Source organism: Streptomyces sp. NPDC051664, from assembly GCF_044453545.1.
Taxonomy (GTDB): domain Bacteria; phylum Actinomycetota; class Actinomycetes; order Streptomycetales; family Streptomycetaceae; genus Streptomyces.
This window is the reverse complement of sequence record NZ_JBITCU010000043.1, coordinates 1-47,358: the sequence shown is the minus strand read 5'-3', so window position 1 is coordinate 47,358 and position 47,358 is coordinate 1. Positions and strand designations below refer to the sequence as shown.

The 47,358-nt window shown below is 68.8% G+C and carries 45 protein-coding genes; 15 read left to right on the top strand and 30 right to left on the bottom strand.

What is annotated here, in order from left to right:
* Window positions 1-92: 92 nt before the first annotated feature.
* Window positions 93-911, bottom strand: a complete 819-nt coding sequence (locus ACIA8E_RS37865; protein WP_399305608.1) for a GNAT family N-acetyltransferase — start codon at window positions 909-911, stop codon at window positions 93-95.
* Window positions 912-1,004: 93 nt separating this feature from the next.
* Between ACIA8E_RS37865 and ACIA8E_RS37860 the strand changes: the two genes are divergently transcribed.
* Window positions 1,005-1,565: a GNAT family N-acetyltransferase gene (locus ACIA8E_RS37860; protein WP_399305605.1), complete on the top strand. Its 561-nt coding sequence runs from the start codon at window positions 1,005-1,007 to the stop codon at window positions 1,563-1,565.
* Window positions 1,566-1,667: 102 nt separating this feature from the next.
* Here ACIA8E_RS37860 and ACIA8E_RS37855 read toward each other — a convergent pair whose 3' ends face one another.
* The 10 genes from ACIA8E_RS37855 to ACIA8E_RS37810 all read right to left on the bottom strand — a co-directional run bounded on the left by ACIA8E_RS37855 (window position 1,668) and on the right by ACIA8E_RS37810 (window position 11,389).
* On the bottom strand, window positions 1,668-3,179 hold the full coding sequence (locus ACIA8E_RS37855; RefSeq protein ID WP_399305602.1) for a type VI secretion protein: 1,512 nt from the start codon (window positions 3,177-3,179) through the stop codon (window positions 1,668-1,670).
* 1 nt (window position 3,180) lies between these two features.
* Window positions 3,181-4,599 carry an ATP-binding protein gene (locus ACIA8E_RS37850; protein WP_030972037.1) on the bottom strand — a complete coding sequence of 473 codons (1,419 nt, stop codon included), beginning with the start codon at window positions 4,597-4,599 and terminating at the stop codon, window positions 3,181-3,183.
* Between the two features lie 19 nt (window positions 4,600-4,618).
* On the bottom strand, window positions 4,619-6,169 hold the full coding sequence (locus tag ACIA8E_RS37845; RefSeq protein ID WP_399305599.1) for an SCO6880 family protein: 1,551 nt from the start codon (window positions 6,167-6,169) through the stop codon (window positions 4,619-4,621).
* Window positions 6,166-7,545 carry a hypothetical protein gene (locus tag ACIA8E_RS37840; protein WP_399305596.1) on the bottom strand — a complete coding sequence of 460 codons (1,380 nt, stop codon included), beginning with the start codon at window positions 7,543-7,545 and terminating at the stop codon, window positions 6,166-6,168. Before ACIA8E_RS37840 ends, ACIA8E_RS37845 begins: the two co-directional genes overlap by 4 nt.
* Complete coding sequence (locus tag ACIA8E_RS37835; protein ID WP_399305593.1) at window positions 7,535-8,407, bottom strand: hypothetical protein; 873 nt, start codon at window positions 8,405-8,407, stop codon at window positions 7,535-7,537. The genes ACIA8E_RS37840 and ACIA8E_RS37835 overlap by 11 nt, the downstream gene beginning before the upstream one ends.
* Window positions 8,408-8,595: 188 nt before the next feature.
* The gene (locus ACIA8E_RS37830; protein WP_030924923.1) at window positions 8,596-8,910 is read right to left on the bottom strand and encodes a hypothetical protein; all 315 of its coding nucleotides are present in this window, start codon (window positions 8,908-8,910) and stop codon (window positions 8,596-8,598) included.
* A gap of 303 nt (window positions 8,911-9,213) precedes the next feature.
* On the bottom strand, window positions 9,214-9,870 hold the full coding sequence (locus ACIA8E_RS37825) for a DUF402 domain-containing protein (RefSeq protein ID WP_399305590.1): 657 nt from the start codon (window positions 9,868-9,870) through the stop codon (window positions 9,214-9,216).
* A 223-nt stretch (window positions 9,871-10,093) separates the two neighbouring features.
* On the bottom strand, window positions 10,094-10,345 hold the full coding sequence (locus tag ACIA8E_RS37820) for a DUF397 domain-containing protein (protein ID WP_399305588.1): 252 nt from the start codon (window positions 10,343-10,345) through the stop codon (window positions 10,094-10,096).
* Window positions 10,338-10,526 (bottom strand): DUF397 domain-containing protein, encoded by a 189-nt coding sequence (locus ACIA8E_RS37815; RefSeq protein WP_399305585.1) that lies wholly within the window; start codon window positions 10,524-10,526, stop codon window positions 10,338-10,340. Before ACIA8E_RS37815 ends, ACIA8E_RS37820 begins: the two co-directional genes overlap by 8 nt.
* Before the next feature lie 11 nt (window positions 10,527-10,537).
* A complete protein-coding gene (locus ACIA8E_RS37810; protein ID WP_399305582.1) occupies window positions 10,538-11,389 on the bottom strand; it encodes a Scr1 family TA system antitoxin-like transcriptional regulator in 852 nt (283 codons plus the stop codon).
* A gap of 213 nt (window positions 11,390-11,602) precedes the next feature.
* Here ACIA8E_RS37810 and ACIA8E_RS37805 point away from each other — a divergent pair, with 213 nt between their 5' ends.
* On the top strand, window positions 11,603-12,058 hold the full coding sequence (locus tag ACIA8E_RS37805; RefSeq protein ID WP_399305579.1) for an ATP-binding protein: 456 nt from the start codon (window positions 11,603-11,605) through the stop codon (window positions 12,056-12,058).
* A gap of 60 nt (window positions 12,059-12,118) precedes the next feature.
* Here the strand turns inward: ACIA8E_RS37805 and ACIA8E_RS37800 are convergent, their stop codons facing one another.
* Window positions 12,119-13,618: an MFS transporter gene (locus ACIA8E_RS37800; RefSeq protein ID WP_399305576.1), complete on the bottom strand. Its 1,500-nt coding sequence runs from the start codon at window positions 13,616-13,618 to the stop codon at window positions 12,119-12,121.
* Window positions 13,619-13,743: 125 nt separating this feature from the next.
* On the opposite strand from ACIA8E_RS37800, the gene ACIA8E_RS37795 reads away from it, so the two are divergent.
* Window positions 13,744-14,493, top strand: coding sequence for a TetR/AcrR family transcriptional regulator (locus ACIA8E_RS37795; RefSeq protein ID WP_399305573.1), 750 nt, complete (start codon window positions 13,744-13,746; stop codon window positions 14,491-14,493).
* Window positions 14,494-14,605: 112 nt separating this feature from the next.
* On the opposite strand, the gene ACIA8E_RS37790 is transcribed toward ACIA8E_RS37795, so the two are convergent.
* The 4 genes from ACIA8E_RS37790 to ACIA8E_RS37775 all read right to left on the bottom strand — a co-directional run bounded on the left by ACIA8E_RS37790 (window position 14,606) and on the right by ACIA8E_RS37775 (window position 19,156).
* Window positions 14,606-14,920, bottom strand: a complete 315-nt coding sequence (locus ACIA8E_RS37790) for a DUF4328 domain-containing protein (RefSeq protein ID WP_399305570.1) — start codon at window positions 14,918-14,920, stop codon at window positions 14,606-14,608.
* Window positions 14,921-15,019: 99 nt separating this feature from the next.
* Entirely contained in the window at window positions 15,020-16,084 is a 1,065-nt protein-coding gene (locus ACIA8E_RS37785) for a type III polyketide synthase (protein WP_399305567.1), read from the bottom strand.
* Between the two features lie 619 nt (window positions 16,085-16,703).
* The gene (locus tag ACIA8E_RS37780; RefSeq protein WP_399305564.1) at window positions 16,704-17,909 is read right to left on the bottom strand and encodes a cytochrome P450; all 1,206 of its coding nucleotides are present in this window, start codon (window positions 17,907-17,909) and stop codon (window positions 16,704-16,706) included.
* A 251-nt stretch (window positions 17,910-18,160) separates the two neighbouring features.
* Complete coding sequence (locus tag ACIA8E_RS37775; protein ID WP_399305561.1) at window positions 18,161-19,156, bottom strand: DUF1259 domain-containing protein; 996 nt, start codon at window positions 19,154-19,156, stop codon at window positions 18,161-18,163.
* 357 nt (window positions 19,157-19,513) lie between these two features.
* Here ACIA8E_RS37775 and ACIA8E_RS37770 point away from each other — a divergent pair, with 357 nt between their 5' ends.
* From ACIA8E_RS37770 to ACIA8E_RS37740, 7 genes are all read left to right on the top strand, one after another.
* Window positions 19,514-19,909 carry a hypothetical protein gene (locus tag ACIA8E_RS37770; protein ID WP_399305558.1) on the top strand — a complete coding sequence of 132 codons (396 nt, stop codon included), beginning with the start codon at window positions 19,514-19,516 and terminating at the stop codon, window positions 19,907-19,909.
* The gene (locus tag ACIA8E_RS37765; RefSeq protein ID WP_399305555.1) at window positions 19,906-21,696 is read left to right on the top strand and encodes an alpha/beta hydrolase; all 1,791 of its coding nucleotides are present in this window, start codon (window positions 19,906-19,908) and stop codon (window positions 21,694-21,696) included. The genes ACIA8E_RS37770 and ACIA8E_RS37765 overlap by 4 nt, the downstream gene beginning before the upstream one ends.
* Window positions 21,693-22,235: a hypothetical protein gene (locus ACIA8E_RS37760; protein WP_399305553.1), complete on the top strand. Its 543-nt coding sequence runs from the start codon at window positions 21,693-21,695 to the stop codon at window positions 22,233-22,235. Before ACIA8E_RS37765 ends, ACIA8E_RS37760 begins: the two co-directional genes overlap by 4 nt.
* 228 nt (window positions 22,236-22,463) lie before the next feature.
* Window positions 22,464-24,755 carry an alpha/beta hydrolase gene (locus tag ACIA8E_RS37755; protein ID WP_399305550.1) on the top strand — a complete coding sequence of 764 codons (2,292 nt, stop codon included), beginning with the start codon at window positions 22,464-22,466 and terminating at the stop codon, window positions 24,753-24,755.
* Window positions 24,752-25,318, top strand: coding sequence for a hypothetical protein (locus ACIA8E_RS37750; protein ID WP_399305547.1), 567 nt, complete (start codon window positions 24,752-24,754; stop codon window positions 25,316-25,318). The genes ACIA8E_RS37755 and ACIA8E_RS37750 overlap by 4 nt, the downstream gene beginning before the upstream one ends.
* A 108-nt stretch (window positions 25,319-25,426) precedes the next feature.
* Window positions 25,427-26,437: an NlpC/P60 family protein gene (locus tag ACIA8E_RS37745; protein WP_399305544.1), complete on the top strand. Its 1,011-nt coding sequence runs from the start codon at window positions 25,427-25,429 to the stop codon at window positions 26,435-26,437.
* Between the two features lie 320 nt (window positions 26,438-26,757).
* The gene (locus ACIA8E_RS37740) at window positions 26,758-27,486 is read left to right on the top strand and encodes a phosphatase PAP2 family protein (RefSeq protein WP_399305542.1); all 729 of its coding nucleotides are present in this window, start codon (window positions 26,758-26,760) and stop codon (window positions 27,484-27,486) included.
* A 60-nt stretch (window positions 27,487-27,546) separates the two neighbouring features.
* Here the strand turns inward: ACIA8E_RS37740 and ACIA8E_RS37735 are convergent, their stop codons facing one another.
* Both ACIA8E_RS37735 and ACIA8E_RS37730 read right to left on the bottom strand, forming a co-directional pair.
* Complete coding sequence (locus tag ACIA8E_RS37735) at window positions 27,547-29,142, bottom strand: FAD-binding oxidoreductase (protein ID WP_399305539.1); 1,596 nt, start codon at window positions 29,140-29,142, stop codon at window positions 27,547-27,549.
* A gap of 105 nt (window positions 29,143-29,247) precedes the next feature.
* Complete coding sequence (locus ACIA8E_RS37730; protein WP_399305536.1) at window positions 29,248-29,442, bottom strand: hypothetical protein; 195 nt, start codon at window positions 29,440-29,442, stop codon at window positions 29,248-29,250.
* 134 nt (window positions 29,443-29,576) lie between these two features.
* Here ACIA8E_RS37730 and ACIA8E_RS37725 point away from each other — a divergent pair, with 134 nt between their 5' ends.
* Both ACIA8E_RS37725 and ACIA8E_RS37720 read left to right on the top strand, forming a co-directional pair.
* A complete protein-coding gene (locus ACIA8E_RS37725; RefSeq protein WP_399305534.1) occupies window positions 29,577-30,497 on the top strand; it encodes a hypothetical protein in 921 nt (306 codons plus the stop codon).
* A 99-nt stretch (window positions 30,498-30,596) separates the two neighbouring features.
* Window positions 30,597-30,797, top strand: coding sequence for a hypothetical protein (locus ACIA8E_RS37720; protein WP_399305531.1), 201 nt, complete (start codon window positions 30,597-30,599; stop codon window positions 30,795-30,797).
* Window positions 30,798-30,867: 70 nt separating this feature from the next.
* On the opposite strand, the gene ACIA8E_RS37715 is transcribed toward ACIA8E_RS37720, so the two are convergent.
* On the bottom strand, window positions 30,868-31,233 hold the full coding sequence (locus ACIA8E_RS37715) for a metal-sensitive transcriptional regulator (protein ID WP_267004387.1): 366 nt from the start codon (window positions 31,231-31,233) through the stop codon (window positions 30,868-30,870).
* 201 nt (window positions 31,234-31,434) lie between these two features.
* Between ACIA8E_RS37715 and ACIA8E_RS37710 the strand changes: the two genes are divergently transcribed.
* Window positions 31,435-32,055 (top strand): DUF47 domain-containing protein, encoded by a 621-nt coding sequence (locus ACIA8E_RS37710; RefSeq protein WP_030924980.1) that lies wholly within the window; start codon window positions 31,435-31,437, stop codon window positions 32,053-32,055.
* A 5-nt stretch (window positions 32,056-32,060) separates the two neighbouring features.
* Window positions 32,061-33,059, top strand: coding sequence for an inorganic phosphate transporter (locus tag ACIA8E_RS37705; protein WP_330245290.1), 999 nt, complete (start codon window positions 32,061-32,063; stop codon window positions 33,057-33,059).
* Between the two features lie 288 nt (window positions 33,060-33,347).
* Here ACIA8E_RS37705 and pstB read toward each other — a convergent pair whose 3' ends face one another.
* The 11 genes from pstB to mshD form a co-directional block, all read right to left on the bottom strand.
* A complete protein-coding gene (gene pstB, locus ACIA8E_RS37700) occupies window positions 33,348-34,124 on the bottom strand; it encodes a phosphate ABC transporter ATP-binding protein PstB (RefSeq protein ID WP_030972091.1) in 777 nt (258 codons plus the stop codon).
* 27 nt (window positions 34,125-34,151) lie between these two features.
* On the bottom strand, window positions 34,152-35,237 hold the full coding sequence (gene pstA, locus ACIA8E_RS37695; protein WP_399305526.1) for a phosphate ABC transporter permease PstA: 1,086 nt from the start codon (window positions 35,235-35,237) through the stop codon (window positions 34,152-34,154).
* Entirely contained in the window at window positions 35,234-36,232 is a 999-nt protein-coding gene (gene pstC, locus ACIA8E_RS37690; RefSeq protein WP_030972095.1) for a phosphate ABC transporter permease subunit PstC, read from the bottom strand. The genes pstA and pstC overlap by 4 nt, the downstream gene beginning before the upstream one ends.
* 165 nt (window positions 36,233-36,397) lie before the next feature.
* Window positions 36,398-37,534: a phosphate ABC transporter substrate-binding protein PstS gene (pstS, locus tag ACIA8E_RS37685; protein WP_399305524.1), complete on the bottom strand. Its 1,137-nt coding sequence runs from the start codon at window positions 37,532-37,534 to the stop codon at window positions 36,398-36,400.
* Between the two features lie 277 nt (window positions 37,535-37,811).
* A complete protein-coding gene (locus tag ACIA8E_RS37680) occupies window positions 37,812-38,225 on the bottom strand; it encodes an NUDIX hydrolase (protein WP_399305521.1) in 414 nt (137 codons plus the stop codon).
* Complete coding sequence (locus ACIA8E_RS37675) at window positions 38,222-39,271, bottom strand: CHAD domain-containing protein (protein ID WP_399305518.1); 1,050 nt, start codon at window positions 39,269-39,271, stop codon at window positions 38,222-38,224. The genes ACIA8E_RS37680 and ACIA8E_RS37675 overlap by 4 nt, the downstream gene beginning before the upstream one ends.
* Window positions 39,258-41,504: an RNA degradosome polyphosphate kinase gene (locus tag ACIA8E_RS37670; protein ID WP_399305515.1), complete on the bottom strand. Its 2,247-nt coding sequence runs from the start codon at window positions 41,502-41,504 to the stop codon at window positions 39,258-39,260. The genes ACIA8E_RS37675 and ACIA8E_RS37670 overlap by 14 nt, the downstream gene beginning before the upstream one ends.
* 272 nt (window positions 41,505-41,776) lie before the next feature.
* Window positions 41,777-42,769, bottom strand: a complete 993-nt coding sequence (locus tag ACIA8E_RS37665) for an ABC transporter permease (protein WP_399305512.1) — start codon at window positions 42,767-42,769, stop codon at window positions 41,777-41,779.
* Window positions 42,766-43,662 carry an ABC transporter ATP-binding protein gene (locus ACIA8E_RS37660; protein ID WP_399305509.1) on the bottom strand — a complete coding sequence of 299 codons (897 nt, stop codon included), beginning with the start codon at window positions 43,660-43,662 and terminating at the stop codon, window positions 42,766-42,768. The genes ACIA8E_RS37665 and ACIA8E_RS37660 overlap by 4 nt, the downstream gene beginning before the upstream one ends.
* On the bottom strand, window positions 43,659-44,066 hold the full coding sequence (locus tag ACIA8E_RS37655; protein WP_030925008.1) for a GntR family transcriptional regulator: 408 nt from the start codon (window positions 44,064-44,066) through the stop codon (window positions 43,659-43,661). The genes ACIA8E_RS37660 and ACIA8E_RS37655 overlap by 4 nt, the downstream gene beginning before the upstream one ends.
* Window positions 44,067-44,198: 132 nt before the next feature.
* Window positions 44,199-45,122 carry a mycothiol synthase gene (mshD, locus tag ACIA8E_RS37650; RefSeq protein ID WP_399305505.1) on the bottom strand — a complete coding sequence of 308 codons (924 nt, stop codon included), beginning with the start codon at window positions 45,120-45,122 and terminating at the stop codon, window positions 44,199-44,201.
* Window positions 45,123-45,355: 233 nt separating this feature from the next.
* On the opposite strand from mshD, the gene ACIA8E_RS37645 reads away from it, so the two are divergent.
* Window positions 45,356-47,197: a bifunctional metallophosphatase/5'-nucleotidase gene (locus ACIA8E_RS37645; RefSeq protein WP_399305502.1), complete on the top strand. Its 1,842-nt coding sequence runs from the start codon at window positions 45,356-45,358 to the stop codon at window positions 47,195-47,197.
* Window positions 47,198-47,358 lie beyond the last annotated feature (161 nt).

Genomic DNA, 47,358 nt, shown 5'->3' with positions numbered 1-47,358 from the left:
GTACTGCAGGGGGGACCCTGTGGGAGAGTAGGACGCCGCCGAACAATTATTCCGGGAAAGCCCCGCACCTCTGGTGCGGGGCTTTTCTGCGTTTACGGACCGGCCGTTTCCTGCGGCGGCGACCATACGTAAGGGGTCGTGGTGGTCACTGCGTGGAAGCCCAGGCGGCGCAGGATCGGTGCGCTGTCGCTGGACGCGTCCACTTGCAGATAGCTGACTCCGCGAGCTGCTGCGATTTGGGCGCGGGCGGCGACCAGCGCGCGATAGATGCCGCGCCCGCGCCAGGCGGAGAGCGTCGAGCCGCCCGACAGGCCGGCGAATTCGGTGCCTGTGCGGAAGGCCAGCCAAGCCGCGGATACGACTTCGCCGTCCGCCTCGGCGACCAGGACGACGAGGTCGTCCGGGGTGGCAGCGACGCGGCCCGCCAGGTCGTCACCGATCATGCTCAGGTCCTGGCCCCAGATGGTCGACTCCAGTGTCGCAATGCGCTGCATGTCCGCACGTTCGGTGACCTGGCGGAGTACAACGCCGTTTGGGAGCACGGGCGGTGATGCCATGTCCGTGGCGCGGCCGATGAGGACGGTCTCCTCCGCCTCCGCCGTGAAGCCCGCGGCACGAAGGCGGTCGGTGAGGTCGGACGGCAGATCATGACCGCGTATCTTCCACTCCACCGCCTCTCCCCGGGCGGCGAATCGGTCACGCTGACGAGCGATCAGCGCGTCGAGGTCGGCGCCGCGTACCTGCACGTCGCGCGGGGCGCTGATGAAGCCGCGGAACTGGCCGACGGTCCGGGTCAGAGGGCCGTCCTGCTCGTAGCCGACCCCCGCCGGAGGGTTGGGCGACACGCCTCGCATCTGCTCGTCATAGGCCGAGAGCAGACCGGCCATCTCGTCGGTTGTCCTGCCATCCATGTCTGTCACGGGAGTAGACGGTACGAGTTGAGGTGTGGGGCGGGGGCGGGAATTCGATTGCCGGGGGGACGTGGGTCGGGACAGGATCGGTGTATGGACTATGTGATTCGGCCCGTACGCGCCGAGGAATGGGCGCTCGCCAAGGAGCTCCGGCTCGCCGCTCTGCAGGATCCTGTGGCACCGGTGGCTTTTCTGGAGACGTATGAGCAGGCCGTGGCCGAGCCCGACGAGTTCTGGCAGGGCCGCACGGCCCGTGGTGCTGAGGCCGGTGGTGACGAGGTGCGCCAGTTCATCGCCGAGGCGCCCGACGGGAGCTGGGCGGGTTCGATCACCGTGCTCGTCGAGCGGCCGGACGGGGATCTGCGGTTCGGTGAACCGGCCAAGGTCCACCAGGCTCATGTGGTCGGTGTGTTCGTGAGGCCGGAGGCGCGGGGCAGTGGGCCGGCCGAGCAGTTGTTCCGGGCCGGGGTCGAATGGGCGTGGTCACTGGGCGAGCCGCGGATCGAGCGGGTGCGGCTGTACGTGCACGAGAGCAATCCGCGGGCCGCTGCCTTCTACCGGCGGTTCGGTTTCGCACCGAGCGGGGAGACGGTCGCCGTACCGCACGATCCGACGGCGCGGGAGCTGGAGTACGAGATCGTCCGCCCCGTCTGACGTCGTCAGTACCGGTCGGCACGCTGTCGCCCCGGACCGGATCAGTCCGGTTCAGGGGCTGCTGCCTGAAGTCCCGTTCCTGGCTGCTGTTCCAGCCGCCGGTTACGACTGGAGCGGGGACGTCCAGCGGGCACGGGCCTGTTCCTGCGAGCGGAGCAGGGCCAGCGTCGGCAGGGCCTGGTCCTGGTTCGTCGAGAGCAGCTCCGGGAGCTGGGGAAGGGGCGCCACAGCCGCGACGTCGTCGAGGACGAGCGTCATTGGTGGGTCGAGCCGACCGTCGGTTGACCGTGCGGCCATGCGGCGGCCGTGCTCGACCACGTGTGAGGCGAGGGCGGTGAGCAGGGGCATCGCACCGGGTCCGGAGCGAGGATCCTCAATGGGTTCACCTACCACATAAAGAGTGCCCCCTTCGCCGGCAAAAGATTCCAGCGCGAGCGAATCGGATCGGTTCGGTGTGCAGGCCTCGCGGATGTGGATCGAGGAGAGTGCGGCGAACGCCCGTACCGTCAGCTCCTGTGCCATCTCCCGGCGTTCGGGATGCCCGGTGAGCGCGGACTCCAGCAGGCCGGCGAGTCCGGAGGTGGCCTTGGTGTGGGTGCGGAGGAGTCGTACCGGTTCATGGGCGTTGCCACCGAGGGCCCAGCGGTGCACCTGGCGGAACGGCCGACCGTCTATGGCGGCGGCGTGCAGCCAGCACTGGAGGAGGGTCTCCGCGGTCTCGGCCGTCATCGCGTCGATACGGGCCTGCGGCCGGACCGGGGCGAGGAGGGCGATGGCGCGGGCGGCGGCCGTGTCCGGTGCTTCGCACCCGGCGGTGGGAGACCAGTGGAGGCGGGCCGGGGTGTCGCAGAGGTGACCCGGGTCGTAGACGAGGACCGGGCCGAGCTTGGCGCGGGCGTCCTTCGTCTCCGCCCAGACGGTGGGGTCGGACGTGACGACGAGGGCCGGGCCGTCGGCATCCCGGATGGCCTGCACGACGGTGGGGCGACGAGTGGCGGCCGGGCCGTAGACGACGAGGGGCGTGCGCGGGGAGGGGACGGCCGGGGTGAGGGGGAGGAGTGCTGTCCGCAGGTCGGCCTCGGCCGGCGCTGCTGTTGCTGTGGCCGTGGTCGCGGGGGCCGGCTCAGGGGCAGGAGACTGCGTCACAGGGACAGTTGCTTCCACCGCTTCCACCGCGGCGGGTTCTGCGTGCCGAGTGTGCTCCGTGTAACGCTCGTCATGACGTTTCTGACGGCGCTCTTCCCGACGGCGTGCCCGTACCACTCGCCAGCGGGTCACCACGCCCATCACGAACACCGTCAGCACCATGAGCACCATGAGCTCGCCGATGAACAGACCCCAGAACAACCCGTATCCGGAGAGCTCGCCCGCCGGCGTGCCGGGCCAGACGGCGGTCATGTCGTGCGGGGACCCTGCCAGTCGACGTATGGCCAGCGGGGTCTCGGTGAAGGTCACGCCCTTCGGCCAGGCGCCGTGCGTGAACAGTCCGGACAGGCCGGTGGCCGTCCAGACGAGGATCGTCAGCCCGAGCAGGAAGCCCAGCAGGCCGACCAGCAGACCGTCCGGGACACCGCCGGTGCCCGGTCCGGCCTGCTGTTCTGTGCTTCCCGCCATGTCATGCCACCGTTGACTCGGACGACTCGTTCAGTCGTTGCTGGTGCTCGATGCGTGCCGCGCGCTGCTCCGCCTCCAGCTCCGCGGCTCGTACGTCCTCCGGCAGGAGATCTGCGGCCGAGGACTCGGTCATGGCGCGGTCGGTGTAGACGAGGGGGCGTTCCGCCTCGGTGATCAGGTGTTTGACGACCTGTACGTTGCCGTTGACGTCCCACACCGCGATGCCGGGGGTGAGGGTGGGAATGATCTCGACCGCCCAGCGGGGCAAGCCGAGTACACGCCCGGTCGCTCTGGCCTCGTCGGCCTTCTGTGCGTAGATCGTCCGGGTCGAGGCCATCTTCAGGATCGCCGCCGCCTCGCGTGCCGCGGCGCCGTCGACCACGTCGCTGAGGTGGTGGACCACGGCGACGAACGACAGGCCCAGCCGTCGGCCGAACTTCAGCAGGCGCTGGAAGAGCTGGGCGACGAACGGGGAGTTGATGATGTGCCAGGCCTCCTCGACCAGAAAGATGCGTTTCTTCCGGTCGGGCCTGATCCAGGTGTGTTCCAGCCACACGCCGACGATCGCCATCAGGATCGGCATGGCGATCGAGTTCCGGTCGATGTGCGACAGGTCGAAGACGATCAGCGGAGCGTCCAGGTCGATGCCGGCCGACGTCGGGCCGTCGAACATGCCACGGAGGTCACCGTCGACCAGCCGGTCCAGGACAAGGGCGACATCGAGGCCCCAGGCCCGTACGTCGTCTATGTCGACGTTCATCGCCTCGGCCGACTCGGGCTCCGGGTGGCGCAGTTGCTCGACGATGTCGGTGAGTACCGGCTGCCGGTCGCTGATGGTCTGGTTGACGTAGGCGTGCGCGACCTTCAGCGCGAAGCCGGAGCGTTCGTCGAGGCCGTGACCCATCGCGACTTCGATGATCGTACGGAGCAGGGCGAGCTGGCCGGTCGTGGTGATCGAGGGGTCGAGCGGGTTGAGCCGGATGCCGCCGTTCAGGGCCGCGGTCGGGTCGAGCCGGATGGGGGTGAGGCCGAGCTCCTGGGCGATGAGGTTCCACTCGCCGACGCCGTCCTCGCCCTGCGCGTCGAGGACGACGACCTGGCGGTCGCGGAACCTGAGCTGGCGGAGCACGTACGTCTTCTCCAGCGCGGACTTGCCGTTCCCGGACTCCCCGAGCACCAGCCAGTGCGGGGCGGGGAGCTGCTGTCCGTACAGCTGGAAGGGGTCGTAGATGTAGCCCTTGCCGGAGTACACCTCGCGGCCGATGATCACGCCTGAGTCGCCGAGGCCGGGGGCCGCGGTGGGCAGGTAGACGGCCTGGGCCTGCCCGGTCGAGGTTCGTACGGGCAGCCTGGTCGTCTCCACCTTCCCGAAGAGGAAGGAGGTGAAGGCATCCGACAACGCGGACAGAGGATCTCGCATGGCGTGACTGCCCTCTCGGTTAGCGACGGATGCCGGTGGCGAACGGCAGTGTGTTCACAAAGGCGCGGTGGTGCTCGCGGTCGCACCACTCCAGCTTCAGGTACGACTTGCCGGCCGAGGCCCGGATCGTCCGCTTGTCGCGGGCGAGGGCCTCGGGTGATCGCGACGACACGGTGATGTACCCCACGAGGTTCACCCCGGCCGCGCCGCTCGCGAGATCTTCACCCCGCTGGTCGAGCCGGCCGTGGGCGGCGATGTCGCGCGGGTCGACGGTCCGGTTCATCTTGGCCTGGCGGCTCGCCTCGGCCTCGTCGTTCGTCTTCTCCGTGAGCATCCGCTCGATGGCGACCTCGGTGGGTTCGAGGTCCATGCAGACCGCGACGGTACGGATGACGTCCGGGGTGTGCACGAGGAGAGGGGCCAGGAAGTTGACGCCGACGGGCGTCATCGGCCACTCCTTCACCCAGGCCGTGGCGTGGCACCAGGGCGCACGGGTCGTCGACTCGCGGGTCTTGGCCTGCAGGAACGTCGGCTCGACGGCGTCCAGCTCGGCGGGCCAGGCGTTGCGCTTGGTCATCGCCTGGATGTGGTCGATGGGGTGGTCGGGGTCGTACATCGAGTGCACGAGCGAGGCGAGCCGGCTCTGGCCCAGCGGCTGGCGCACCCGGATGTCCGCCTCGGCGAGGCGGGCGCAGATGTCGGTCAGTTCGCGCGCCATGACGACGGCGAGGCCCGCGTCCCGGTCGAGCTTACGGCCGGCCTGCGGGCGGGCGGCGCGGGCCATGGCGTTCGCCTCGGCGGCCAGTTCGCGGTTGAAGTGCATGCAGGCGACGAGGTAGGCACGGTGCTGTTCGCTGGAGGTGGAGACCATCGACTGCAGCTGGTCGTACGACTCCTGCAGCCAGCCCGGAGCCGCCTTGTCGCCGCGCTGGGCGACGTCCTTGGCGTGTGCGTCGGGGTCGGCGGGGAGGGTACGGGCCAGCATCTGAATACGGGTCACGAAGCCGTCACCGTTGGCCACATGCTTGAGGAGTGTGCCGAAGCGGTCGACCAGCGCCTCCTGGTCCTCGCTGTCGCGCAGCCCGACGCCCGGCCCCTCGATCTCGATCGCCGCGGTGACGGTGCGGCGGTCGGCGTGCAGCAGCACGGCGATCTCGTCCGGGCCGAAGGGCGCGGCCAGCCAGTTGATCCGGCCGATGCCGGGGGGCGGCCCGATCTCGATCTCGCGGCCGTCGGCCCGTACGCCGGCTTCCATGGCGGTGGATCGGTACGTGGTGCCGCGGCGCAGGGACCGCTTGAAGCTGCGGTCGATCTCGAACCATTTGTAGAAGGTGCGGTGCTTGTACGGGACGTACACCATGGCCAGCGCCATCAGCGGGAAGCCGGTGAGGAACACGATCCGCAGGGACAGGACGGGGACGATCAGCCCGCTCATCATGCCGAGGAACGCGCCGACGATGATCAGCGCGATCTCGCCGGTCTCGCGGTTCTTGCCGACGATCGCGTTCGGCCGTGCCCGGCCGATCAGATACGTACGGCGAGGCGTGACCGGATGGGACTGGGTCGTCAACGCCCTCCACCTCCTGTGCGGTTGTTGCCTGAGTTGCCTGTACCGCCGCCTCGCGTGGCGCGGCTGCTGTGCGGGGTGCCCGAGGTGGGCCCCGATCCGCTGCGGGGCGGAGGTGCGGCGGAGGGGACAGATCCGCCGCCGAACCCGCTTCCGGCGCTGTTACGGGAGCTGTGCGCGGCCACCCCGCCGCTGACCGGGTTGGCGGGCCTGCCACCGCTGTTGCCGCCGCCCTGTCCGCCGCTGTCTCCGCCGCTGCGGCTGCTGTGGGTCTTGATGCCCTGGGAGACGAGAGCGGCAGGGGAGCTGATCAGGGCGGCGGCCTGGGCGCCGTCGGTGGCCTGCTTACGGTTGGTGCGGGCGCCCTGGATCTCGTCGCCGAAGCCAGGGACGAAGCGGTAGATCATTGCCGAGGCGAAGATTGCGAGCAGGATGATGGCGAGGCCGGAGACGACGGCGGAGAACGCGTTCGGTCCGTCGTCGGAGGAGAGCGCGCCGGCCAGTCCGAGCACGATGACGATGACCGGCTTCACCATGATCACCGCGATCATGATGCCTGCCCAGCGGCGGACGTGGCCCCACATGTTCTTGTCGACGAGACCCGAATAGACGACGACGCCGAGGAGCGCACCCACGTACAGCAGGGCCGCCCGGATCACGAGCTCCAGCCAGAGCACGCCCGCGGCGAGGATCGACACGAGCGAGACGACGATCAGCATGATCGGCCCGCCGCCGATGTCGGAGCCCTTGCTCAGCGCCTCGGCGAACGACCCGAAGAAGACATCGGTCTGCCCGCCGGAGGAGGACGCGATGACGTCGGTCACCCCGTCGGTCGCCGAGACGACCGTGTAGAGGATGAGCGGCGTGAACGCGGACGCGAGCACGGTCAGCCAGAGGAACCCGACAGCCTCGGAGATCGCGGTGGCCACCGGAACGCCACGGACGGCGCGCTTGGCGACGGCGAGCAGCCAGAGGACGAGGGTGAGCACGGTGGAGGCGGCGAAGATGACCGCGTACTGCTGCAGGAACTTGGGGTTCGTGAAGTCGACGTTCGCGGTGCCTTTGACTGCCTCGCTGAGCTTGCCGACGATCCAGGCGGCGGCGTCGGCGCAGCCGCGGGCGAGGGAGGACAGGGGGTCGAGGGCGTTGGCGGCGTCGTCGGGAGAAGTGGTGCTGGGGCTGCCGGCGTCGCCGTTTTCGCAGTAGTCCTTGGCAAGGCCGACGATGAGGTCGCAGGCGTTATTGCTCTTGCTCGGCGACGGGCTTGGTGTCGGAGTGGGTGCTGCGGAGGCACGGGACGCCAAAAGGAGGACCGTGGCTGGGAGGCTGCCCAGGACAGTCGCGAGTGAGATCGCGCGGGAGTGACGGCTAACGGGCATAGGTGAAGCCTCCGTACTCCTCAACCGCACCGGCGATGTCGTCTGCAGTCGATGCCCGGTTGTCGCCGGTGACCGGCGTCGGGCCCTCTGTCTGGTTCGACGACTCGATCTTCCAGTCGTTCTGGACCCACTTCAGGTTCTCGGTGATGGTGAACCAGGTTTCGGTGACGGGCTTGGTGGATCCCTGCCCGGCCATTCCGACAAGGCCTGTGCACCAAACCTCGACGGTGGCCGTGTCGTCGCTCTGCTTGACCACCTTGGTGCCCACGGGCACTGTCCGGGAGACGAACGTCAGCCCACTGGGTGTGCTGCCGTCTTCGTTCAGCCCGACGTTCTTGAAGAGACTTGCGGAGTACGCCTTGTCCATGTCGGTCTGGAGACGCTCGACGACAGCCGGGTCGTGGGTGGCTTGCAGGATTCCCCGGCGTGCGGTGGCGTTGAACATCTCGGCAGAACCCAGCGCCACTGCGTAATTGGTCGCTGCGCTCTGCGCCCCCTGCTCGTTATGCGCGAACCCCGACGCGATCGTGCCGTTCTTCCCCGTCACCGGCTTCGTGCCCGTCGCCGCCGTGGGCGCCGCCCCCGCCTTGCTGCCGCCGCTACCGCCGGAGGAGCCGCTGTCGTCGCCGCCCCCGCCCATGTTCGCGAACGCGATAGCCGCGACGAGCAGAACGACCACGCCGACCACCATGGTCAGGGACCGCGAACTGCGGGCCGGGCGGCGGTTGCTGCCGTAGCCGTCGCCGCTTGTGCCGTCGGCGAATCGGGTACGGGTCTGGCGCGTACCGCCGAGGGTGCTGTATCCATCGTCTGTACGGCCCGAGCGCGAATCGCCGCCGTAGCCGTCGTCGCCGAGACTCATGCCGCGTAGGCCCCCTCAACCATGTGCGATTCCGCGTGGTACGACGGTAGCCGTGCTGGTTCCTGTGTGGGCGCGGTGTGGTGACTCGACATCAGGGAGACGCAACCTCTGTCGGTGGGCACGACGGACGGGTGGTGTGGGAGCGCAACCGAGGCGGGGACGGCGCGTCCGGCCAGGCTGACAGATGGCTAGATGGCCATGCCGTAGACGATGGTGAACAGGGTCCCCAGCGATCCGATGATGAACACACCGGTCAAACCGGCAACAATCAGACCCTTGCCCTGTTCTGCGCTGAACGTGTCGCGCAACGCCGTCGCACCGATGCGCTGCTTGGCCGCTCCCCAGATGGCGATGCCGAAGCAGAGCAGGATGGCAACGGCCATGACGACCTCGATCATCACCTTGGCTTCGTCGCCCAGGGCTCCGAACGGCCCCCACTTGGGCGCGATGCCGTTGATGATGGTGCTGATACCGCCCTTATCAGTGTCAGCTGCCAGGACCATGTAAGTCACCGCCCCTGTTGGGTAGTTCACTGCCCCTGCCACACGGCACGGGTCGCTCTCTATCTTCGCTGATGAAACCGTCCTGGTACGACGACTTGACGGCTCTCTTTCATGGGATCTCGCACGTTTGACCGGTCCGACCGCCCTGACCTGCGGATCGAATCGGTGTGTGACCACATATATATGGTTACTCTGTGTATCACGGAGGGTGACCCCGGGCAACGATCGGCATCCCGCCACCCTGGCCGAGGCCCGCTTCCTATCCGTAACTGCACCCATCAGGGCAGGCGGATTGTGGGGCAGTCAGAGAATGGGGCGGCGGGGCCCCGGCGGGCGAGGCGGTGTCGTCCAGGTCCTCGGCGGCCGGAAGTCGCACCAGGAGCCGTCGAAGGGAAAGGTTCCGGCCTCGGCGAGCCGTGCGACTCTTGTGCCCTCGGCTCGGATGGCTGCCGCTTCATCGGCCGACCAGTAGACGGGGTGGCCGGTCTTCTCGGCGAAGGACTGCTCGTCCTTCCACTGCCAGGAGCGGTCCGGCGCCACGTTGATGTCGAGCTCGTGGTCGGCGATGTCGATGTCGTCGCCGTGGTGGACGCGGCGCTCCAGATTCACGTACCAACCACGGAACTTCCCCCTGCGGCCGAAGAGCCAGAGTACGGAATGCGCGGCGCCGGTGGGCTGATAGAACAGGGCGCTGCCCATCGGCCAGCGGCCGGGTACCACCGGGTATCCGGCGGCGGGTCGGGCGTCCGGGGCGATGTCGCGAAGATGTGCGCCGCCCGGGAGCTCAGTGCGCCACATGGGCGCGCCTGTCTCCATCCACACCAGTTGGCCCTCGTCCGTGCGCTCGACGAGGCGTACGGGTACCGAGGCGCTCAAGTGGCCGCCGATGAAGAAGTTCCAGTGCAGAATCCGCCCCGGTACGTCTTCCGTGATGTTGATCGAGTGCGCGAGACGGTTCATGGATCAGTCCTTGCTGCCGGGGCCTGACGGTGACGACGTGCTCTGTTGTTGCCCGGACAGCAGCGAGTTCAATGCGCGGACAGGTTCGTTGCGTAGTGAATATGCGCTGGTCGGACGATCAGACCCCGGTTCCACCGGTACCCGTCACCTCGGCGATCCGGACCCGGGCGCGCTGACACCCGGCCCGCCGGCTTGTGCGGACCGGCAGGCCGGCGTCGAGCAATCAGGACGAGGTGGCCGGGCCCTGGCTGCCGAGTTCGGCGAAGTGGTCGAACTCGCCGGCCATGACGCCCTTGGCGAAGGCCTCCCATCTCGCCCGGGTGGTCGTGACGATGTTGGTCGAGTCGCCGGTCTCTCGCAGGTGGACGAGCCCGTCGGGGCCGAAGGCGAGCTCGATCCAGGGGCCGGGACCCTCTTCGCCCTCGGGAACGGCGCGGACCCAGGTGAGTTCGGCGGGGATCGCCCGGTCAGTCATGGTGGGCGGTGTCCTTGACGGTCCGGATGAGGGCGGCCCAGGCGGCGGGAGTGGCGTGGAGTATCGCGCCGGTTGGGTCGCCGCTCTCCATGACGTTGATCGTGTTGTCGGTGGCGGCGACGTGTATGCAGGCCTCGCCTTGCGCGCAATAGGACGACCTCTGCCAGGCGGATGTGGCCATCTCTGTTCCTTTCACAGGTCCTGGGCGATGTTGTGGACAAGTTCCCGCGACTGCTCGGGGCTCAGCGCAGCCGCGTCGAGCCGATCGAGTAGGAGGCGGTACTGCGACAGCTGGGCCTCGGAGTCGATGAACACCGGACCGTGGGACTGGTCGAGCTGGGCGGTATCGAGTGCGGGCACCGGTCCGCGTACGTAGTACAGCGACTGACCCGAGCCCGGGTAGTACGTGGCTTCGAACGGGATCACTCGCATGGCCACGTGGCTCCGTTCGCTCACTTTCAGCAAGTGCTGAAGCTGGGCGCGGGCCACACCTGGGCCCCCGAACCGCATGCGGAGCGCAGCTTCATGAATGACCGCGTGATAGGGGGCGGCGTCCTGCTCGTACAACACCGCCTGGCGTTTGATGCGGTACGAGACGCGGTGCTCGATCTCAGGCGGTGACATCTCGGGCACGGCCTGCCGGTAGATCTCCCGAGCGTGATCGACCGTCTGCAGCAGCCCAGGGATGTGGATGCTGTGCGCCGCGTGGAGACTGGTGCCGTGGTGCTCGATCTCGGCGAGGTCGAGGAGTTTGGGCGGCAGGATGTCCCGGTACTCCTCCCACCAGCCACGTCTGCGGTCACCAGTCATGGCGACTAGAGCTTCGATCAGCGTTGGATCCGTGCACGAGTAGGTGTGGGCCATGACGCGTACGCGGTCGGCGCTCACCCCGAATCGCGCCACCTCGATGTTGCTCAACTGCCCGGAACTGGTGCCGAGGAGATCTGCTGCCTGCGTGGTGGTCATCCCGGCCCGCTCGCGCAGTTTGCGCAGCTCGGTGCCGAGTCGGGTGCGGCGCGCGGTAGGGGCGGCCCTGCCTGCCATCTCGAACTCTCCTCAGGAAACTACCGAGTTGGTCTGTCACTCACACGAGTGGATCTCTTCAAGGATTCCGGTCAACAGGTGCAAAGAATCCTTGCGGAACCCTAGTCTCTGATCCAGGCCACCCGCCCGGAAGCACCCCGCTCGACGGAGCGGCCTCGTCACCGGGCAACCAGAAACGCACGATCCAACTTCCCTCCGCGATCGGAGACTTCCATGGTTCCGGCCACCGTAACGCCGCCCTGGTCGTACACCCTTCAACTCCCACAGGATCCCCGTGCCCCCGGCGTAGCCCGCACCACCCTCCGTACCGTCCTGCGCGTACACGGCATGAGTGAGCTCACCGAAACTGCCGAACTCCTGGTGAGCGAGCTGGTGACCAACGCGTACCTGCACTCCGAGGGCCCGTACTCCCTACGTCTGCGCGATGCCGGGCGGCATCGGATCAGGCTGAGCGTCTGGGACACCAACCCGCACATCCCGGCACCGTTCGAATGGAGCGCGGAGGCCCCGGCGGAGCTCGCCGAACGTGGCCGCGGGCTCTACCTCGTGACCCTCTGGGCGGACTGCTGGGGCGCGTACCCGATGCGCGGCGGCCTGCCGGGGCAGGGCGGAAAGCTGCTCTGGGTGGAGTGCGCAGCGAAGGCGGAGGAAGAGTGGGGACACGGGTAGCGGGGCCTCGTCCGACGAAGTGGATGAGGCCCCGCTGGTGGGCGCCGCTTTGTGACAGCGTCAGGCGACGAGTTCGGGCTCGTCCGCCCGGTCCGCGGCCGGCTCGGGCTTGGTGTCGCGCATGACCAGGGTGGCCAGGAGGGCGGCGGCGAGGACGCCGATCGCGCTGATGGTGAAGGTGGTCGACATCGAGGCGGTGAACGCCTCCCGGGCGGCGTGGACGAGGCCGGTGTCGCCGTGGGCGGCGGCCAGTGCGCCGACGATCGACTGCTTGGCCTGCTCGGGTGCGTCGGCCGGCATCTCGCTGCGGAAGCCGCTCGTCAGCAGCGACCCGAGGATCGCGATGCCGAGCGCTGTACCGGCCTGCTGGATGGTGTCGTTGAGGGCGGAGCCGACGCCGGCCTTCTCCGGCGGGATGGTGCCCATCAGTGCGCCGACCGCGGCCGGCATCGCGAGGCCGGCGCCGAGGCCGAGCAGTCCGAGCGCGACCGCCGGGACGGTGAAGCCGGAGTCTGCCGAGACGGTGGTCAGCAGCGCGAAGGAGGAGGCCATGACGAGCATCCCTGCCAGCACCAGGAGGCGGTTGCCGATCTTCGCGGCGAGTCCGGCGCCGGCGGTGTTGCCGATCAGTGCGGCGACGGCCAGCGGCACGAACGCGAGGCCCGCCTTGACCGGCGAGTAGCCGAGGACGAACTGCAGGTACTGGGTGAGCACCAGCAGCAGGCCGCCGTTGCCGATCTGCACGAGGGTCAGCGAGAGCGAACCGCCGCTGAAGTTGCGGTGCTTGAACAGGACCAGCGGCACCATCGGCGCGGGGGTGACGTTCTCCCAGACCACGAACCCGCCGAGGGCGATGACCGCGACGGCCAGGGTGATCGCCGAGCGGCCGCCGAAGGCGCCGTGCTGCGGGAGCTCGATGATCCACCAGATCAGGGCGGTCATGCCGGCCGCGGACAGCACCGCGCCGAGCGGGTCGGGCTTCTGCCACGGCCCCTTCGACTCCGGCATGAGGATGAGGGCCGCCAGGACGGCCAGTGCGACGACCGGGACGTTGATGAAGAAGATCGAGTGCCAGGAGAAGTGGTCGATCAGCACGCCGCCGAGCACCGGGCTGCCGACCAGACCGAGCATCGACACCGAGCCCCACGCCGCCATCGCCTTGGGGCGTTCCTCCTCGTCGAAGACGGTGATGAGGATCGACAGCGTCGAGGGCATGATCAGTGCTCCACCGACGCCCATCGCGATCCGGGCTGCAATCACCTCGCCGGGGTTCGTGCAGAAGGTCGCGGCCAGCGACGCCGCCCCGAAGAGCAGCAGGCCGATGATCATGATCTTTCGGCGGCCGAACCGGTCACCGAGGCTGCCGGAGGTGAGCAGGAGCCCGGCGAAGACCAGGATGTAGGAGTCGAGGATCCACTGGATGTCCTGGGCGCTCGCGCCGATGTCCTCGGTCATCGACGGCACCGCGACGGTCAGCGCCATGCTGTCGATCACCAGGACCAGCGTGCTGAGGCACAGCACGATGAGGATCCACCAGCGGCGGGGATTGCGGGTTTCCATGGGATTTCCTTTCGGCTGCGCACGCTGTTCCTTCGATGCGAACACTGTACGCAGCTGAGTACAGTGTTCGCAAGACTCCTTCCCTGTACGCTGGATGCGAACGCTGTACGCCTTGAAGGAGGGCCATGGCCGCCAGGTCGAACCCGATCCCGTCCGTGTGGGCCCGGCAGCAGCCCGCGCCCGACCAGCCCGCACTCAGCCGGGCCGCGATCGTCCGCGAGGCGATCGCCATGCTGGACGCCGAGGGCATCGAGGCACTGAGCATGCGCAAGCTCGGCGCCCGCCTGAACGCCGGCGCGACCTCCCTCTACCGGCACGTCGCGACCAAGGACGAGCTGATGGAGCTCGCGGTGGACGAGGTCGCCGCCGAGATCGTCGTCCCCTCGCCGGACTTCGTCGGGGGAGACCTCAAGGCGGACAGCCCCGACTGGCGCGCCGCCGCAACGGAGGCCGCCCGGTCCTTCCGGGCGACGGCCCTGCGCCACCCGTGGCTGTCCTCGGTCCTGGGGCAGGCGGGCCTCGCCTACCTGGGCCCGAACCTCATGTCCTTCTCCGAGCGGCTGGCCGCTCTGTTCACGGCCGCCGGCTTTCCCGAGCCGAGCCGTGCGATCGACACCGTCCTGTCCTACGTCATCGGCATGAGCACCACGGAGGCGGCCTGGCTCACCACGGTCGCCCGCTTCGGCGAGACCGAGGCCGCCTTCATCGCCCGGCTCATGCCCGCCGCCCAGCGGGCCGCGGCCGGCCACGACCACCTCGCCGACTCGTACGCCGCTCCCATGGCTCTCGACCCCGGCGAGATCCGCGAAACCAAGTTCGCCTACGGCCTGGAAGTCGTCCTCGACGGCCTGGCGATGCGGCTTCCGCGCGACTGAACCCGAACCCGTGAAGTCGGCTTGCGCAGGTGCCGGCAGGCGTCGGATGCGGGTCTCGGGCCGGGCGGCCCCACCACTCGGTGCCGACCGACGCGTAACCGTTCCAAGGCGCTCAGGCGGCCGGCACCGCGACCGGTGCGTACATGGCGACGGCCTTCGTCTGCGCGGCGGTGATCCGCTGGATGACCAGGATGACGAACACCGCGGCGATCAGATACAGAGCCTGGCTCGCCACTGAGAGAACGACGGAGTCGGCGTAGCTCGCGGAGGTGACCATCGCGGATCCCGCCATGTGCGCGATCCACGCTGCCCACCAGGCGTTGATGAGCGTGACGGTGGTGTCCGGGGCGGGGTCGTGGCCGACGGCCCGGTGGATGTCGAGAGCTATACGACGGGGCCGCCCGCACGTACTGCCCCCGGTCCTCAAGCTGCGCAAGGCGCCTGAGGACCGGGGGTCGGGGTGGTGTGTTCGCGGGGCTTCCCGGTCGGGTTGCCGCCGGGCGGGCACACCATGCTGTTGTGCGGCTCAGCCCTCCGCCTCGGGCTCCGAGGTCCAGGTGCCCAGGGAGATCTCGGCGGTGATGCCCGGTCCGAAGCCGGCCATTATGCCCCGCTGGCCGTGGAGGGTTGATGCCTCGTCGAACATGCGGGCCAGGGCATCGAGTACCACCGCGCTGGCTATGTTGCCGTACTCGGTGAGCGTCGCCCGGCTGAAGCGGAACGCCTCGGGCGGCACGTCGAGGAAGAGGCTCAGGTCGTCCAGGATGCGCGGACCACCCGCGTGGATGATGTAGAAGTCCAGCTTGCTGGCGTTCCACTGGTGCTGCTCCGCGACGGCCTTGAGGGCCGGGGCGAGCGGTTCCATGGTCCCGGGCACGCGCTTGTCGAGCTGGAAGTGGAAGCCCGTGGACCGGACGGCGTAGGAGATCCAGTCCTCGGTTTCCGGGATGATGTACGAGCCGTTGCGTTCCAGGCGGATCCCGGTGCCGCCGTTGCCCCGTACCACTGCCGCGGCGATTCCGTCGCCGAACAGGCCGTTGGACAGCAGGGATCCGACACCCAGATCGGTGGGCTGGTAGCACAGCGAGCAGAACTCGCAGGCGACGATGAGGACGTTGGCGTCCGGGTAGGCCGTGCAGAAGTCGTGGGCCCGGTTGACGGCCGCACCGCCTGCGGCGCAGCCGAGTTGGGCGATCGGCATCTGTCGTGTCTCCGGCCGGAAGCCCATCTTGCCGATGAGCCATGCAGTCGGCGGAGGCATCATGAAGCCGGTGCAGGAGACGTAGATGATCAAGTCGATCTGTGACGGCTCGAGTTCCGCCTGGTCGAGTGCCTGGCGGACAACAGCCGGCACTCGGTCCTTGGTCTGCGCCTCGTAGACGATGCTGCGGGCGTCGAACCCCGGGTGTTCCAGCACCTTTTCGATCGGCTGGATCAGATGCCGTTTCTGCACACCGGTGTTCTCGATCAGACGGAGGACGAGACTGAGCTGCGGATGGTCGCCGTGCAATCGTTGTGCCAGTTCGAGTGTTTCGTCCTTGGTGATGACGTACTCGGGAACTGCGATTGCCGGCTTGCAGAGTACCGCCATGGATCTCCTCCTAGCGGACGGTGGTCCACACGGCCGAGCCCTGAACGGATCCGGGGCATCCGCCGGCGGACGGCCGCCACTGCGGCGCGGTACGCGCGGAATTGCGCGAAGCGGGTCGTTGGTGGTTGCGGTGCCGAGATGGGATGCCCCTGGAGCGGGCGCGGACGGGCCGACCGACGAATGACCAAGTTCTCACCGCGTATGGACAGAGGGTTTTCCGCCATACCTTGGCTGGCCCTCGCATCACGCTACGGCAGGCGGATGAGGGTCGCATTTCGGGCAGAACGCGCTGTCGGGGCGGCCCCGATGGCTCCGGGCTCTGCCGGTCTCCCGGGGTGGTGCCGGGCCGGTCACAGCCCTTCCGGGGTCGATGACAGCCCTTTCCCCGGTGACGGTGAGCGGGCCCGGCACCGGGTGCTTTCCGGCCCGCACGCGACCCGTCCCGCCGCCGGCGGCGCGTCCCGTGAGGGGCGGGACGCACCGCGCCGGGCGGGGCGTGGCACCACACCGGCGGGGCGGCCCCACCGGTGTCCGCGCGCCGTTGTGGCGCTGGTTCACTCGATCGGCGCCGCCCTCGTTGCCGGGCGGGAGGGGTCGGTGTCTTGCTGAGTTATCGATGTCACCAGGTGACGTCGAGTGCGAGGGGATAGCGCCAGATCGACGTCTTGTTCCAACGCACTTCTTCGGCCGGCTTCGCCAGCCTGAGGTCCGGGAAGCGTTCCAGAAGGGTTCCGAGTGCGACTTGGAGTTCCGTGGCGGCGAGCGGGGCGCCGAGACAGTGATGGCCGCCCCAGCCGAAGGTCATGTGGGACGGACCGTTGCGTTCCAGATCCAGCTCGTCGGGCCGGTCGAACTTCCTGCCGTCCCGGTTGGCCGTCAGGTAGGAGACGTGCACGATGTCTCCTGCTCGGATCTTCACCCCGCTCAGCTCCGCGTCCTCCAGGGCGACGCGGGGGATGCCGACACCCTTGCGGAAGGGGATGAAGCGCAACAGCTCCTCGATGGCCTGCGGGAGCATCTCGGGACGCTCGCGCAGCATGGCGAGCTCCTTGGGCCGGGTGAGCAGGGTGTAGGCGATGTTCCCGATCTGGTACGTCGTGGTGTCCTGGCCCGTGATGAGCAGGACCATGGCCATGACGGTCAGTTCCTGGTCGTTGAGGAGCTCGTCCCCGTCGCGGGCGGTGGCCAGCGCACTGATCAGGTCGTCGCCCGGGTTCTCGCGCCGGTCCGCCGTCAGCGTGCTGAAGTAGGCGCGGAGGTCGGCCTTGGCCCGTACCGCGTCGTCCCGGTTCTCGATGGTCGTGTCCATCATGGTCCGCGCGTGCGCACGCAGTTGTGAGCGGTCGTCCTCGGGAATGTCGAGGACCTCGCAGATAGTGGTCAGGGGCAGCGGGGCGGCCAGGTGCTCGAAGAGGTCGGCGGGCGAACCGTGCTCCTCCATCCGGTCCAGCAGCTCATCGACGACACGCTGGGTGCGGACCTGCATGCGTTCCATGTGGCGCGGCGCGAAGCCTTTGGAGATCAGGCTGCGCAGACGGCTGCTGGCCGGTGGGTCCATCACGTTGATCGCCTCGTCCTGAACGATGGGTTCAGGAGTCATGCGCGGGAAGTCCTTGCCGATGATGGCGCTGCGGCTGAAACGCCGGTCGGTGGTCACCGTGCGCACGTCGTCGTAGCCGGTGACGAGCCATGCCTCTCCGTCGCCGTGGGGCAGCCGGATGCGGGCAACAGGTTCTTCGGACTGCAGCTGCCTGAGCAGCGGGTCGAATTCGAGGGCCTCGGCATAGTCGAACGGGCAGTCCCGCGAGGTGGTGACTGGTTCCATACGGAGCTCCAGAAATGGGTTCTGAGGGGCGATGCAGCACCTACCGGGATGAAGTAGGGCATAGGTATGTCGTGGGTACCCCGCCGACCGCCGGGGCACGCACCGCTGTGGGGCAATTGGCCCACATGCAGGGGTCGCGGCCCGCCCCCGGTGATGGCCTGCGGGGCGGGTGGGGGCGGGGCAGCCGACAGCGAGGAACCGTCACCGGCAGCGCGGGGATGCCGTGGGGGCGGCAATCCGCCGTCTGTTCGTCATACGCCGCTGGTCGGCACCACGTTGGTGGCATCCACTGCGGGGCGCAGCCCTTCGGCGAGCTCGACGGCGTCGCCCACGGCCCAGAAATGGGTGAAGAAGAGACGGGGGCTTTCCGACAGGTGGTGGTTGTGCAGCTCGACGAGCTCGATCCCGCCGCGTCGCAGAGCTCCCAGTACGTGCGGGACCTCCTCGGCGAGCATGACGCAGTCGCCGCTGAGCGCTGCCCTGCCGTTTCCCAGCGGCTGGAAGATGAACGCGCTGGTCGCGCCAAGACCGGAGGGCAGTTCCATATGGCCGTCGCAGATCGTCTCGCGGCGGGCGAAGACGGCCTTGTAGACCACGCCGTCGCTGGAACCCTCGGCGCCCAGCGCAGCTTCGATTCCGGCAATGTCCAGGTCGACGGGGCTCGGCGGGCCGGACGGTGTCGCCGGCGGGATGCCGGTGCGTTCGAATCCCGCGCGCAGGCCGTGCGCCAGGGCCAGTTCGTCATGCCCGTGTCCGTGGACGTGGACCCACCAGATGTCGGGGCTGTGGGCGGGCAGATGCTTATGGAGCGCGGTCAGCGCGATTCCGTTTGCCTGCCAGGCGTCGATCACCCGCTGCAGTTCCCTCTCGGTGACCGCCACATCACCCATGCACATCGTGCTGCCGTCGGCGTAGCGGACGAAGGCCACGTGCGCACCGAGTGCGAGCTCGGGTGTGATGACGATGTCGCCCTCGACGACGACGCGAAGATCGTCGCGGGGGAAGGGGGTGTGGTACGTCGTCCCTCGCAGCAGGTTGCCGCTGCGGCCCAGCACGTTCGCTACGGCCGCCCAGTCCGCCATGGTGGTGGTCACCGGCTTGACCCGCATGTGAGGCCAGGCCCCGGTCGCACCGTCGGGCATCGCGCGAGCGGCGGCCGGCCCTGCCGCGGCCAGCACCGGTGCCAGTGCGGCAGCGGCCAGCAGGCTTCGCCGAGACGTGGCCGCCTGTTTGTCTCCAGTCATCATCTGATCTCCTCCATGGCGAGATGAAACCATGGGAAATGTGTGTTATTGGTATTGACTTGGCCTTATATGGTCCATACGCGTCTTTTCGATCTGTCATCGAACGGTGCCTTGAGTGGCGCCTTGAGCGGTGCATCGAACTTGATCGCTTGTCGGGAGGGTCGTCCGGCTCGACAGAGGTCCGCGTTCGGATCGTTGACCGGGGGTTCGACTGCCCACCATTCGGGTGATTCCTGCTGGCGGTGAGGCGGGCGTAGGGCCTTGGGATTCAGGGCCGTACGCCTGTCCCGGGGGCTGCTGCGGTCGGCGTGTCGGGTGCGCCGGATTTGGCACAGTGCCGCTCCACGATCAAGGAGCGGGGTGAGCGGTGTGGCCGTGGTGGGCGGGCAGAGGCAGAGGCTGCGTGATCTGGGCGGGGCAGGGGGAGGCGGTGGTGGCGGGGATGAGCTGAAGCACAGCGACGGACCCTGGATGCGGGCCGCCGGGGGAGCGGATGCGCTGCACACGCAGCTGGGTCCGGTGAAGTCCGAGCTGGAGACCGCGCACGAAGGCGTCGTGGCGGGGACCGCCGGACTGGAGGCACTGACCGAACTGGGCGCCGTACGGGAGTCGTGGCAGCGGCGGATCGAAGCCGCGCGCGGCGAGTGCCGGAGCCTCGCCGGGAATCTGCGGGACGTCGCCCGCGCCCAGGGCGAGACGAACGAGGCCGTGAGGCAGTCCTTCGCACCGGTGGCGGCGCGCGGCGGTGGGCGGTGACTTCGACGCTCACGTGGTCGCAGTTACGCGACCTGAAGTGCGCCGAGCTGGAGGGCGCCGCCGACGGGTGGGGCCGGGCGAGCAACCGGGCCGACGCGGGCCGGGACAGCATCGACAAGCAGATGATGAACGGCTTGCACGGTACGCAGCAGGGCGAAGCGGCCGATGCGGCGGTGGCGCGGCTGCGGCAGCTGAGCCGGAACTTCCAGTACGTGTACACGGAGTGCGGCCTGCTCCGTACCGCGCTGAACAGCCTGGCGCACGAGATGCGGGCCCAGCAGCGGGCGCTCCAGGGGGCGTTGGGCGATGCGGACGCCCTGAGGTTCACGGTGCACCCGGACGGGTCGGTGACGTACCCCGAGGCCGGTGAAGGCCTGATCGACGGGAAGCCGCTGCCGGGCGGGACAGCGAGCGGACGCGGGCTACCGGGACTGCTGCAGTCCTCGGGGCTCGTCGCACCCAACCCGCATGCGGCGAAGGCGCAGGAGATCGCGGACCGGGTGGAGAAGGCCGTACGGACGGCCGCGGAGATCGACTGGCGGTACGCGCGGATCCTGCGGAAGTTGAAGGCCGAGGAGGGGCTGAAGGTCCCCGACGCCACCTGGACGGACGCGGCGACGGACGCGGCAGCCGTGCGGGGAGCGGCGCGCGGATACCTGAAAGACGCCATCCCGCGCGCTGCGAGCCCGGCCGAACGGAAGGCGTGGTGGGCCGGTCTGACGCAGGAACAGCGGGAGGAGTACCTCGCGGTGTACCCGGACCAGATCGGCAACCTGGACGGGATCCCGGCGGTGGTACGGGATGCGGCCAACCGGGACAACCTTCAGCTGCTGATCGGGAAGCTGGAGGGGCAGGACGATGAGAGGGCGGAGACGCAGCTGGCGGGGCTGCGGGAGATCGACCGGCAGCTGCACGATGACCGGAAGCCGCCGATGTTCCTGCTGGGGATCGGGGATGAGGGGAATGGACGGGCGATCGTCTCGTACGGGAATCCGGATACGGCGAGGAATGTGTCGGCGTATGTGCCGGGGCTGAATACGTCTCTGGATGAGGAGTTCGCGAAGGGGGACCTTAAGCGGGCGCGTGACACGGCGATCGGCACCATCGACCACGATGCTTCCAGTGCGGCGATCGCATGGCTTGGATATGACGCACCGCAGTCACCAGACGGATTGAGAAGTCTAGCGGTAATGGGTGACGACAGAGCAGAAAGGGGTGGTCTGGCATTCAACGGTTTCATGGAGGGGCTGGTGGCTACGAATGACAATGAGAACCCGCACCTGACGGCCATTGGTCACTCCTATGGCTCACGCACCGTCGGAGCTGCCACGCAGCAAGGTGACGGGATTCCCGGAGTGGATGACATCGTCCTCGTAGGCAGTCCCGGTGTCGGTGTGGACCACGCTGAGGGTCTCGGGGTCGGGAAAGATCACGTCTTCGTCGGTGCGGCCGAGAACGACGTGGTGACCAAGCTTCCTTCCAAACAGGAGGCTGTTGTCGGCGCGGTGGGATTGATCGCCGGAGGGCCATCCGTTGCCAATGTCGCTGGAGATCTAGCCGACCCGGGAGATGACGATCTCTGGTTCGGCAAGGACCCGGCTAGTCGGGAATTTGGTGCGAGGAGATTTCCGGTGGGCGACGGCCCGCGACTGGTCAGTGGCAATGGTATTTCAATCGATGCACACTCTCAGTACTTTGATCCAGAAAGGGATGCGGTATCGGCTAAAAGCATCGCTCTGGTCGCTGCGGGGCGCTCCCGCAAAATCAAGATGGAGGAGTACCGATGAGTCACCGTTCCCTGACCATCGTGATGGCGCTACTGCTGTATGCGTCGCTCTCCGGATGTGTGAACGATGGGAAGAGGGTAGATATGAACATGCAAGAAGCAGCTGACTATGCCGATGGCATTCTTGATGCTGTATTGAAAGGAATTCAACCGGAGGTTCAGTGGGCGCATGGCCCGACCACTACGGGTAGCTGTGATGTGACTCGAAGGCGCACCGTAATGACCATCGTGTCGGCGGAGCGCCGAGGCAGCTTCTTGGGAGTTGTAGATCGCTTCTGGCGCAAGGCCGGCTATCGGATCAAAGCCATCAATAGTGATGTCGACGTCCCAGCGATCTTTGCGCAGACGAAAGATGGCTTCGGTGTCACCCTCAGCATCGGCGGCAAAGGTCAAGCCTTCTTCGAAGTTGACAGCCCATGCGTCGAGGAGTCGGAGGTAGCCGAGTCCACCACCCCGCCCAACGGGCCCGCCTACGAGGACGTTTATCCCCTACCCCGTCCCAACGTCCACTCCGACTTCTGGTCGGCCGACGCGTCCTGACGTTGCGGAATTTGAGACTCATTTTGGGTCCTGGGGCCCATGCCCCGTCCGGTGCCTGTGTGGTCGCATACGTGCAGTGGCGGACCGGCCGCTGATCACTGCGCCCACTCACAAGGTAGGGGACTTGCCGTGTCTGGATTACAAGGGTTAGCGGTTCCGGGCGGTGCTGGTGCGAGTGCTGTGATTGCCCGTCCGGGCGAGCGGCCGCCGCCGAGTGTTCTGCAAGCGGTGCTGATCCTCGTCCGCGTGCTCTTCGTGGTCACCGTCGTAGGTGCGATCGACGTGCTGACGGTGGCGTCCTCGGTCGATGCGGTGGACGGCCGGTTGCTGGGGATGCTGTTGTACGCGGCGTTGCCGGGCACCGCCGGATTCGTACTGTCGCTGAATGTGCGGACCGGTGGCGTCTGGATCTGGCGCGGTCTTCTTGCCGTGCATGTCTGGCTCGCCATTGGTGCGCTGGCATCGCTGAGCAGCGACGGCAGCGGTCAAGGTGTGCCTCAACTGGTGATGCCGATCGTCGTCGTCGTTCTTCTTTTTCATCGAAGTCTACGCGCGTGGTTCGAACTCGGTGTCGAACAACGCGGCACCCAGAAGCCGTTCATTCTTCTGCGGTTGATCACGCCGAGCCGGGACCGCGGCCAGAGCGCGATGGAGTACCTGGGAACGGTCCTGGTGGTCGTCGCTCTGGTCGGCGCGCTCATGGCGACGGAGGTCGGTGGACAGCTGACCGGCGAGATCCGGAGTGCGATCTGCCAACTGACCGGGAGCGCCTGCCCGGCAACGGACGGGAACGTGGTGGCCGGCCATGATGCCGGTGCGGACGGTGGGACATCGAGCGGTGGTGGAACGGGCTCCGGTGGTACGGACTCGGGCGGTTCCGCAGTATCCGGCGGGTCGGATTCGGGCGGGTCGGACTCAGGTGGATCGGTCGCGTCCGGTGGTACCGATTCCGGGGGGTCGGCTGCGTCCGGGGGTACGGCCTCCGGTGGCAGCGCCGCCACCGGGGGCGCCGGGGGGACCGACAGCAGTACCGACAGCGGTGACTTAGCCACCCAGGCCGGCAAGGGCAGTGGCCGGCCGAACGGGACCGATCAGGCGGCGGCGGAGGGTGGCGGGTTCTTCACGGGGCTCGTCGGTGACGGCCTGTGGGGTGATGTCACCGGTGCTGCCGATACCGTTCTTCACCCCGTCACGAGCGGCAGGAACCTGGGTGACCAGGTGGTCCAGTACGCGCAGAGTGCGAACGACAAGTGGTCCCGGGGCGACCGTGCCGGTGCGGCCGGGGACCTGATCAGGGCTTCGACCGGCGCCGGTCGCGTGGGGGCGGGGCTGCCAGGCTCCGGCTCCCGTGTCGGGGCGGTGGTGCAGCAGGCCGAGCGCGACTACCTCGACGCCCGCATCCCGCGCGATGCCACGCCGGCCGCGCGCAAGGCGTGGTGGGACGGGCTGACGCAGGATCGGCGCGATCGGTACCTCGTGGTCTCCCCGGACCGGATAGGCAATCTGGACGGGATCCCGGCGGCGACGCGTGACGCGGCCAACCGCGACAACCTGCGTGATCTGATCGGGAAGTTGGAGGGTCAGGACGACGCGGAGTCGGAGAAGCAGCTGACGGGGTTGCGGGAGATCGACCGGCAGTTGAAGGAGAACGGGAAGCAGCCGCCGATGTTCCTGCTCGGTATCGGGGACGAGGGCAACGGGCGGGCGATCGTCTCGTACGGGAATCCGGACACGTCGAAGAACGTGTCGGCGTATGTGCCGGGGCTGAATACCTCCCTGGACGAGGAGTTCGCGAAGAACGACCTCAAGCGGGCCCGGGACACGGCGATCGGTGCCCAGGGGTACGACCGATCGAGCGCGGCGATCGTCTGGCTCGGTTACGACGCTCCGCAGGCACCGGACGGGCTGGGGAGCCTGGCAGTCATGGGCGACGGCCGGGCGGTGAAGGGCGGGGCCGCCTACAGCGACTTCATGGGCGGCATCGCAGCCACCAATCAGAACAAGGATCCCCATCTGACGGCGATCGGACATTCCTACGGCTCGCGGACCGTGGGCGCTGCGACGCAGCGCCTCGGTGGGATTCCGGGCGTCGACGACATCATCCTGGTCGGCAGTCCCGGTGTGGGTGTGGACCATGCTGTGGACCTCGGGGTGGGCGCAGGCCATGTCTTCGTCGGAGCCGCGGCGAACGACCCGGTGACCAAGCTCCCGTCCAAGCTGCAGTCGGCCGTCGGCGCTGTGGGGTTGGTGCTGGCGGGGCCCGCCGGGGCGTACCTCGCCGGGGATCTGGCCGACCCGGGGGACGACGATCTGTGGTTCGGCAAGGACCCGGCGAGCAAGGCATTCGGGGCCAGGCGCTTCCCCGTGGCCGACGGACCACCGGTGATCAGCAGCCATGGCCTGAGCGGGGAGGCGCACTCCCAGTACTTTGATCCGGTGCGGGACGCCATGTCGGCGGACAGCATCGCTCTGATCGTGTCGGGCCACTCCAACCGGCTCAAGATGGAGGAACAGCGATGAAGCGAATGTTCCAGATCGTTGCGGTGGCCCTGGCTCTCGGCTTCTCGCTTTCCGGCTGCGGGAACGACCCCCTGCAGACGACCGGTGCAGGAGGGAAGAAGGGCGCCATGGACATGCAGGGAGCGGCCGACCGGTCCGACGACATGCTCGACGCAGTGCTGAAGGCCATCGAGCCCGAGGTGCAGTGGGCGCACGGCCCGACCACAACGGGAAGCTGCGACGTGACCCGCAGGCGCACCGTGATGACCATCGTGTCGGCCGGGCGGCGGGAGGAATTCCTGGACAAGGTGGAGAAGTTCTGGCGGAAGAACGACTTCCGGATCAAGGGGATCAACAACGACAAGGAGTTTCCGGCGGTGTACGCGCAGACGAAGGCCGGGTTCGGCATCAGCCTGAGTTTCCGCGGAGAGGGGCAGGCGTTCTTCGAGGCGGACAGCCCTTGCGTGAAGGAGTCGAAGGTCGCCGATTCCACCTCCGAGCCGAACGGCCCTTCGTACGAAGGTGTCTACCCGCTGCCACGTCCCGACGTCCGCTCCGACTACTGGTCCGCCGAGGCGTCCTGATGTCTGGTCAGTGACGCCGATGGCATCCATGACCGTGGTGATCCGGACAACTCGCACACACCCGCGAAACTGCCCTTGAACCCTGCCCCGATGGGGGATGGTTGTGGGGTGCGCAAATTCTGGGTGGTCGGTGGGATCGGCATCGGGTTGGCCATGTGCTTCGTGGCGCTGCTCGTCGTCGGTACGTATTCGGCTGCCGCCGGCCTCGGCAGCGCCGGTACCAACGGCGCCGTCGGCTTGGCCAAGGGGGCGGTGCCGGCGAAGTTCCAGCCGCTCGTCCAGAAGTGGGGAAACCTCTGCCCGGCCATCAACCCCGCTCTGCTGGCTGCCCAGCTCTACCAGGAGAGCGGGTGGAACCCCAGGGCCCAGAGCCCGGCCGAGGCGCAGGGCATCGCGCAGTTCATCCCCGGGACCTGGGCCGGTCACGGGATAGACGGGGACAGCGACGGGGACCGGGACGTATGGGATCCGGCCGACGCGATCCCGTCCGCCGCCAGCTACGACTGCGAACTCGCCGGTTATGTGAAGAAGGTGCCGGGGGATCAGACCGACAACATGCTCGCCGCGTACAACGCCGGTGCGTACCGGGTGATCAGGGCGGGTGGCGTACCGCAGATCTCCGAGACACAGAACTACGTCAAGATCATCCGGTCCCTGGAGAAGAGCTTCGCCCGGCCGGTCGGCCGGATCGAGCCGTCGCGGCAGGCGGCCGGGGCGATCTACTTCGCGCAGAAGAAGCTCGGTACGAAGTACCTGTGGGGCGGGAACGGCACGGCGGATCAGGGTGGCCGGTTCGACTGTTCCGGGCTGACGCAGGCCGCGTACCGGACCGTCGACATCGAGCTGCCGCGCGTGGCGAACGATCAGTACAACGCCGGGCCGCACCCCTCACGGGACGAGCTGCTCCCGGGTGACCTGGTGTTCTTCTCGGACGACCTGGCCAACTCCCGGGCGATCCACCACGTCGGGCTGTACGTCGGCGGCGGATACATGATCAATGCGCCGTACACCGGGGCCGTGATCCGGTTCGACAAGATCGACACGCCCGACTACTTCGGTGCGACACGCGTCACGAAGGACGGGGCCGCGGCCCTTCCGACGGCCCTCCCGACGGTATGACGCAGGGTCGGCCATGGCCGGAACTCTCCGTGAAGCCTGGGCCCTGAGCTGCGACGATGAGTCACTCTTCGATAACGTCATGGTGATCATTCGGTGGAGAGTGGAACGTACGCCCGGAGCGTGTCGTTCCCTGGACTGGGACAGCATGCGCACTGACCATGTGGCACTGACCGGCACAGCCACACGCATCACGCAGTAGCGATCGCCGCAGGGATCGAAGTAGCGATCGAAGCAGTGGTCGAACCGAACACAGGGGTTCGTCATAAGCGGTGCACACGGGCGTGCACCGCGGCAGCAGACAAGGCAAGGGGCCGCAGCAGATGGCTGGACTCGCACTGGATGGGTCGAACCCCGACGTCAGCCTGCTCTACGACATCAACGGGCTCGCGAAGTCCGCTCCGACCTGGTTCGACCGGATCATGGAGTTCGTCGGCGAGTACGGGATCATGCTCGGCATGGTCCTGGTGGTCGTGTGGTGCTGGTGGAGCGTTCGCCGGCGCGGCACGGCCGACGACTCGGTGACGGCTGTCGCCGGGATCGTCTGGGCACCCCTCTCCGCCGGTATCGCACTGCTCGTCAACATTCCGATCCGGGGCTTCGTGGAGCGGCCGCGTCCGTTCCGCGACCACCAGGGGCTGGACGTCCTCGTGTCGGGGAAGGACGACTTCTCCTTTGTGAGCGACCACGCGACCATGGCGATGGCTCTGGCCGTCGGGCTGTTCGTGGCCAACCGTAAGTTCGGCTTCGCCGCGATCGCCCTCGCGCTGGTGGAAGGGTTCTGCCGGGTATACATGGGGGTCCACTACCCCACCGACGTCATCGGCGGATTCGCGCTCGGCACGGCCACCGCACTTCTGCTCGCACCGCTCGCGATGGCGCTGCTGACTCCGGTGGTGACGGCCGTCTCCCGGTCGGAACGGGTGGGTCGGCTGGTGCGGTCGCGCCGTCCGGTGCCGGCCACGGCCGAGGGCCGGGGCGGGGCGCTCGGGATCCCCGAGCCGCGCCCGGGGTCGGGCGGCGGCGTCGGTGAGAAGGATCTGGCCGCGTAGGCAGCAGATGCGGACGTTCGGCGGCGGGCCGGGATTCGTTCCGCGGCCCGCCGCCCCACGTCACAGCGCCTGCGGGAACGTGAACAGCCGCCCGGGGTCGTACTGACTCTTCAGACGGGTCAGACGGCTGTTCGCCGTGCCGTAGTACGCCTGCCGCCAGTCCCGCAGCGTCGGGTCGGTGTAGTTCTGGTACGCAGCACCGGACGCGTAGGGGTGCAGCGCCGCGTGTGTGCTTTTCAGCCAGTTCTGCTGGGCGGTTCCCGCGGTGCCGGGGCGCCAGGAGCCGATGTACTGGGCGAGCATCCGGGAGCGTCGGTGGACGAAGGCCGTCGAGGCCGGGGCGACCCGGTTGATCGCCCCGCCGAGCGCCGTCAGTGCGATCGATCCGCCGCCACCGCTGGGGCTCACGCCGATCCGGGTGAACGCCTCGGCCCGTTGGAGCAGGGCGCGAACACCTGCCGGGGACAGGGAGTGGTCGAAGAAGTCGGACGCGGCGGCGTACGTCTCGCGCTGGAGGGTGCCCTGCGGGGTGCGGCCGGGTGTCCTGCCCGGCAGATGGCACTGGGCCTCGGTGATGGTCGAGCAGCCCGCGTACACGAGCATCGAGTCCTGGTAGCTGCGGCGGCGCAGCGAGACCGAGGTGGCCGATGCGCCGATCCGGTCGGCGAGGCGGTCGACCGCATTCTGCAGGTCGCCGTAGGTGCCGAGGCTGAAAGCGGCGATCGACACCGTCGGGTTGCCGCCGCCCGGGCCGGCCGCCAGATGCGCGGACGACCAGATCTCGTCGGGCTGGCTCGGGCCCCACGCCTGCCAGGCCGTGATCACGGACTGGGCGCGTGACCAGGGCCACGACATGTACGCCATCACGGTCTGCGGGGCCGGGCGGGTGCGGAACTTCAGCTCGGTGACCACACCGAAGTTGCCGTTGCCCGCGCCGCGCAGCGCCCAGAAGAGGTCCGGGTGGTGCTTGGCGTCGGCGGTGACGGTCTTGCCGTCGGCCGTGACGAGGGTGGCCGCGGTGAGGCTGTCGCAGGTCAGGCCGTATGCGCGGGATGCGACACCGTGGCCGCCGCCGAGGGTCAGGCCGGAGATGCCGACCGTCGGACAGGAGCCGCCGGGGATCGTCAGGCCGTGCGGAGTGAGACCCCAGTAGACGTCGGCCAGCTTGGCGCCCGCACCGATGGTGCCGTCCCGGTCGACGCGGGAGAGTGACGAGACGTCAATGACCAGGCGGCCGTTGCCGCTCGACCAGCCCGCGTAGGAGTGGCCGCCGCTGCGGATGGAGACGGGTGTGGCACTGCGGCGGGCGAAAGCCAGGCACTCGCGGATGTCCGCCTCGTGCCGGACGTAGGCGACCGCCGCGGGTTTCAGGTTGTCGAACCGGGTGTTGTAGAGCTGGCGGGCCGTCGGATAGGTGGCGTCGCCGGGGCGTACGAGCGTGCCGTCGAGGCTCTTGGCCAGGGCGGACCAGTTCGCCGGACCCTTCGGGGTGGCGGAGGCCGATGAGGCGGGTGGTTTCGACGGGGTGCGGGTCGTGGTGGTGGAAGTGCTGCTGCCGGAGTCGGAGCCGGAGCTGGCCTTGTTGCATGCGGTGACGCCGGCGAGAGCTGTTGCCGCGCCCGCGGTGAGCAGGGTGCGCCGGTTCGGCAGGTTCATCGGACCTCCGGGGGATGGCCTCGTCGCGGGTCAGGGTGATCAGCGAGCGGGGGGAGGTGATCGGCGATCGGGGAAGCGATCGGCGATCAGAGGGGGGATCGGTGATCAGGGGGCGGAGCGGTGCTCTTCGGCGTCCGTGCGGGCGCGGTCGCGCGAGCGACGGGCCGGACCGGTCCAGCCGCAGCTGCAGCGGGCGATGCAGAACGAGCCGCGTTCGATGGTGAACGGCTGGTGCGCGGAGGACGCGGTCGCTGCGCAGGGAGCGGTCGGCGGGGCCTCGTCGGTGTGCTGGTGATACACGCGTCCACGGTACTGGGGACGGCCACCTGGCGGTGAGCCCTGCGGGCACGGCGTGACGGGGGACACGGGTGGTCGTTATGCGAAGCGGGCGGGGTGCTCGGGCAAGCAGTTACGTCGTTGGGGGTTGGCAGGCGATGGTGGTGCAGCAGCACAGGTCCGGAGGCGGGGCGCGCGCCGTCTGCGCCCTCGCCGTGGTGGGCGTGATGGCGGCGACCGCCGGATGCTCGGCCGGTGGCGGAAGCGGCGGTGTCGTCGGCGGCCGGGCCGTCGCGGACGAACGGGGCGGGGCCGATTCCGTCGACATCGTCCACCGGGCGGCCGAGGTGCTCGCCGGGGCCGACGGGAGGGGCGAAAATCAGCCAGGGGGGCAGGCCGTTGCCGGAAGCGCCGAGGTGCGTACGTCGATGGAGACCGCGGCCGGCGGGACGCGGGTGACGATCACCGGGCGGGGCACGTACGACTTCCGCAAGCAGCTCGGCCGGCTCACGCTCGTGCTGCCGAAGGACGCCGCGGGCGAGGAGGAACACCGTCCCATCACCGAGCTCTTCACCCCCGGCGCGCTGTACATGAAGAACCGTGGCGCCGGAGTACCCGGCAGCAAGTGGGTCAGGGTCGATACGACGGCTCTGGAGGACGGCAATCTGGTCACCGGCGGGGCCACCGACCCGATGGCCGCCGCCGAGCTGCTTCGCGGGGCGCGCGAGGTCACGTACGTGGGGCGGAGCGAGCTGGCCGGGGTGCCGGTCCGGCACTACCGGGGGACCGCGGACATCGGGCGGGCGGCGCGGGCCGCCTCGCCGGGATCACGCGATGCGCTGGCCGCGGCGGCGCGAGGGTTCCGCACGAACGCGGTGCCGTTCGACGTGTATCTGGACGAGGCGGGGCGGCTGCGGAAGGTGCGGCACCGGTTCAGCTTCGCCAACGGGGGCGACGGCGGCCCGACGGTACAGGTGGTGTCGACGACGCTGCTGTCCGGGTTCGGGGTGCCGGTCACCGTACAGCTTCCGGACGATCGGGACATCTACACCGGGAAGATCCAACAGGGGCAGCGGTAGTGCATCCGGCGGGGCCGAAATGGTCCGTCCGTGCCATGCGCGGCGCGCGGTCCGCTCCCTACGCTAGGAAGTCGGCGACGGCAGTGAGAGGTGACGTACGTGGTGACGCTCAGCGCTCGGACCGATCACGACCATGTGGCCCTTGCCGAGATCGAGCTGTGCGGTGAGCTGATGATCGCGGCATCGGCGGCGATCGGGGAACGGCTCAGTGCGGACCGTATCGACGAAGTGCTCGACGTCAAGGTGACTGCCACCGCCGAACGCACCACCGTCCCCCGGCAGGCCGACCACCGGCGATGACGGACGAAGGGGGCCGGTCGGGAGGGCGTTGCTGAAGGGGTGAAGGAAGCCCACGTCAGGTGGGGTCACCTCAGGTGCGCAGGAGGCGGGCGATCGCCTTCGTGGCTTCCTCGACCTTCGCGTCGATCTCCTCGCCGCCCTTGACTGCCGCGTCGGCGACGCAGTGCCGCAGATGCTCCTCCAGGAGCTGGAGCGCGAACGACTGGAGGGCCTTCGTGGACGCCGAGACCTGGGTCAGTATGTCGATGCAGTAGACGTCCTCGTCGACCATCCGCTGCAGGCCGCGGATCTGGCCCTCGATCCGGCGCAGCCGTTTGACGTGCTCGGCCTTCTGGTGGTGGTAGCCATGTATGCCGCGGTCGTGGTCGGTGACGATCGATGTGGGGTCCGTCGCTTCCGCAGGACCCGTGGCCTCCGTGGCCTCGGTGGTGCTCATCACTGCCTCCCGTTTTCCCTTTACTCCGCCGTTTTATATACCCCTGGTGGGTATATCCTAACGAACTCAGCTGAAACGTGACCGGGGGCCCGTGCTGATCACTGTGTCCGATGCGCGACACTGAAGAACGCCGGTTAGCCGTGGCCGGATGATGCGCCTAGCATCAGCCTGACCGAATCCAAAGCATCCCGAGGACCCCACGTGCGCTTTCGTCTGACCCCCAGGGAGACGAGCTTCTACGACATGTTCTCCGCATCCGCGGACAACATCGTCACGGGCTCGAAACTCCTGATGGAACTGCTCGGGGCGGACTCTGCCTCCCGAGTCGAGATCGCGGAGCGTATGCGGGCAGCGGAGCACGCAGGGGACGATGCCACCCACGCGATCTTCCACCAGCTGAACTCCTCATTCATCACGCCGTTCGACCGCGAGGACATCTACAACCTCGCATCGTCGCTCGACGACATCATGGACTTCATGGAGGAGGCCGTCGACCTGGTCGTGCTGTACCAGGTCGAAGAACTCCCCAAGGGTGTCGAGCAGCAGATCGAGGTACTGGCGCGGGCGGCCGAGCTGACCGCCGAGGCGATGCCGAGTCTGCGGACGATGGACAACCTCACCGAGTACTGGATCGAGGTCAACCGTCTGGAGAACCAGGCCGACCAGATCCACCGGAAGCTGCTCGCCCACCTCTTCAACGGCAAGTACGACGCCATTGAGGTGCTGAAGCTCAAGCAGATCGTGGATGTGCTGGAAGAGGCGGCCGACGCGTTCGAGCACGTCGCCAACACGGTGGAGACCATCGCGGTCAAGGAGTCCTGAACCACGTGGACACCTTTGCGCTGGTCGTGACCATTGCTGTCGCGCTCGGCTTCACCTATACGAACGGCTTCCACGACTCGGCGAACGCCATCGCCACCTCGGTCTCCACCCGGGCACTGACCCCGCGGGCGGCCCTGGCGATGGCCGCAGTGATGAACCTCGCCGGTGCCTTCCTGGGCCAGGGGGTCGCCAAGACCGTCAGTGAGGGCCTGATCGCGACGCCCGAGGGGCAGAAGGGGATGGGCATCCTCTTCGCCGCACTCGTCGGCGCGATCATCTGGAACCTCGTGACCTGGTACTTCGGGCTGCCGTCGTCGTCCTCGCACGCCCTCTTCGGTGGCATGGTCGGTGCGGCGCTGGCCGGCGGAACGATGGTGCACTGGGACGGGGTGCTCGACAAGATCGTCATTCCGATGTTCATCTCGCCCGTCGTGGGTCTGATCGTCGGCTATCTGGTGATGGTCGCGATCATGTGGATGTTCCGGAATTCCAACCCGCACAAGGCCAAGCGCGGTTTCCGGATCGCGCAGACGGTCTCGGCTGCCGGGATGGCGCTCGGGCACGGTCTGCAGGACGCGCAGAAGACGATGGGCATCGTGGTGATGGCGCTGGTCATCGCCGATGTCGAAGGTCCGAACGACCCGATCCCGGTCTGGGTGAAGCTCGTCTGCGCGCTGATGCTCTCGCTGGGTACGTACGCGGGTGGCTGGCGGATCATGCGGACGCTCGGCCGGAAGATCATCGAGCTGGACCCGCCGCAGGGTTTCGCCGCCGAAACGACCGGGGCGTCGATCATGTTCGGCTCGGCGTACCTGTTTCACGCGCCGATCTCCACGACGCATGTGATCACCTCGGCGATCATGGGTGTGGGGGCGACGAAGCGGGTGAACGCTGTGCGGTGGGGGGTCGCGAAGAACATCATCCTCGGGTGGTTCATCACGATGCCGGCTGCGGCGTTGGTGGCTGCGGCCAGTTACGGGCTTGTTGTGCTGATGTTCGGCTAGGACGGCCAGGACTGCTGGGTGCCGGGGGCGTCCGGTGGCCGCTTCGTCCTCGATCCCCGGACGGGCTCGATGTGCGCTCCGAGGCATCCCCGACCGGTCCTGACCGGTCTGCCGAAGGGCTTGATCCGCCCGCCGGCCGGCTTGAACGATTTTCCGGGCGGCCTCGATGTGCCGGTCGGGTGGTCCGGTCCCGGAATTGGGTCCGCCCCCGCTCCCATGTGAGGAGCGGGGGCGGACCCTTTGCCTTGTGGGTGGCACCGCCATGCAGCACCCCAAGGCTGTCCTTGATCACCCGAAGCGGCCGGAGATGTAGTCCTCCGTCGCCTGCACCGACGGGTTGGAGAAGATCCGCTCCGTCTCGTCGATCTCCACGAGCTTGCCGGGCTTGCCGACCGCCGCGAGGTTGAAGAACGCCGTACGGTCCGAGACGCGGGCCGCCTGCTGCATGTTGTGCGTCACGATGACGATCGTGAAGCGCTCCTTCAGCTCGCCGATCAGGTCCTCGATGGCGAGGGTGGAGATCGGGTCCAGGGCGGAGCACGGTTCGTCCATCAGCAGCACATCCGGCTCGACCGCGATCGCACGGGCGATGCACAGGCGCTGCTGCTGGCCACCGGAGAGACCGGAGCCGGGCTTGTTCAGGCGGTCCTTGACCTCGTTCCAGAGGTTGGCGCCGCGAAGGGACTTCTCGACGGTGTCCGACAGCTGGCTCTTCTTGTACGAGCCGTTCAGCTTCAGGCCTGCCGCGACATTGTCGAAGATCGACATCGTCGGGAACGGGTTCGGGCGCTGGAAGACCATGCCGACCGTGCGGCGCACGGTGACCGGGTCGACGTGGGAGCCGTACAGGTTCTCGTCGTCCAGCAGCACCTTGCCCTCGACGCGGCCACCGGGGGTGACCTCGTGCATCCGGTTCAGGGTGCGCAGGAAAGTGGACTTGCCGCAGCCGGACGGGCCGATGAAGGCGGTCACGGAGCGGGGCTCCACGGTCATCGAGATGTCCTCGATGGCGAGGTGGGAGCCGTAATAGGCGGACAGGCCGCTGACGTCGATGCGCTTGGCCATCTGAATCACTGCTTCTTTCGTGCCGCGTCAGCGGCCGGTCTTCGGGGCCTTCCAGCGGGCGATGCCGCGGGCCACCAGATTGAGGATCATGACGAAGGCGATCAGGACCAGAGCGGCGGCCCAGGCGCGGTCGTACGACGCCTCGCTGCCGATCTTGTACTGCTCCCAGATGTAGAAGGGGAGCGACGACTGTGCGCCTTGGAAGGGGTTCGGGTTGATCAGCTGGCTGCCGAAGACCAGCAGCATGATCGGTGCGGTCTCGCCGGCGATCCGGGCGATCGCGAGCATCACACCGGTGGTGATGCCGCCGATCGCGGTGGGCAGGACCACCTTCAGAATGGTGCGCCACTTCGGGATGCCGAGGGCGAGCGATGCCTCACGGAGCTCGTTCGGGACGAGCTTGAGCATCTCCTCGGTGGAGCGGACCACGACCGGGATCATCAGGATCGTGAGCGCCAGCGAACCCATCAGGCCGGACGGCTGGAGCTTCGTCATCAGCATGATCGACAGGATGAAGAGGCCGGCCACGATGGACGGGATGCCGGTCATCACGTCGACGAAGAACGTCACGGCCTTGGCGAGCGCGCCCTTGCCGTACTCCACCAGGTAGACGGCGGTCAGCAGGCCGATCGGGGCCGAGATCAGGGTGGCGAGGCCGACCTGTTCCAGGGTGCCGATCAGTGCGTGGTAGACACCGCCGCCCGGCTCCGTGCCGAGCACGCCGGCCATGGAGTGGGTGAGGAAGTAGCCGTCCAGGACCTTCGCGCCGCGGCTGACCGTCGTCCAGACCAGCGAGGCCAGCGGAACGATGGCGAGGAGGAAGCACACCCAGACGATGCTGGTGGCGAGCCGGTCCTTGGCCTGGCGCCGGTTCTCGACGACCGACGTCGTGACGTACGAGATGACGACGAACAGCACCGCGGAGAACAGGCCCCACTGGATGCGGCTCTGCCAGCCCGCCGCCGCGCCGATACCGACGCCGAGCACGACCGCTGCGGCCGCGAAGGCGAGCGGGGCCCAGCGGGGGAGCGCCCGGCTGCTGAGGCTGTTCCTGGAAGCGGCCGCCGTGGAGGTGGGGCGTTCCTGGATGCCGGTGTTGGCTGCCTGGCTCATGCGTTGGCCCCCGAGTACTCCTTGCGGCGGGCGATGATGAGCCGGGCCGCGCCGTTGACCAGCAGGGTGAGGATGAAGAGGACGAGGCCGGAGGCGATCAGGGCGTCACGCCCGAACTGGTCGGCCTCGTCGAACTTCGCGGCGATGTTCTGGGCGAACGTTCCGCCGCCGGGATTCAGCACATGCGCCGAGATGAGGAAGCTCGGCGAGAGGACCGTGGCGACGGCCATCGTCTCGCCGAGTGCGCGGCCGAGGCCCAGCATCGACGCGGAGATCACGCCGGAGCGGCCGAAGGGAAGCACCGAGAGGCGGATGACCTCCCAGCGGGTGGCGCCGAGGGCGAGGGCGGCTTCCTCGTTCATCCTCGGGACCTGGAGGAAGACCTCGCGGCTGACGCTCGTCACGATCGGCAGGATCATGATCGCGAGCAGGATGCCGACGGTGAAGAGCGAGCGGGCGACGCCGACCTCGGTCTTGTCCAGCACGTACGTCCAGCCGAAGAACTGGTCGAGCCAGAGGTTCAGGCCCTCCAGGTACGGGACCAGGAAGAGGGCGCCCCAGATGCCGTACACGATGCTCGGCACTGCGGCGAGCAGGTCGACGACGTACGCGAGGGGCGCGGCCAGCTTGCGCGGCGCGTAGTGCGAGATGAAGAGGGCGATACCGACAGCGATCGGAACCGCGATGGCCATCGCGATGATCGAGCTGACGACTGTGCCGAAGAGCAGGACCGCGATACCGAAGACCGGCTTGTCGCCGACCGGGTTCCAGTCCAGCGTGGTGAAGAAGTTGCCCTGGTCCTTGGAGACGGCGAGGGTCGCGCGGTACGTCAGGAACGCGGCGATCGACGCCATGATCACGAGCAGCAGAATGCCTGAACCCCGTGAGAGGCCCAGGAAGATTTTGTCGCCTGCGCGTCCGGGGGCCTTGGGCCTGGCGCGCTTGCGCTGCACCGGGCGCGCCGGTGGCGTGTCTATCGGTGTGGTGGAAGCCATGGTCTTTCCGGTCTGTGTGGGGGAGCTGTGTGGCTCCCCTGGCGGCGGTGCACCGGATGGGGTGGGGTGGCGAGCCGGCCCGGAGGGGTGCACCGGACCGGCCGCCTGTGTTGCTTGCGTTGCGTGTGGAGCTGATTCAGCTGGTGTTGCGGGTGTTGCTTCTGGTTACTTGAGGGACGCGATGGTCTCGCGGACCTTGGCGTTGATCTCGGTCGGGATCGGCGCGTAACCGGCGTCGGTGAGGAGCTTCTGGCCCTCGTCACCGGCGGTGTAGTTCAGGAAGGACTTGACCGTGGAGAGCGTCTCGGCCTTGTTGCCCGTGTCGCAGACGACCTCGTACGTCACCAGGACGATCGGGTACGCACCCTCGGCCTTGGTGGTGTAGTCGAGGTCGAGCGCCAGGTCCTTGCCGGTGCCCGCGACCTTGGCGGCGGCGATGGCCTTGGAGGCGTTCTCCGAGGAGGCCTTGACCGGGGCGGAGCCACCGGTGTTGATGTCGACCGTGGAGATGGACTGCGAAGAGGCGTACGAGAGCTCGAAGTAACCGATCGAGCCGTCGACCTGCTTCACCTGGGCGGCGACACCGGCGGAGCCGGACGCGGCCTGGCCACCGGGGGCCGGCCACTTCTTCTCGGGCTCGTACTTCCAGTCGTTCGGCGCGGTGGCCGCGAGGTACTTGCCGAGGTTCTGCGTGGTGCCGGAGTCCTCGGAGCGGTGGAAGGCCTGGATCGCCTTGTTCGGAAGCTTCACGCCGTCGTTGAGCTTGGCGATCGCCTTGTCGTTCCACTTCTTGATCTTGCCGTCGAAGATCTTGGCAAGCGTGGGGGCGTCCAGCGTCAGGCTGTCGACACCCTCGAGGTGGAAGCCGATCGCGATCGGGCCGCCGACCATCGGGAGGTTGATGCCCTGTCCGGTCTTGCAGATCTTCTTCGAGTCGGCGACCTCTTCGGGCTTCAGCGCCGAGTCGGAGCCGGCGAAGCCGACGGTGCCCTGGTTGAAGGCGATGATGCCTTCACCCGAGGACGACGCCTTGTAGTTGATCTCCACGCCCGTGCAGCCGGCCATGTAGTTCTTGACCCAGAGGTCCATGGCGTTCTTCTGTGCGCTGGAGCCGGAGGCGAGCAGCTGACCCTTGGCGTCGTCGCACTTGACGTCCGACGCGGCGCTCGTCTTCTCGCCGCTGCCGCCGGTGGCGCTGCCGCTGTTGTTGTCCGAACCGCACGCCGTGAGGACCAGGGCGCTGGAGACGGCGAGGGCACCGAGCGCGGTGGCACGAAGCCGGTTCTTGCGCTGAAGCTTCACTTTCGGGTGTTTCCTTCCAGGAGCCGCCGAGGTCTTGTTCGTTCTACGACGGCGTGCGATGTGGTGGGTGGTGCGGCGTTTCGCCGCGCACCGTGCACTGCCGAAATTAGGCAGAACAGGTGAAGTGGCCTACGGGGGAGAGTGAACGGAAGGTGAACCGTGGCGGGCGGTGCGGTGCGGCGCTCGCGCTGCGGTTGCGTGATGTGCGCGGAGCGTGTGCTGACCGGGGGCCGGTGGGCCCTTTACCCCTCGATCGCCGGGTGGCTTGAAAGTGCCCCTATGCCGTCGGCAGGGCGGTCAGCAGTGCGTCCAGCAACGCACGGTCGCGGGGCTGGGTGAGGCGGGTACGGGCCGCTTCCGGGGAGAGCCAGAGGACGCGGTCCACCTCGTCGCCCGGGACGAACGCGCCGTCCGTCGCCTCGGCCGCCCAGTACGTGACTTCCTTGGGACGGCCGTTCGCGACGTACCGGACGGTGGGCAGCGGGGCACCCGGTACGCAGTGGTGCCCGGTCTCCTCAAGGACCTCGCGCAGGGCCGCGTCCCTCGCCGGCTCGCCACGCTTGAGCTTGCCCTTCGGGTGCGACCAGTCGTCGTAGCGGGGCCGGTGGACCAGGCAGATCTCCAGCTCTCCGGAGTGCGGCGCCCGGCGCCACAGCACGCACCCCGCGGCCAGCACGGTGGTGCCGGTCATGGCGCGGTCACGGCCGCCGCGTACGGCCAGGTCTCCCGAAAAGCCCCGCGGGCCGCCTCCACCTCGTGCCGCTGGTCGGCGTGGAGCACTCCCAGGGCGTACGCGGTGGCCGGCGCGATCCGGGGTGTGCGGGCTGCCGCTGCCGCTGCCGCTGCCGCCTCTGCCGCGTCCCGGTGCAGGTCGAGCGCGTGCCCGGGGGCGGCCAGGACCGGGTCGGGGGCGCCGCGTACCACCTCGTGGGCGTACCGGTGCAGTCGCAGCAGAAGGCGGGTCTGGTGCCAGGGTGCGTCGTACGCCTCGTTGTACGGCTCGGCCGCCCCGTCCGACGGGAGCGCGGCCACCGCACCGAGCAGCCGCTGTTCGGCGCGGTCGGCGGGCCCGTGCAGCATCTCGACGGCCGGGGCGTCGGCCGCGGCGGAGAGCGGGACCTCGGAGGCGAGCAGGGCGACCGCGTCGGCGACCGCGTGGAACCGGGACGAGCCCAGCGCCTGGAGCGCCGCCGAGTGCGCGCGGGTTCTGGCGAGGGTCAGCTGCCGCTCCAGCAGCGCCCCGGCCCGGGCCGCGCCGACGTCGAGCGCGGCGCCGCGTTCCTTGGCGTGGACGACGGCCTGCTGGGCGACTTCGTGCTGGGCGGCATCGGTGTCGCGGGGTACGACGGCCGTGGCCTTCGCGCGGGCCGCGGGCAGCGAGGAGCCGGACAGGGCGTGCAGCGCGTCGAGGAGCCGGGTGAGCCGGGTCGCGTACGCGTGCTCGCGGGCCAGGGTGCCGGAGAGCCAGGCCAGTTCCGTACGGAGCTGTTCGGCCCAGCCCGGTTCGAGTGCCGAGCGGAAGGTGTGCAGGGTGCCGCTGATGCGGCGGGCCGACCGGCGCAGGGCGCAGGCGGCCTCTTCGGCGACGAGGGACCCGGCGTCCGTGGGAGCGCTGTTCTCGTGGTGCAGGCGCAGGCTCCGCAGGAAGTCCGCGGCCTGTTCCTGCAGGTAGGGGCCGAGGACCGCACCCGCGGACACGTCCGTCCGGGTCGTCGTCTGGTGGTCAGGGCGTCGCACGCCGGCGCCTCCGGGCGTCAATGAGTATTTCCTGTACGTGCCGCAGCGGCTGGCCGTCCGCGTCCGTGGCGTGCCGGGTCCAGTTCCCGTCGGGACCGAGGTGCCAGGAGGAGGTGGTGTCGGCCATACCTGTCTCCAGGAGTCGGCTGAGCGCGACGCGGTGGGCGGGGTCGGTGACGCGGACCAGTGCTTCGATCCGGCGGTCAAGGTTGCGGTGCATCATGTCGGCGCTGCCGAACCACACTTCGGGTTCGCCGCCGTTGCCGAACGAGAAGACCCGGGAGTGTTCGAGGAAGCGGCCCAGTATCGAGCGGACCCGGATGTTCTCGGAGAGGCCGGGGACGCCGGGGCGGATCGCGCAGATGCCGCGTACCCAGATGTCCACCGGGACGCCCGCCTGGGCGGCCCGGTAGCAGGCGTCGATGATCGCTTCGTCGACCATCGAGTTGACCTTGAAGCGCACGTAGGCGGGGCGCCCGGCCCGCTGGTGCGCGATCTCCTTGTTTATGCGGGCGATCAGTCCGTCGCGCAGGGACTTCGGGGCGACGAGCAGCCGACGGTACGTCTCGCGGCGGGAGTAGCCGGAGAGCCGGTTGAAGAGGTCGGAGAGATCCGCCCCGACCTGCGGGTCCGCGGTCAGCAGGCCGAGGTCCTCGTACAGCCGCGCCGTCTTCGGGTGGTAGTTGCCGGTCCCGACGTGCGAGTAGCGGCGCAGCGTGTCGCCCTCCTGGCGGACCACGAGCGAGAGCTTGCAGTGGGTCTTCAGCCCGACGAGGCCGTAGACGACATGGCAGCCGGCCTCCTCCAGCTTGCGCGCCCACTTGATGTTGGCCTGCTCGTCGAAGCGGGCCTTGATCTCGACGAGTACGAGGACCTGTTTGCCGGACTCGGCGGCGTCGATCAGCGCGTCGACTATCGGCGAGTCGCCCGAGGTCCGGTACAGCGTCTGCTTGATCGCGAGCACGTCCGGGTCACCCGCCGCCTGCTCCAGGAACGCCTGGACGGAGGTGGAGAACGAGTCGTACGGGTGGTGCAGCAGCACATCACGTTCGCGCAGCGCGGCGAAGATGTCCGGTGCGGAGGCGGACTCGACCTCGGCGAGATCGCGGTGGGTGCCCGCGATGAACTTGGGGAACTTCAGCTCGGGCCGGTCCAGGGACGCTATGCCGAACAGTCCGGTGAGGTCGAGAGGGCCGGGCAGCGGGTAGACCTCGGCGTCGGACACCTTGAGCTCCCGGACCAGCAGGTCCAGGACGTACGGGTCGATGGACTCCTCGACCTCCAGGCGCACCGGCGGGCCGAAACGGCGCCGCATGAGCTCCTTCTCCAGGGCCTTGAGGAGGTTCTCGGCGTCGTCCTCCTCGACCTCCAGGTCCTCGTTCCGGGTGACCCGGAACATGTGGTGGGCAAGGACCTCCATGCCGGGGAAGAGCTCTTCCAGGTGCGCGGCGATGATGTCCTCGATGGGGACGTACCGCTGCGGAGACGCCTCCAGGAACCGGGTCAGCAGCGGCGGCACCTTGACGCGGGCGAAGTGGCGGTGTCCGCTCACCGGGTTGCGTACGACGACCGCGAGGTTGAGCGAGAGGCCTGAGATGTACGGGAACGGGTGTGCCGGGTCGACGGCCAGCGGCGTCAGTACGGGGAAGACCCGCTGCCGGAAGAAGGTGAACAGGCGGGCCTGTTCCTTCTCGGTCAGCTCCGGCCAGCGGATCAGCTGGATGCCCTCGTCGGAAAGTGCGGGCGCGATGTCCTGCTGGTAACAGGCGGCGTGCCGGGCCATGAGCTCTCGGGACCGGGTCCAGATCAGGTCGAGGACCTCACGGGGCTGCAGACCGGAGGCGGAGCGGGTGGCGACGCCGGTGGCGATACGGCGCTTGAGACCCGCCACCCGGACCATGAAGAACTCGTCCAGGTTAGAGGCGAAGATGGCGAGGAAATTCGCCCGTTCGAGGAGGGGCGTAGCAGGGTCCTCGGCCAGTTCCAGCACTCGCTCGTTGAACGCGAGCCAGCTGCGCTCCCGGTCCAGGAACCGGCCATGGGGCAGCTCGTCGCCGTCGACATCGGGTTCGTACGCATCCGCGTCCGCGTCGAGATCGGGATCGAGGTCGGCGGCGGTGGAAAGTCCGCCGTTCGCCGACGCGACGGCATGCGGACGGTGCGCGGCGAGAGAGCCGATGGACGGCTGCGCGGCGGGCTGGACCGGGACCTCGGAGCTGGGCTGCTGGCTCATGGCCCTATTGTTCCGCGCGGAAGGCCCCTGGGGCGCGTCGGACGGTACGGGGACCGCGGGAATCGCACGGTCTCTGCCGGGATTTTTCCCGTTGCGGGGGGTCGGCACAGCTGGCTGCATCCTGAGAGGGTTGCAAGCGCGTCTGAATGGCCGGTAACGGCGACATGACGTGCAGGAAGCGGTGTGCGGGTGCGCAGTTGCGCCGACGGGGCGCCTGTGCGGGGTCCGGGCCGCCCCCCCCGCGCGGCCCGGACCCCGGCGATCGGGGCGGATCAGCCGTGGCGGCGGCGCAGCACGCGGAAGGCGAGGGCGACGGCAGCGGCGGCGAGGACGAGCAGGATGCCGGTCTCGACGAGCTGGAGCGGCCAGAAGTGCGAGGCGGGGTGGTAGTCGCCGAAGGCCGTGATGCCGCCCCGGTTGCGCAGGCAGCTCGTGAAGGACTCCGCCGAGTCGGTCGGGAAACAGTCCTTCCAGTAGATCTCCTTGCCGGAGGCGGTGAGCATGCCCGACTCGATGTGCCAGGTGTCACCGGTCGGGTAGTCGCGGCCCAGATAGCGGACGGTCGGCCAGAGCTCGTAGCGGCGCTTGCCGAACCCCAGCATGACCGTGCCGAGGACGAGGGCCGTGAGGCTCATGGACAGGACGGTGCGGCGTACGACCACGGCGCACAGGGCGCCGACGGCCACGGCCAGCAGGGCGTAGGCGACGGCGGTCGGACCGAGGGCGGGGTGGATATCGTTCTCGTTCCAGCTCAGTCCCGTGGCGTGCGCCTTGCTCTGCATACCCGACAAGCCCCATCGGTAGACGAGGACCAGAGTGGTCATCCCGGCGGTCGTCAGAGCCGCAGGAAGGGCGAGCCGGGCCGCCAGCCACTGGGCCGGGGACACGGACTGGACCCAGGCGAGCCGGTACGTACCGCTCTCCAGCTCGCGGGCGATCAGCGGTCCCGCGACGAAGACGCCGATGAGCCCGGCGAGCAGCAGGACGGCGGTGCCGCCGCCCGACAGATAGGTCTCGGTGGCGGTGCGGGCGTACGTGGTCAGGTACAGGCCGTCGCCGCAGCGGGTGATATCGCCGTCGGCGCAGCGTTCGGCCGAGCTCGCGGCCGCGACCCAGATCCGGAGCCCGACCACGATGGAGACGCCCAGCACCAGGAGTGCGCCGGCCGCCCACAGGGAACGGCGGTGCTGGCGGAGAAGGACGCGGACGGGGCCCCGCAACCCGGAGGCGGGTGCGACGGGCGTACGCAGACCGATGGCGCTCATACGGCAGCCACCTCCCTGCCGGCCTCGGCGCTCGGCGTCAGCAGCGCCGGTGCCTCCGGTGACCGGAGATGCGCCAGCAGCAGTTCCTCGAGCGACGGTTCCGCGATCTCCCAGGCCGAGTCGTCCACCGGGCCCTCCCTCCGTACCAGTGCGGTCAGCTGCCGTCCCGTCGTGCGGGACTCGACGACGGTGTGCGGTGCCAGCTCCCGTACCGGACCCGTCAGCAGGGCGTGCGCGGCGAGTATGTCCTCCGTCTCGCCGCCGAGGCGGACCCGGCCGCCGTCGACGAGCAGGAGGTAGTCGCAGGCACCCTCCAGCTCGGCGAGGATGTGCGAGGACATCACGATGGTGGTGGCGTGCTCGGCGGCCTCCGCCATCAGGACGCCCATCAGCTGGTGCCGGGCGAGCGGGTCGAGGTCGGCCATCGGTTCGTCGAGCAGCAGCAGTTCGGCCCGCTTGCCGAGCGCGAGGGCCAGAGCCAGGCGAGTGCGCCGGCCGCCGGAGAGCGTACGGACCCTGGCGTCCTTGGGCAGGTCCCCGATGACGCGCTCGGCGGTGGCCTGGTCCCAGGTGGCGGGGTTCAGCTCGGCGCCCGCCCAGAGCGTCTCGGCGACCGTCAACTGCGGGTACAGCGGCTTGTCCTGGGCCACGAACGCCATCCGGGACCGCGCCTCGGCGGGCGTGGCGCCCAGGATCCGTACCATTCCCTCGACCGGCCGCAGGAACCCCGCGGCGAGGGCGAGCAGGGTGGACTTGCCTGCGCCGTTGGGCCCGACGAGCGCGCACACGCGCCCCGTGGGCAGCCGGAACGAACAGTCGCGCACCGCCCACCCCCCTGCCCCGCGCCGGTACTTCATGCCGAGGCCGTTCGCCTCGATCGCAGCGCCTGTCATGTGTGGCTGTCCCCCTTGAACGTGCTGTCCAGTACGGCGGTGAAGAGCGCGTTCATGTCGTCGCGTTCCAGTCCCGCCTCCCGCGCCCGGCGGGCCCAGTCGGTGAGTTCGCCCCGCAGGGGCGTGTCCGTGGTGGCCGTGGAGCCGAGGGTCCGGCGCACGAACGTGCCGAGCCCGCGCCGGGCCTCGACGAGACCTTCGCGTTCCAGCTCGCGGTAGGCCTTGAGCACGGTGTTCGGGTTGATGGCGGTGGCCTCGACGACCTCGCGTGCGGTGGGCAGCCGGTCGCCGGGCTCCAGCAGGCCGAGGCGGAGGGCCTGTTTGGTCTGCTGGACGATCTGGAGGTACGTGGCGACGCCGCTGCGCCGGTCGATGCGGAACTCGACCGCTGCGGACTCTGCCATGTTCACCCCTTTCACTAATTGAGTAGTGAAAGGGTGTCGGAAAGAAGGGGCGGCGTCAAGCGACGCCGCCCCTTGGGAAAGCTGTGCCGCCCAGGACTCCGGGCGGGCTGCTCGGGTCTCCGAACTGGCTGTTCAGGACTCCGTGCGGTACATCAGGTCCACCTCGTGGGTGGCGAAGCCCATCCGTTCGTACACCGTCAGGGCCGCCTTGTTGTCCGCGTCGACGTAGAGCATCGCGGTCGGCAGCCCCTCGGCGGCGAGATGGCGCAGCCCGATCGCGGTGAGTGCCTTGCCGAGGCCGCCGCCCTGCGCGTCGGGCCGGATGCCGAGGACGTACACCTCGCCGAGCTGCTCCTCGGCGTGCACCTTCGTCCAGTGGAAGCCGATCAGCTCGCCGTCGCGCTCGGCCAGGAAGAAGCCCTTCGGGTCGAACCACGGCTCTGCCTTGCGGTCGTCCAGGTCGCGCTGGGTGAGCGCCCCCTGCTCGGGGTGGTGGGCGAAGGCGGCGCTGTTCACCGCGAGCCAGGCGACGTCGTCCTGGCCGGGCACGAAGGTGCGGACGGTGACGCCCGGCGGCAGCACGGGCTCCGCCATGTCCAACGGGCTCAAGCTGCGGCGCAGCTGACGCAGTTCACGGAAGAGGGAGAGGCCGAGGACCTGGGCGAGGTGGCGCGCCGCGGACTTCCCGCCGTGCGCCCAGACGCGCAGCCGCTTCCCGGTCGCCGCGAGCAGCGCGGCGCCCAGCGCCCGCCCGTGCCCCTGGCCGCGGTGCGCAGGGTGCACGACCAGCTCGGCGGCCGGCGCCTCGACGGGGTCGGTGTCCTCCAGCTGTGCGTACCCGACGAGGGTGCCCGAGCTGGTGAGCAGAAGGTGGCGCACACCCTCCCGGCGCCCGCCCCTGAGCTGCAGCCGGCCCTGCTCGGAGACCGCGGGCCTGCCGTCGGCACGGGTCGCTTCGTCGAGCAGGTCGAGGACGGCTCCGGCCTGGTCGGCGGAGAGCACGTCGAGCGTCCGGATCTCACGCCCGGGGGCGGGGAGGGGTACATCAGTCGTCATGCGTACGAGCGTACGGCGGGGCGGGGCCGTGAGGGGGGCAGTGAGGTGTCACGGGGCTCGGCCATTGCTGTGACGTTTTCGATCGGATAGGTGCGAGATGCGGGCGGTGTGGGGGAGTTGATCCCCTTACCGACCACATGGCAACCGGTTCGTAACGCGAAACACCTGTCGCGCTACGCGCGTTGACTCTAGGCTGCGGGCCGAACCCTCCCGCTGAACTCACAAGGGGACCGATGTCAGCGACACCGCAGAAGAACCGTGCGTCCCGGCGGGTGCTCGCCGCCGCGGCCGGGCTGGCCACCGTCGGCGCACTCGTCGCCGCGATGCCGGCCGGCGCCCAGGACCGCGGTCACGGGCACGGTCACGGGCACCACACGCCCGCCCGCACCGTCGACGTCCAGCTGCTGTCCTTCAACGACCTGCACGGCAACCTGGAGCCGCCGGCCGGTTCGGCCGGCAACGTCACCGAGACGCAGGCCGACGGCACGACGAAGGCGATACCGGCCGGTGGTGTCGAGTACCTGGCCTCCTCGCTGCGCACCGCCCGCAAGGGCCACCCGTACTCCATCACCGCGGCCGGCGGCGACATGGTGGGCGCGAGCCCGCTGCTGTCCGGGCTCTTCCACGACGAGCCGACCATCGAGGCGCTCAACAAGATCGACCTCGATGTGACGACGGTCGGTAACCACGAGTTCGACGAGGGTGCCACCGAGCTGGCCCGCCTCCAGAACGGCGGCTGCCACCCGGTCGAGGGCTGCTACGAGAAGGGCAAGAAGTTCCGGGGCGCCGACTTCCCGTACCTCGCGGCCAATGTGACGGACGAGAAGACCGGCAAGCCGATCCTCAAGCCGTACACGGTGTGGAAGAAGAACGGCGTCAAGATCGGCTTCATCGGGGTGACCCTGGAGGGCACGCCGAACATCGTCACCGCCAACGGCGTCAAGGGCCTGAAGTTCCACGACGAGATCGAGACGGTCAACAAGTACGCCAAGGAGCTCGACCGGCAGGGCGTGAAGTCCATCGTCGCGCTCATCCACGAGGGCGGGGCCCCGGCCTCCTCCTCGTACAACTACAACTGCGACAGCCCCGGCGCCGGTGACGGCATCTCCGGGCCGATCGTGGACATCGCCAAGGGCATCAGCCCGAAGGTCGACGCGCTGGTCACGGGTCACACGCACCAGGCGTACGTGTGCACCGTGCCGGACCCGGCGGGCAACCCGCGTCTGGTCACCTCGGCGTCGTCGTTCGGCAAGCTGTACACGGACACGACCCTCACGTACGACCGCCGCACCAACGACATCGTGCGTACGTCGGTGAAGTCGTCGAACTCCGTGAACCCGACCTCGGCGAACCACATCGTCACCCGGGACCAGCCCAAGGCCACCGACATGACGGCCCTGATCGCCCGCTGGAACACCCTCGCGGCCCCCATCGCGAGCAAGCCGCAGGGCTTCATCTCGGCCGACATCAACGGTCGCGGCGCCACGACCCCCGAGCAGCCCCTCGGCGACCTGATCGCCGACGCGCAGCTGGAGGGCCTGGCCCCGGCGGACAAGGGCGGGGCGGTCGTCGCCTTCATGAACCCGGGCGGCATCCGCGCGGACCTGGTGTACAAGTCGACCGGCAGTGAGGGTGACGGGGTGGTGACGTACGGCGAGTCGTTCACCGTGCAGCCCTTCACCAACATGATGAATGTCGTCGACCTGACCGGTGCCCAGCTGATCAGCGCGCTCCAGCAGCAGGTCAGCGGCGCCAACGAGGCCAGCCCGAAGATCCTTCAGGTGTCCAAGGGCCTCACGTACACCCTCGACATGACGAAGACGGGAGCGGCTCGCGTCGTCGTCGACACGATCAAGCTGAACGGTGCGGCGATCGACCCGGCCAAGACGTACCGCGTCGCGATGAACGAGTTCCTCGCGGGCGGCGGCGACGGCTTCGCGGCGCTCGGACAGGGCACCAACAAGCTGGTCGGCGCGTCCGACCTGGACCTGTTCAATGCCTACCTGGCGGCGCACTCGTCGGCCACGGCGCCGCTGGCCCCGCCGGCCACGGACCGGATCACGGTCGTCAAGTAGGTCCGGCGATCGAGTGAGCGGGGGGGGGGGGGGGGGGGGGGGGGGGGGGCGGCCGCGGCCCGCGGGGGGGGGGGGGGCGGGCGGGGGGGGGGGGGGGGGGGGTATGACACAGTCGGGCTCCGGGGCAGCGAGCCCGCCGCGGTGGCCGCGAGACGCAGGGC

What these genes read in the sequence shown, in the direction of transcription:
- pstA (WP_399305526.1), bottom strand. Translation starts at nt 35,237, where the DNA reads ATGAGCCAGGCAGCCAACACCGGCATCCAGGAACGCCCCACCTCCACG.
- ACIA8E_RS37810 (WP_399305582.1), bottom strand. Translation starts at nt 11,389, where the DNA reads ATGGCAGGCAGGGCCGCCCCTACCGCGCGCCGCACCCGACTCGGCACC.
- ACIA8E_RS37715 (WP_267004387.1), bottom strand. Translation starts at nt 31,233, where the DNA reads ATGAGCACCACCGAGGCCACGGAGGCCACGGGTCCTGCGGAAGCGACG.
- ACIA8E_RS37815 (WP_399305585.1), bottom strand. Translation starts at nt 10,526, where the DNA reads ATGGCCACATCCGCCTGGCAGAGGTCGTCCTATTGCGCGCAAGGCGAG.
- ACIA8E_RS37855 (WP_399305602.1), bottom strand. Translation starts at nt 3,179, where the DNA reads ATGGCGGGAAGCACAGAACAGCAGGCCGGACCGGGCACCGGCGGTGTC.
- ACIA8E_RS37835 (WP_399305593.1), bottom strand. Translation starts at nt 8,407, where the DNA reads ATGAGTCTCGGCGACGACGGCTACGGCGGCGATTCGCGCTCGGGCCGT.
- ACIA8E_RS37645 (WP_399305502.1), top strand. Translation starts at nt 45,356, where the DNA reads ATGTCAGCGACACCGCAGAAGAACCGTGCGTCCCGGCGGGTGCTCGCC.
- ACIA8E_RS37805 (WP_399305579.1), top strand. Translation starts at nt 11,603, where the DNA reads ATGGTTCCGGCCACCGTAACGCCGCCCTGGTCGTACACCCTTCAACTC.
- ACIA8E_RS37850 (WP_030972037.1), bottom strand. Translation starts at nt 4,599, where the DNA reads ATGCGAGATCCTCTGTCCGCGTTGTCGGATGCCTTCACCTCCTTCCTC.
- ACIA8E_RS37830 (WP_030924923.1), bottom strand. Translation starts at nt 8,910, where the DNA reads ATGGTCCTGGCAGCTGACACTGATAAGGGCGGTATCAGCACCATCATC.
- ACIA8E_RS37775 (WP_399305561.1), bottom strand. Translation starts at nt 19,156, where the DNA reads ATGATGACTGGAGACAAACAGGCGGCCACGTCTCGGCGAAGCCTGCTG.
- ACIA8E_RS37840 (WP_399305596.1), bottom strand. Translation starts at nt 7,545, where the DNA reads ATGCCCGTTAGCCGTCACTCCCGCGCGATCTCACTCGCGACTGTCCTG.
- ACIA8E_RS37785 (WP_399305567.1), bottom strand. Translation starts at nt 16,084, where the DNA reads ATGGCGGTACTCTGCAAGCCGGCAATCGCAGTTCCCGAGTACGTCATC.
- ACIA8E_RS37780 (WP_399305564.1), bottom strand. Translation starts at nt 17,909, where the DNA reads ATGGAACCAGTCACCACCTCGCGGGACTGCCCGTTCGACTATGCCGAG.
- ACIA8E_RS37740 (WP_399305542.1), top strand. Translation starts at nt 26,758, where the DNA reads ATGGCTGGACTCGCACTGGATGGGTCGAACCCCGACGTCAGCCTGCTC.
- ACIA8E_RS37725 (WP_399305534.1), top strand. Translation starts at nt 29,577, where the DNA reads ATGGTGGTGCAGCAGCACAGGTCCGGAGGCGGGGCGCGCGCCGTCTGC.
- ACIA8E_RS37825 (WP_399305590.1), bottom strand. Translation starts at nt 9,870, where the DNA reads ATGAACCGTCTCGCGCACTCGATCAACATCACGGAAGACGTACCGGGG.
- pstC (WP_030972095.1), bottom strand. Translation starts at nt 36,232, where the DNA reads ATGGCTTCCACCACACCGATAGACACGCCACCGGCGCGCCCGGTGCAG.
- ACIA8E_RS37670 (WP_399305515.1), bottom strand. Translation starts at nt 41,504, where the DNA reads ATGAGCCAGCAGCCCAGCTCCGAGGTCCCGGTCCAGCCCGCCGCGCAG.
- ACIA8E_RS37860 (WP_399305605.1), top strand. Translation starts at nt 1,005, where the DNA reads ATGGACTATGTGATTCGGCCCGTACGCGCCGAGGAATGGGCGCTCGCC.
- ACIA8E_RS37795 (WP_399305573.1), top strand. Translation starts at nt 13,744, where the DNA reads ATGGCCGCCAGGTCGAACCCGATCCCGTCCGTGTGGGCCCGGCAGCAG.
- ACIA8E_RS37735 (WP_399305539.1), bottom strand. Translation starts at nt 29,142, where the DNA reads ATGAACCTGCCGAACCGGCGCACCCTGCTCACCGCGGGCGCGGCAACA.
- ACIA8E_RS37820 (WP_399305588.1), bottom strand. Translation starts at nt 10,345, where the DNA reads ATGACTGACCGGGCGATCCCCGCCGAACTCACCTGGGTCCGCGCCGTT.
- ACIA8E_RS37680 (WP_399305521.1), bottom strand. Translation starts at nt 38,225, where the DNA reads ATGACCGGCACCACCGTGCTGGCCGCGGGGTGCGTGCTGTGGCGCCGG.
- ACIA8E_RS37665 (WP_399305512.1), bottom strand. Translation starts at nt 42,769, where the DNA reads ATGAGCGCCATCGGTCTGCGTACGCCCGTCGCACCCGCCTCCGGGTTG.
- ACIA8E_RS37655 (WP_030925008.1), bottom strand. Translation starts at nt 44,066, where the DNA reads ATGGCAGAGTCCGCAGCGGTCGAGTTCCGCATCGACCGGCGCAGCGGC.
- ACIA8E_RS37750 (WP_399305547.1), top strand. Translation starts at nt 24,752, where the DNA reads ATGAAGCGAATGTTCCAGATCGTTGCGGTGGCCCTGGCTCTCGGCTTC.
- ACIA8E_RS37865 (WP_399305608.1), bottom strand. Translation starts at nt 911, where the DNA reads ATGGATGGCAGGACAACCGACGAGATGGCCGGTCTGCTCTCGGCCTAT.
- ACIA8E_RS37800 (WP_399305576.1), bottom strand. Translation starts at nt 13,618, where the DNA reads ATGGAAACCCGCAATCCCCGCCGCTGGTGGATCCTCATCGTGCTGTGC.
- ACIA8E_RS37660 (WP_399305509.1), bottom strand. Translation starts at nt 43,662, where the DNA reads ATGACAGGCGCTGCGATCGAGGCGAACGGCCTCGGCATGAAGTACCGG.
- mshD (WP_399305505.1), bottom strand. Translation starts at nt 45,122, where the DNA reads ATGACGACTGATGTACCCCTCCCCGCCCCCGGGCGTGAGATCCGGACG.
- pstB (WP_030972091.1), bottom strand. Translation starts at nt 34,124, where the DNA reads ATGGCCAAGCGCATCGACGTCAGCGGCCTGTCCGCCTATTACGGCTCC.
- ACIA8E_RS37760 (WP_399305553.1), top strand. Translation starts at nt 21,693, where the DNA reads ATGAGTCACCGTTCCCTGACCATCGTGATGGCGCTACTGCTGTATGCG.